Annotated in this window: 27 protein-coding genes; 10 read left to right on the top strand and 17 right to left on the bottom strand. The window is 68.3% G+C overall.

Annotated elements, in window-relative coordinates:
• Positions 1 to 183: 183 nt before the first annotated feature.
• The 10 genes from pbpC to prpB form a co-directional block, all read right to left on the bottom strand.
• Positions 184 to 2,559 carry a penicillin-binding protein 1C gene (gene pbpC, locus ABE571_RS16655; protein WP_313210926.1) on the bottom strand — a complete coding sequence of 792 codons (2,376 nt, stop codon included), beginning with the start codon at positions 2,557 to 2,559 and terminating at the stop codon, positions 184 to 186.
• A 45-nt stretch (positions 2,560 to 2,604) separates the two neighbouring features.
• Complete coding sequence (locus ABE571_RS16660) at positions 2,605 to 7,524, bottom strand: alpha-2-macroglobulin (protein ID WP_346494206.1); 4,920 nt, start codon at positions 7,522 to 7,524, stop codon at positions 2,605 to 2,607.
• A 156-nt stretch (positions 7,525 to 7,680) separates the two neighbouring features.
• Positions 7,681 to 9,138, bottom strand: a complete 1,458-nt coding sequence (locus ABE571_RS16665) for a bifunctional 2-methylcitrate dehydratase/aconitate hydratase (protein ID WP_313219129.1) — start codon at positions 9,136 to 9,138, stop codon at positions 7,681 to 7,683.
• Between the two features lie 20 nt (positions 9,139 to 9,158).
• Positions 9,159 to 10,343 (bottom strand): 2-methylaconitate cis-trans isomerase PrpF, encoded by a 1,185-nt coding sequence (gene prpF, locus ABE571_RS16670; RefSeq protein ID WP_313219130.1) that lies wholly within the window; start codon positions 10,341 to 10,343, stop codon positions 9,159 to 9,161.
• A gap of 80 nt (positions 10,344 to 10,423) precedes the next feature.
• The gene (locus tag ABE571_RS16675) at positions 10,424 to 10,711 is read right to left on the bottom strand and encodes a type II toxin-antitoxin system RelE/ParE family toxin (protein ID WP_346482893.1); all 288 of its coding nucleotides are present in this window, start codon (positions 10,709 to 10,711) and stop codon (positions 10,424 to 10,426) included.
• 25 nt (positions 10,712 to 10,736) lie between these two features.
• On the bottom strand, positions 10,737 to 10,994 hold the full coding sequence (locus ABE571_RS16680) for a type II toxin-antitoxin system ParD family antitoxin (RefSeq protein WP_346482894.1): 258 nt from the start codon (positions 10,992 to 10,994) through the stop codon (positions 10,737 to 10,739).
• Between the two features lie 88 nt (positions 10,995 to 11,082).
• Positions 11,083 to 11,751: a hypothetical protein gene (locus ABE571_RS16685; RefSeq protein ID WP_346494208.1), complete on the bottom strand. Its 669-nt coding sequence runs from the start codon at positions 11,749 to 11,751 to the stop codon at positions 11,083 to 11,085.
• A gap of 97 nt (positions 11,752 to 11,848) precedes the next feature.
• Positions 11,849 to 14,464: a Fe/S-dependent 2-methylisocitrate dehydratase AcnD gene (acnD, locus tag ABE571_RS16690; RefSeq protein ID WP_346481434.1), complete on the bottom strand. Its 2,616-nt coding sequence runs from the start codon at positions 14,462 to 14,464 to the stop codon at positions 11,849 to 11,851.
• A gap of 139 nt (positions 14,465 to 14,603) precedes the next feature.
• Complete coding sequence (gene prpC / locus ABE571_RS16695; RefSeq protein ID WP_088432970.1) at positions 14,604 to 15,761, bottom strand: 2-methylcitrate synthase; 1,158 nt, start codon at positions 15,759 to 15,761, stop codon at positions 14,604 to 14,606.
• A 27-nt stretch (positions 15,762 to 15,788) separates the two neighbouring features.
• Entirely contained in the window at positions 15,789 to 16,679 is an 891-nt protein-coding gene (prpB, locus tag ABE571_RS16700) for a methylisocitrate lyase (RefSeq protein WP_070425708.1), read from the bottom strand.
• 157 nt (positions 16,680 to 16,836) lie between these two features.
• Here prpB and prpR point away from each other — a divergent pair, with 157 nt between their 5' ends.
• Positions 16,837 to 18,459, top strand: a complete 1,623-nt coding sequence (prpR, locus tag ABE571_RS16705; protein ID WP_346481433.1) for a propionate catabolism operon regulatory protein PrpR — start codon at positions 16,837 to 16,839, stop codon at positions 18,457 to 18,459.
• Positions 18,460 to 18,471: 12 nt separating this feature from the next.
• Here the strand turns inward: prpR and aac(6') are convergent, their stop codons facing one another.
• Together aac(6') and pdxH are read right to left on the bottom strand one after the other, a co-directional pair.
• The gene (aac(6'), locus tag ABE571_RS16710; protein WP_346494210.1) at positions 18,472 to 18,927 is read right to left on the bottom strand and encodes an aminoglycoside 6'-N-acetyltransferase; all 456 of its coding nucleotides are present in this window, start codon (positions 18,925 to 18,927) and stop codon (positions 18,472 to 18,474) included.
• On the bottom strand, positions 18,924 to 19,523 hold the full coding sequence (pdxH, locus tag ABE571_RS16715; RefSeq protein WP_346494212.1) for a pyridoxamine 5'-phosphate oxidase: 600 nt from the start codon (positions 19,521 to 19,523) through the stop codon (positions 18,924 to 18,926). Before pdxH ends, aac(6') begins: the two co-directional genes overlap by 4 nt.
• A gap of 41 nt (positions 19,524 to 19,564) precedes the next feature.
• On the opposite strand from pdxH, the gene ABE571_RS16720 reads away from it, so the two are divergent.
• A complete protein-coding gene (locus ABE571_RS16720; protein ID WP_313210949.1) occupies positions 19,565 to 20,392 on the top strand; it encodes a kinase in 828 nt (275 codons plus the stop codon).
• A 26-nt stretch (positions 20,393 to 20,418) separates the two neighbouring features.
• On the opposite strand, the gene ABE571_RS16725 is transcribed toward ABE571_RS16720, so the two are convergent.
• A complete protein-coding gene (locus tag ABE571_RS16725) occupies positions 20,419 to 20,622 on the bottom strand; it encodes a dodecin family protein (RefSeq protein ID WP_123730473.1) in 204 nt (67 codons plus the stop codon).
• A 95-nt stretch (positions 20,623 to 20,717) separates the two neighbouring features.
• Here ABE571_RS16725 and ABE571_RS16730 point away from each other — a divergent pair, with 95 nt between their 5' ends.
• From ABE571_RS16730 to mdtD, 5 genes are all read left to right on the top strand, one after another.
• Positions 20,718 to 21,260 carry a shikimate kinase gene (locus ABE571_RS16730; protein ID WP_313210952.1) on the top strand — a complete coding sequence of 181 codons (543 nt, stop codon included), beginning with the start codon at positions 20,718 to 20,720 and terminating at the stop codon, positions 21,258 to 21,260.
• Entirely contained in the window at positions 21,257 to 22,366 is a 1,110-nt protein-coding gene (gene aroB, locus ABE571_RS16735; protein ID WP_313219137.1) for a 3-dehydroquinate synthase, read from the top strand. Before ABE571_RS16730 ends, aroB begins: the two co-directional genes overlap by 4 nt.
• A gap of 71 nt (positions 22,367 to 22,437) precedes the next feature.
• Positions 22,438 to 22,689: a WGR domain-containing protein gene (locus ABE571_RS16740; RefSeq protein ID WP_313210956.1), complete on the top strand. Its 252-nt coding sequence runs from the start codon at positions 22,438 to 22,440 to the stop codon at positions 22,687 to 22,689.
• A 77-nt stretch (positions 22,690 to 22,766) separates the two neighbouring features.
• A complete protein-coding gene (hemE, locus tag ABE571_RS16745) occupies positions 22,767 to 23,840 on the top strand; it encodes a uroporphyrinogen decarboxylase (protein WP_346494214.1) in 1,074 nt (357 codons plus the stop codon).
• Between the two features lie 493 nt (positions 23,841 to 24,333).
• Entirely contained in the window at positions 24,334 to 25,737 is a 1,404-nt protein-coding gene (mdtD, locus tag ABE571_RS16750; RefSeq protein WP_313210960.1) for a multidrug transporter subunit MdtD, read from the top strand.
• 38 nt (positions 25,738 to 25,775) lie between these two features.
• Here mdtD and ABE571_RS16755 read toward each other — a convergent pair whose 3' ends face one another.
• From ABE571_RS16755 to ABE571_RS16770, 4 genes are all read right to left on the bottom strand, one after another.
• A complete protein-coding gene (locus ABE571_RS16755; protein WP_346463290.1) occupies positions 25,776 to 29,306 on the bottom strand; it encodes an ATP-binding protein in 3,531 nt (1,176 codons plus the stop codon).
• Positions 29,307 to 29,359: 53 nt separating this feature from the next.
• Complete coding sequence (locus ABE571_RS16760) at positions 29,360 to 32,869, bottom strand: response regulator (protein ID WP_346494216.1); 3,510 nt, start codon at positions 32,867 to 32,869, stop codon at positions 29,360 to 29,362.
• Complete coding sequence (locus tag ABE571_RS16765; RefSeq protein ID WP_346494218.1) at positions 32,866 to 36,372, bottom strand: ATP-binding protein; 3,507 nt, start codon at positions 36,370 to 36,372, stop codon at positions 32,866 to 32,868. Before ABE571_RS16765 ends, ABE571_RS16760 begins: the two co-directional genes overlap by 4 nt.
• Before the next feature lie 194 nt (positions 36,373 to 36,566).
• Positions 36,567 to 40,115: an ATP-binding protein gene (locus tag ABE571_RS16770; protein ID WP_346494220.1), complete on the bottom strand. Its 3,549-nt coding sequence runs from the start codon at positions 40,113 to 40,115 to the stop codon at positions 36,567 to 36,569.
• A gap of 195 nt (positions 40,116 to 40,310) precedes the next feature.
• On the opposite strand from ABE571_RS16770, the gene ABE571_RS16775 reads away from it, so the two are divergent.
• The 3 genes from ABE571_RS16775 to ABE571_RS16785 are packed head-to-tail and all read left to right on the top strand — an operon-like array spanning position 40,311 to position 42,162.
• Positions 40,311 to 41,024, top strand: a complete 714-nt coding sequence (locus ABE571_RS16775; protein ID WP_346494222.1) for a YceI family protein — start codon at positions 40,311 to 40,313, stop codon at positions 41,022 to 41,024.
• On the top strand, positions 41,021 to 41,593 hold the full coding sequence (locus ABE571_RS16780; protein ID WP_313219756.1) for a cytochrome b: 573 nt from the start codon (positions 41,021 to 41,023) through the stop codon (positions 41,591 to 41,593). The genes ABE571_RS16775 and ABE571_RS16780 overlap by 4 nt, the downstream gene beginning before the upstream one ends.
• Positions 41,594 to 41,595: 2 nt before the next feature.
• Positions 41,596 to 42,162, top strand: a complete 567-nt coding sequence (locus tag ABE571_RS16785; RefSeq protein ID WP_019186059.1) for a YceI family protein — start codon at positions 41,596 to 41,598, stop codon at positions 42,160 to 42,162.
• The last annotated feature ends 144 nt before the right edge of the window (positions 42,163 to 42,306 follow it).

The following is a 42,306-nucleotide window of genomic DNA, read 5'->3' on the forward strand; positions in this document are numbered from 1 at the left end:
GCTCCTGCAGCATCCGAACGGCGTGCAGTGCCGGCCAGCGGCCGGCACTACCGTTCATGGGGTGATGCCGGCCAGCGGCCGGCACTACCGTTCATGGTGTGATGCCGGCCAGCGGCCGGCACTACCGTTGATGGGGTGATGCCGGCCAGCGGCCGGCACCACCAGAATCTGCGGAGCGCAACGTCAGCGCAGGATCCGGAACCGCACCTGCGTCCACGCACCATCGGCGGCCAGCGCGGTCAGCGTGTGCTCACCCACCTCGTCGAAATCGCGCTGGAACAGCCGCGCGCCTTCAGTGCGGGCGATCCAGCGGTCATCCAGCAGCCAGTCCACGGTCGTTTCATTGCCCAGTGCACGCAGTTGCAGGCGAACGCCGCGCTCGGCATTCGGCGCGCGTGCGAGGGTGGCGCGGTCGTTGAGCCCCTCGATATGCAGCGTCCCACCACTCTCTCGACCATCGTCGCTGCAGTCCGGGGACAACGCAGGCAACTGCGAGGCCTGACGCTGCGCCTGCGGCAACCACGGCGACAACAGCGCCGGCCAGCGCGCGATCTCACGCGACTCCGCCGCATGCGGTCGGCTGCACTCCGGCGACAGCCGCAGCCCCGTGCGCGCATCCACCTGGAACCGCTGCAGACCCGGCTGCCACAGCCGCGCCTCGCGCTCGGCGAAGGTCGGCGGCACCGCCCCATCGAGCACGAACGCCGGCATCCGCCGCTGGCACAGCGCGGGCGCCATCTGCTCGGCCAGACCACCGGTCGGCCAGCAGATATCGGCCTGCGCCACGCTCGCCGGCATCGGCGCCGCACGGGCATCGCCGGCCTGGCGCGGCAGACTGTCGACCACCTCGAACATCAGCGGCAACGCGGTCACCGCGCCGTACTGCCCGGGCAGCGGCGTGCCATCCGGGCGCCCCACCCACACACCTACCGTGTAATGGCGCGTCGTGCCGATCGCCCAGGCATCGCGGTAGCCGTAGCTGGTGCCGGTCTTCCAGGCCACACGTGGGCGGCCGGTGACATCGAAGGTGCCGGTGCCGTAGCCCGGGCGGGGATTGGACTCGAGCACCTCGCGGGTGATCCACGCCGCGCCGGGGGACATCAGGCGGCGCTCGATCACCGCATCCCCGGCGGTATAACGCACCCGCCCGGCGATACCGTTGCGGTTGAACGCGGCGAAGGTGCCGACCAGATCCTCCAGCCGCGCGCCGGTGCCGCCGAGAATCAGCGAGAGATTGGGCGCACTGCCGTGCGGAAAGCGCAGATTGATGCCCGCATGCGACAGGCGTGCCGCGAAGCGCGCCGAGCCGACGCGATCCAGCAGGTCCACCGCCGGCACGTTGAGTGACAACCGCAGCGCCGTGGCGGCACTGACCGGCCCGTTGAAGGCCGCATCGAAGTTGCCCGGCCGATACCCGCCGAAGCTCTGCGGCGCATCCACCATCAGGCTTTCCGAATGGATCAGGCCATCATCCAGCGCCATGCCGTACAGGAACGGTTTCAGCGTTGAGCCCGGTGAGCGCCACGCCTGCACCATGTCCACATGGCCGAGCCGCTGTTTGTCGCCGAACGCCACCGAACCGACGTAGGCACGTGCCTCCAGTGTGCGGTTGTCCACCACCAGCAACGCCGCCGAGGTGCGCTCGGGCAGCTGTGAAAAGTAGGACGACACACGCTCTTCCAGCGTGCGCTGCAGGCCGATATCCAGCGTGCTCTCGATCCGCGCCGCCCGCGGCTGCGCCGAGCGCAGGCGCTGCGCCAACAACGCCGCATGCAGCGGGGGCTGCAGGGCGCGGGTGACCACCGGCTCGATGCGCGCATCGTCGACCTCCTCGCGTGACCACACACCGAGTGACACCATGCGTTCGAGCACCTTGTCACGCGCCCGCTGTGCCGCCTCCGGATGGCGGTCCGGACGCAACCGGCTGGGCGACTGCGGCAGCACCGCCAGCAACGCCGCCTCGGCATGCGACAACTGCGAGGCCGGCTTGCCCAGATAGGCCCAGCTCGCCGCCTCCACGCCTTCGATGGTGCCCCCATAGGGTGCACGTTCCAGATACAGCGCCAGGATCTGCGCCTTGCTCAGGTGCAGTTCCAGCTGCACCGCGCGCAGCAGCTGCTTGGCTTTGCCCCACGGCGTGCGCGTATGCGGATCGAGGATTCGCGCAACCTGCATGGTCAGCGTTGAACCACCGGAGACGATCCGCTGCTCGAACAGCCATTGCTTGCCCGCGCGCAGCAGGCCCCACGGGTTGATGCCGGGATGCCGCCAGAACCAGCGATCTTCGTAGTTCAGCAGCGCCTGCAGATACAGCGGCGAGACGCTGTCGGCGGAGGCCGGGTAGCGCCACACCCCGTCCGCATCGGCGAACGCACGCAGCGGCGTGCCATCGCGCGCAACGACCAGGGTACTGGTGTCGCGTTGCCTGGGCAGCGGCGGCGGGAACGCGAGGTCCAGCACCAGCAGCAGTGTGAGCAGCGCCGCCGTTCCCCAGCGCAGGCAGGGCAGCACGTTGCGTCGCACGGATGCCCACGACCGTTTGGAAAAAAGAGACATCATGTCCATTCAGCAGGCGGGCCGTCATCGCGACGGCCCGCCCTGCGATCAGGGCTGCACCACGGTCAGCGAGGCCGGGAGGCTGCGCCCCACCCCGCGCAGGTCGGGACGGTACATGTCCTCCACCAGCGGCGGCGGCACGCGGTAGGTGCCCGGCGTGACCGCACGCACCAGATAGAACACCTTGGCAGTGCTGCCCCGCGAGAGTTTCAGCGCGGCCACATAGCGGTCATCGCGGAACTCCTCGTGCTTGATGTTGGCCGCATCGCCGCGGTCGTTGACGCTCAACCCGTCGACCACCACATCGGCCCACTGCTTGGCATCGCCCAGGTTGAAGTTCTCGATCTCCAGCCCGGCCGGGAGCAGATCGGTCAGCAGCGCATCGGGCATGTCCACGTTCGGGGTGACGCTGACCCGCACGATCAGGGCCTCGCCTTCCTTCAGCGGACGCGGCGTCCACGGCTTGCCATCAGTGGTGTACCAGCTGCGCTCCACGCCGAGCGTGCGGCTGTCCGGCTCCGGCGGGTTGCGCGGAATGCCGGCCACTTCCAGGCTGGCGAACATCGGCGGCTCCCCCTGCGGGGTGAAGCGCACGCCCTTGGCCAGCGCGGCGTAGTCGACGCTGCGGCCGAACATGCGGCGTGCCGAGATGCTCTCGCTCTCGCCCCCCACCACCAGTTCGCCCGAGACCAGCTTGGTCTGGTTGGCCGACAGCGCCTTGCCCATGCGCGCCAGCGCCACCTGCTCCTGGGTGCTCAGCCACATCCAGCCACTGTTGCGGCGGGCGTCCAGCGCGCGACCGAGATCGACCGCGCGTGCATCGTAGGCCGGCTTGGACAGCTTGCGTTCGTGCAGCAGCGCGATCATCAATGCGTCATCGCGCACCGCGCTGCCGTAATCGCCGAAGTAGGCCGGACGGTCGTCCGCGCTCTTGGCGAAGCCGGCGGCAATGGCCGCATCGCCGCGCTTGTGATCGCCCTGCAGGGACAGCGCGATGCCCAGGTGCACCAGCGACAGGCCGGTCAGCGACTTGCTGCGTTCGTTGTCGTACAGCGCGCGCAGGGTACCCAGCGGCGCGCGGTTGACCCGGGCCAGCACGTAGCCCGAATACGCCTGGTTGGCGAACTTCAGGTTCTCGCGGCGGTCCTCGCCGTAGAACTGGTTGCCACCGGACAGCAGGTCTTCACTCAGGCGGTTCAGCGCTTTCTGCAGCACGTTGTCCGGTACGGCGAAGCCGGCGTCCTTGGCGTCGAGCAGGAACTCGGCGATATACGGCGTCAGCCACGGATTGATGTAGCCGTCGTCGCCCCACATCGAGAAGTTGCCGTTGGCGACCTGCATCGAGGCCAGGCGGCCGAAGGCACCTTCCATGCGCTCGCGGCGGGTCTTGGCATCCAGCCCGTCCGCACCCAGCATGGCCGAGGTCGCTTCATCCAGCATCAGCGCGGCATAGCCCTTGCTGGTGGTCTGCTCGGCGCAGCCATACGGATAGTTGAGCGCGCCATTCAAGGCACTGGCGAACGGAATCGGCGGCAGCGCGCTGACCAGCATGCGTGCGGTCACCGAGTCGTTCATCAGGCCATCGGCCAGGCCGGCGTCCATCGTGACGGCGGCCAGCGGATCCAGCGTGCGGGTCTGTGCGCGCAGCACCTGCGGCCATGCGGCACGCACCGGCAGGTCATAGCGGCGATCGACCTTGAAGCCGTTGCCATCCACGCGCACGCGGACCTTGGCTACCGTGTAGCCCTCGCGCGCGGTCAGCGGGAAGCTCAGCGTGCTCTTGGCGTCGGCGTTGAGCTTGAGCGTGCGGCTGGCGTCGCCCAGGGTCAGCGGCCCAATGCCATCGACCTGCACTCTGAACTCGCCCGGCGTGCCGGTGAAGTTCTGCACATCCAGGGTGACCGTGCTGGTATCCCCGGGCGCCATCACGCGCGGCATGCTGGCTTCGGCCAGGATCGGCGCGCGCACCACGGTCTCCACATCGCGCTTGCCGTACTGGTCATCGGCGTACACCAGCGCCGAGACGCGCAGGGTGCCGTTGAAATCCGGCACCTTCAGCGCGATCCGCGCGATGCCCTTGGCATCGAGCTTCACCGGGCCGGAGAACAGGTCCACCGTCTGGACGCGCGCGGTCGGGCGCTTGGCCTGCGGCATCGCGGCCAGCGCCATGTCGCCACCGAACTTCAGCTTGCCGCTGCTGCCGTCGAAGCTTTCGATCACGCGGCTGTAGATGTCATACGCATCCACGCCCAGACGACGCTGCGCGAAGAAGTGCGCAGCGGCATCGGGCACCGGGAAGCGGGTGATGTTGAGGATGCCCACATCCACCGCCGAGACCGTCACATGCGCGACCTTGCCGGCCAGCTGCGGGGCACTGACGGTGACCGGCAGCGTCTGCTCCGGGCGCATCTGCTTCGGTGCCACCAGGCCGACCGCGATCTGCCGCGCCTTGCGGTCCATCGGCACATGCACCACGCCGACCGCACGGGCCGGGGTGATCTTGCTCGGGGCACTGCCGCCACGGAACACCAGCGCGGTGATGTAGACGTCGTGGCGTTCCCATTCGGCGGTGACTGGAATGTCGTAGGTGCTGCCCGGCTTGGCGTCGATATCCTGGACGTAGAGCATCTTGTCGCTCTCGACCATCAGCACGCCCTTGCCGGCATGCGGCGGGGTCACGGTGACGCGCACGGTATCGCCGGCCTTGTAGCCGGTCTTGTCCAGCGCCAGCTTGACCTTGTCCGGGCGTGCATCCAGGCCGCGGTTGTCGTCGTTCCAGCTCCAGCCGGCGTTGAAGGGATAGCGGCTGGTCAGCCCGGTGGCCGGATCGAACACGTCCAGTCGGTACTCGCCCCACTCCACCGGGAAGTCAACGCCGACCGCCGCACTGCCGGCATCGACGGTGCGGGTGTCCTTGTTCTCGAAGCGGCGGGTGAAGTCGTAATCCCAGCGGTTGTCGTTGAAGGTCCAGTGGTAATCGCGCAGCTCGCGCACCAGCGTGACCTTCAGGCCCGTGGCCGGCTGCGGCTTGCCCGCCGCGTCCACGCGCATCAGTTCGAAGCGCGCGTTGCTGTTGGCATCCGCGCCATCCTTGGGATCAAACAACGGGCGCACACCGACCAGCGCGGCGGCCGGCCACATCACCCGCTTCAGGGTGCGGGTCACGGTGCGGCCACCGGTTTCATACACGCTCCCGGAGAGCACCACGGCGATCGGTGCGGTCGGCTTGACCTCCGCCGGTAGCTCCACGTCCTGGCGCAGTTTGCCGTCGGCCGGGAATTCGGTATCGATGACGTCACGCGCCTCGCGCGGCAGCGCGGTGGTCGGGTCGCCGAAGAAGTAGCCCGGCAGCGACTCGACCGGCGACTGCTCGGCCGCCACGGCCAACCGTGCGGTGAAGCGGTTGCCGTCGGCCGGCGCGCCGTACAGATACGCGGCATCGGCCTGCAGCTTGAGCGGCTCGCCCGGCTTGAGCGTCTTCTGCACGCTGTCCAGATCCAGCTTCATGCGCTCGGGCAGGAACTCCTCGATGCGCAGGGTCATACCCTGGATCGCTTCCTTGCTGGCCGGGTTGGTGCGGAACTCCACCTGCCAGCGCCCGGTCGGGGCCTCGGCGGGGATCAGCTGCTCGAAACTGAAGTAACCCTGTTCGCCGGGGGTCAGGCGGGTCTCGCGGAAGGTCTTGCCGTCCGGCTGCTTCAGGCGCAGGAAGACGGGCTGCGGCTTCACCGGCTTGCCGTCGTTGTCGCGCAGCAGTGCGGAAATGCGCACGGTCTCGCCGGGACGGTACAGGTCGCGGCCCGACCAGGTGAACACGTCGAACCAGGCGTTGTCGCGCCCGGCCACGGCGAACTCGCTCAGGTCCAGCGCGGGCTGGTTGAACGGCAGCATCGAGGTATCGCCGCCACTGCTGGCGATCAGCACATGGCTGGCATCCAACGTGTAATTGAGCAGCGCATTGCCGTTGCCGTCGGTTGCGCCCTTGAGCACCACCTCACCCTTGCCATCGAGGATGCGCAGCTCGATCTTCTTCAGCGACGCCCCGCTCTGCAGCGAGGCGGTGTGCACGAACAGCTTGTCCTTGTAGGCACGCGTATGCAGGCCGATGTCGCTGACGGTGAAGAAGGCGGTGTCGTACTCGCCTTCGAACGAACCGCTGCGCTTCATCACCGCGAAATACAGGCCGGGCTGCTGCAGCTCCTTGATGTCCTGGGTCGGCAGGTAGGTGAGCACGCGCTCGTTCTGCTTGCCGCCGATCACGAAACGGTTGACGTACACCGGCTCGGCCAACTGCGACATCGGCGTCTTGTCGCCGTAGTCGCTGTCCAGCTCCCAGCTGCCGCGGCGCCCGCCGCGCTGGTACTGGCTGAAGAAGTTCGGCAGTTCCTTCTCGCGCACGCGCAGGAACTCCACGTCCACTTCCGGCACGTTGACCGAGACCACCGGCAGGCCGCGGCTGTCCTTGGCGGGCAGCACGCTGCCCTGCGAGGCGAACCCGGCCACCGGCTTGAGCTCGCCGGTGAAGACCTTCTGGCGCAGCTCCTTGCCGATCCGGCTGCCATCGGCGGCGAGCAGATCGGGCGAAACGATCAGCGAATATTCCTTGGCCGCCTCCACGAACGGATAGCGCAGGGTCTTGCCGTCATCGGACAGCGACCAGCTGCTGTCCTCGGTGCCGACCTTCTCGGCGAAGCGGACCAGTGCATCGAAATCCTGGGTGCCGACCAGCGGGCGCGAGAACTCCAGCGCCAGCGACAGGCCGTCGCTCTTCTGATCGGGGTAGGCCCGGACCAGGGTGAACTCGGTGACCGCCTCGGCCTTGGCCGTGATCGGCGCGCCGGACGGGGCTGGTAGCTGGCCGCTGTCGTTGCGCTTGCAACCCCCGACGCCGATGGCCAGGCCGGCGACCAGCGCCAGGCCCGCGATTCCCTTCCAGCTCCACTGCCCGAACCGACTGCGGCTAGCCATGACGTCACTCCTTGAACAAGGCGGCCAGTATACCGGCCGTCCCCGTCCGTTCGCGGGCGACCCCGGGCGATCCGGGCGTCATGGGTGACCGGCAGGGCCACCGCCAAGGGCAGCCGCCAAGAGCCATCGCTAAGGGCAGCCGACCAACGGTCGGCTCTACCCGGCGACGTAGAGGTCCACGTACTCGTGCACCGGCATCGCTTCCAGCGCGACCGGGTCCAGCGACGCCTCCAGGATCCGACGCTGCTGCACGGTCGGGAACACCCCGGCCAGGTGCCGGCGGAACTTGTCCTCCAGCAGCGGGATGCCCTCGGCCCGGCGCCGGGCGTGGCCCAGCGGGTACTCGACCACGGCCTCCATCGTGCTGCCATCGGCGAAGGTCACGTGCAGCGCGTTGGCGATGCTGCGCTTGTCCGGGTCCAGGTAGTCGGCCGTGAACTGCGGCTCTTCCACGCAGGTGATCGTCGCCCGCAGCGGATCGATGCGCGGATCGGCCGCCACGTCGTCCTCGTAGTCCTCGGCAACCAGCCGGCCGAAGATCAGGCCGATCGCCACCATGTACTGCACGCAGTGATCGCGGTCGGCCGGGTTATGCAGCGGGCCGGGTTTGTCGATGATGCGCAGGCAGGCCTGCTGGGTGCGCAGGGTGATCTGCGCGATGTCTTCGCTGCGTTTGCCGCTGGCGCGCATCTGCGCATGCACCTGCATCGCCGCTTCGACCGCCGTCTGGCCATGGAACTCGGCCGGATAGCTGATCTTGAACAGCACGTTCTCCATCACGTAGCTGCCGTACGGCCGCTGGAAGCGGAACGGCTGCCCGCCGAAGGAGACATCGTAGAAGCCCCAGGTCGGCGCGGTCAGCGCGCTGGGATAGCCCATCTCACCGGCCGCGGCCATCAGCGACAGGCGCACCGCACGGCTGGTGGCATCACCGGCCGCCCAGCTCTTGCGCGAGCCGGTGTTGGGCGCGTGCCGGTAGGTGCGCAGCGACTGCCCATCCACCCACGCCAGCGACAGCGCATTGAGCATGCGCTCACGATCCAGACCAAGCAGGTGTGACACCACCGCGGTGGAGGCGACCTTGACCAGCACCACATGATCCAGCCCGACCCGGTTGAACGCATTCTCCAACGCCAGGCAACCCTGGATTTCATGCGCCTTGATCATCGCCTCCAGCACATCGCGCATGGTCAGTGGCGCCCGGCGCAGCGCCTCGGCATTGCGGCTGAGCCAGTCGGCGGTAGCCAGGATGCCGCCGAGGTTGTCGGAGGGATGCCCCCACTCCGCGGCCAGCCAGGTGTCGTTGAAATCCAGCCAGCGGATCATCGCGCCGATGTTGAAGGCGCCCTGCACCGGATCCAGCTCGAAGCGCGTCCCTGGCACCCGGGCGCCGTTGATCACCTGCATGCCGGGCACCAGCGGCCCGAGCAGCTTGCTGCAGGCCGGGAACGATAGCGCCGCCAACCCGCAGCCCAGCGTATCGATCAGGCAGTGCCGCGCGGTGGTGTACGCCAGCGGCGAGCTGACCGGGTAGTCGCGGACGTAATCGACGATGTCGGTCAGGACCGTGTCCCATGGCGGGCGCTGGTTGCTGTGGCTGTCATGACCGGACATCGCGATTCTCCTGTTGGGACTTACAAGGTGGTGGCAGGCACCCTTACCGCACCGTCCATCAAGACGCGGGCACTGCGGCTCATGATGGCCTTGGTGACCGTCCACTGACCGTCAACGAGCGCCGCCTGCGCGCCCACGCGCAACGTGCCGGAGGGATGACCGAAGCTCACCGATTCACGCTCACCGCCACCGGCGGCCAGGTTCACCAGCGTGCCCGGGATCGCGGCGGCAGTGCCGATGGCGACTGCGGCGGTGCCCATCATCGCGTGGTGCAGCTTGCCCATGGACAGCGCGCGCGCGTGCAGGTCGATCTCGCCCGCGGCGATCTGCTTGCCACTGGAGGACACGTAGTCCTGCGCCGGGGCGACGAAGGCGACCTTCGGTGTGTGCTGACGGGTCGCGGCCTGCTCGATGGTCTCGATCAGCCCCATGCGCACCGCGCCGTGCGCGCGGATCGCTTCGAAACGCGCCAGGGCGGCCTTGTCCTCGTTGATCGCCGGCTGCAGTTCGGTGCCGGTGTAGCCCAGATCAGCCGCGTTGAGGAAGATGGTGGGAATGCCGGCGGTGATCATCGTGGCCTGGAAGCTGCCCACGCCGGGCACGTCGAGCGTGTCGACCAGATTACCGGTGGGGAACATCGCCCCGCCCTCGCCATCATCGGAGGGATCCAGGAACTCCAGCTGGATCTCCGCGGCCGGGAAGGTCACGCCATCGAGGTCGAAATCGCCGTCCTCCTGCACCTGGCCCTCCACGATCGGCACGTGCGCCAGGATGGTCTTGCCGATGTTGGCCTGCCAGATCCGCACGGTGCACAGGCCGTTGTGTGGAATCCGCGCCGGATCGATCATTCCGTTGCTGATCGCGAACGGGCCCACCGCCGTGCTGAGGTTGCCGCAGTTGCCACTCCAGTCGACAAATGCCGTCTCGATCGCCACCTGGCCGTACAGATAATCCACGTCGTGCTCCGGCACCGATGGCGCGGAGATGATCACGCACTTGCTGGTGCTGGAGGTCGCGCCGCCCATGCCATCGGTGTGCTTGGCATACGGGTCGGGCGAGCCGATCACGCGCATCAGCAGCGCATCGCGGGCCGGGCCCGGCACCTGCGCGGCGGCAGGCAGGTCGCTCAGCTTGAAGAACACACCCTTGCTGGTGCCACCGCGCAGGTAGGTGGCGGGAATGCGGAGCTGGGGGAGATGGGTCATGAAATCATGTCCGTGCAGGATGGATGGGGACGAGCGGATGCGTCATCCGCTTGAATGGCGCTGCGTGCACCGGAGGACGGTCATGGCGTCTGATCCATCAATGCATCGAGCCCGCGCGAGGTATCCCAGACGCGAAGGATGTCAACGCGGTCCGGAAGGTCAAGGTAATAGACCAGATAGCGATCAAAGACGGGCAAGATCACGAATCGCAGTGGGACCGGCAGGTCATCGCTGACCCAAGCGTGCCGAGCGGACCCTGCCCCAGGACATGCCGCGATCCGCAGCAGTGTGGCATCCACCGTCGCGATGAACCGTTCGCCCAGCACCAACCCTCCCTGACGCGCGAACCAGAGCGCAGCGTCGGCCACGTCCTGTTCCGCGCGTGGTCGCCACTCAATCCGCTTCACGATCCAACCGCTCTGCCAGGTCACCGCGCATCCGCTCGAAAGTTGCCGAGGTGACCGGGGCACTTGGGCCAGACGCCAAGCCCTCCGCAATCAACCGGCGCAGCAGCTCTTCGGCCTTTTGCCGCTGGCGCTGGCGGATCAGGTCGCGCACGTAGTCGGACGTACTGGAGTACCCCCCCTGGCTTACTTCCTCATCGACAAACTGTTTGAGCGGATCGGTGAGCGAGATGTTCATCGTGGCCATGATCAGACCTCTTTGGCAATTTTTGCCATAAAAGTGTGCACCTGCATCCCATTGATCGCAACTCCGCCTCGTTCATCCCGCCGCTCCACTATTTGGCCGCCGCACTACGACGTTCCCAGCGGAACAGCCACAGGATGATCAGCTTGGTGCTTCCGCTGACCACGGCCAGCAGCAGCAACGGCCAGCCCAGACGCAGGCCCATGGCGAAGGCGAACACGATGGTGGAGATGTCCATCAGCAGGATCAGCTGGCTCATCCGCAGCGACACCGCGCCCGTGCGGCCGGAGCGCCAGATCAGCAGGATCTGGTGCGCATAGCCCTGGGCCAGCAGCGCGGTAACGGCCACGATCATCGCCGAGGCGAGCACGCGACCCTCATCCACGTGCCGTTGCCCCCACACCAGGCCCAGCAGTGCGCACAACAGCGCCACGCACGCCACGACAAGGCTGGCGGTCGCAGTGCGGCTGAGCCGGTCCGTCCATATCTCTCTCAGGATCAGCAGCACAAGCACCGAGGCAAGCAGGCGCGGCCACACGATGAAGTGGTTGAACGGCTGGATGCTGTAGCCGTAGACGAAGAACGACAGGTAGGCGAGGAAACTGACCGTGAACTGGTTGAGCGACAGGATATCGGTGGCGCTTGCGCCCGCCGTCGCGCTCGCGCGGCGCTGCCACACCTTGCGCAGTTGGGCCCACACACCCACCAGGCTCAGCAGGATGAAGGCGGTATTGATCGCGCCCGCCACGGTGTAAAACATGTCGCCGCCTGTCCCGGTTATTGTGGAACCTACGCGCCGATGGCCCCATGCCAGCGACGCGCCAGGCCCGCACCTCGCGGGCGGGCCTGGCATACCGTCACATCGCCTGCGCCGATTCCAGGAAGTCCTGGGCGAACCGCTGCAGCACGCCACCGGCCTCGTAGATCGAGACCTCTTCGGCGGTATCCAGCCGGCAGGTGACCGGCACCCGCAGCTGCTCACCGTTGCGACGATGGATGACCAGGGTGAGTTCGGCACGCGGCACGCGATCGCCGAGCACGTCGAAGGTTTCAGTGCCATCGATGCCCAGGGTCTTGCGGTTGACGCCTTCCTTGAACTCCAGCGGCAGCACGCCCATGCCGATCAGGTTGGTGCGGTGGATGCGCTCGAAGCCTTCGGCGGCGATCGCTTCCACACCGGCCAGACGCACGCCCTTGGCGGCCCAGTCACGCGAGCTGCCCTGGCCGTAATCGGCACCGGCGATGATGATCAGCGGCTGCTTGCGGCCCATGTAGGTTTCGATCGCTTCCCACATGCGGGTGACCTGGCCTTCCGGCTCCACGCGCGCAAGCGAGCCCTGCGTGACCTGGCCATCGATCACGGCCATTTCATTGATCAGCTTCGGGTTGGCGAACGTCGCGCGCTGCGCGGTGAGGTGGTCACCGCGGTGGGTCGCGTAGGAATTGAAGTCTTCCTCGGGCAGGCCCATCTTCGCCAGGTACTCGCCGGCCGCGCTGCTGGCCATGATCGCGTTGGACGGCGAAAGGTGGTCGGTGGTGATGTTGTCGCCGAGCACGGCCAGCGGGCGCATGCCGGTCAGGCTGCGGGCACCGGCAAGCGCGCCTTCCCAGTAAGGCGGGCGGCGGATGTAGGTGCTCTGCGGGCGCCAGTCGTACAGCGGGCTGATCGGGGCGCCGTGCTCCACCTTGAAGGTGAACATCGGGTCGTAGACCTTGCGGAACTGTTCCGGCTTGACGCAGGCCTTGACCACCGCGTCGATCTCGGCATCGCTCGGCCACAGATCCTTCAGCGTGATCGCGTTGCCGTCGGCATCATGGCCGAGCGCATCCTTTTCAATATCGAAGCGCACCGTGCCAGCGATCGCATAGGCCACCACCAGCGGCGGCGAGGCCAGGAAGGCCTGCTTGGCGTACGGGTGGATGCGGCCGTCGAAGTTGCGGTTGCCCGAGAGCACGGCGGTGGCATACAGGTCGCGATCGATCACTTCCTGCTGGATCTTCGGGTCCAGCGCGCCGCTCATGCCGTTGCAGGTGGTGCAGGCAAAGGCCACGATGCCAAAGCCCATCTGCTCCAGTTCGGTCAGCAGGCCGGCTTCTTCCAGATACAGCTGCACGGCCTTGGAACCGGGCGCCAGCGAGCTCTTCACCCACGGCTTGCGGGTCAGGCCGGCGCGGTTGGCGTTGCGCGCCAGCAATGCCGCGGAGATCACGTTGCGCGGGTTGCTGGTGTTGGTGCAGCTGGTGATCGCGGCGATGATCACCGCGCCATCGGGCATCAGGCCATCGGCCTGTTCCTGCCTGCCCGAGGCCAGCTTGCCTTCATCGGCGATGCCGCGCGCAGCCAGGTCGGTCGTCGCCACACGCTTGTGCGGGTTGGACGGGCCGGCCATGTTGCGCACCACGGTGGAGAGGTCGAACTGCAGCACGCGCTCGTACTGCGCGGTGACCAGGTCGTCGGCCCACAGGCCGGTGGCCTTGGCGTAGGTTTCCACCAGCGCGACCTGGGCATCTTCGCGGCCGGTCAGGCGCAGGTAGTCCAGGGTCTGCTGGTCGATGTAGAACATCGCCGCGGTGGCGCCGAACTCCGGCGTCATGTTGGAGATGGTGGCGCGGTCACCGATGGTCAGCGCGTTGGCGCCCTCCCCGTAGAACTCGATCCACGCCCCCACCACGCGCTCCTTGCGCAGGAACTCGGTCAGCGCCAGCACCACGTCGGTGCAGGTGATGCCCGGCTGCGGTCGGCCGGTCAGCTCCACGCCGATGATGTCGGGCAGGCGCATCCAGGACGCACGGCCGAGCATGACACTCTCCGCTTCCAGGCCGCCCACGCCGATCGCGATAACCCCCAGCGCGTCCACATGCGGGGTATGGCTGTCGGTGCCGACGCAGGTATCCGGGAAGGCCACGCCCTCGCGCACCTGCACGACCGGCGACATCTTCTCCAGATTGATCTGGTGCATGATCCCGTTGCCCGGCGGAATCACGTCGACGTTCTTGAACGCCTTCTTGGTCCAGTTGATGAAGTGGAACCGGTCTTCATTGCGGCGGTCCTCGACGGCGCGGTTCTTCTCGAACGCGGCCTTGTCGAAGCCGGGGAATTCCACCGCCAGCGAGTGATCCACGATCAGCTGGGTCGGCACTACCGGATTGATCTGCGCCGGGTCACCGCCGGCATCGGCGATGGCATCGCGCAGGCCGGCCAGATCGACCAGGGCGGTCTGGCCGAGAATGTCATGGCACACCACGCGGGCCGGGAACCACGGGAAATCCAGGTCCTGGCGGCGCTCGATCAGCTGCCGCAGTGACGCATCCAGGGTGGCCGGGTCGCAGCGGCGCACCAGGTTTTCGGCCAGAACGCGCGAGGTATACGGCAGCGTGGCATAGGCGCCGGGCTGGAGCGCGTCGACCGCGGCCCGGGTATCGAAATAGTCCAGCGCGGTGCCGGGGAGGTTCTTGCGGTACTGAGTATTCATGGCTGGCGATAGCTGCTTGTTGGCGGGCCGGGGCGTCGTGACACCGGCGAAGAAGGAGTAGCGACGCCGCAACGGAGCAGACCGGCATCGCGCCGGCCTGGTCCGCAAGGCACCCGCGAACGGGTGCGGTACGTCTGTCTTACTTGCGCTGGTCGATCGGCACGAAGGCCTGGTCTTCCGGGCCGGTGTAGTTCGCACTCGGGCGGATGATCTTGCCGTCGATGCGCTGCTCGATGATGTGCGCGCTCCAACCGGAGGTGCGTGCGATCACGAACAACGGAGTGAACATCGCCGTCGGCACGCCCATCATGTGGTAGCTGACCGCGCTGAACCAGTCCAGGTTCGGGAACATCTTCTTGATGTCCCACATCACCGATTCCAGGCGCTCGGCGATGTCGTACATCTTGACGTTCTGCTGCTCGGCGGACAGATCGCGCGCGACGTCCTTGATGATGCTGTTGCGCGGATCGCTGACGGTGTAGACCGGGTGGCCGAAACCGATCACGACTTCCTTGCGCTCCACGCGGGCCTTGATGTCGGCCTCGGCATCGTCGGGGCTGTCGTAGCGCTTCTGCACTTCGAAGGCCACTTCATTGGCGCCGCCATGCTTGGGACCGCGCAGTGCACCGATACCGCCGGTGATCGCGCTGTACATGTCGCTGCCGGTGCCGGCGATGACGCGGCAGGCGAAGGTCGAGGCGTTGAACTCGTGCTCGGCGTACAGGATCAGCGAGGTATGCATTGCCTTGACCCACGAATCCTGCGGCTTCTCGCCGTGCAGCAGGTGCAGGAAGTGGCCACCGATGGAGTCATCATCGGTTTCCACGTCGATCGCACGACCGTTGTGGCTCCAGTGGTACCAGTACAGCAGCATCGAACCCAGGCAGGCCATCAGCTTGTCGGCGATATCGCGCGCGCCGGGGTGGTTGTGGTCGTCCTTCTCCGGCGACACGCAGCCGAGCACGGAGACGCCGGTACGCATCACGTCCATCGGGTGCGCCGACGGCGGCAGTTCTTCCAGCGCGGCCTTGACCGCGGCCGGGATGCCACGCAGCGACTTCAGCTTGGTCTTGTAGGCGACCAGCTCGGCGCGGGTCGGCAGCTTGCCATGGACCAGCAGATGCGCGATTTCCTCGAACTCGCTGGTGTTGGCCAGATCGGCGATGTCATACCCGCGGTAATGCAGGTCGTTGCCGCTGCGGCCGACGGTGCACAGCGCGGTGTTGCCGGCGGCGGTGCCCGACAGGGCGACGGATTTCTTCGGCTTGAAGCCGGGGGCGGTAGTGGTGTCGCTCATGATCCCTCCAGAAAACAGTGTGCGGTCTTACTTCTTGGCGGCGAACAACGCATCGAGCTGCTGCTCGAAGGCGTGGTAACCGATACGGTCGTAGAGTTCCTCGCGGGTCTGCATCGCCTCCACCACATTACGCTGGTGGCCCTCGCGGCGGATGGTCTCATACACGTTCTCTGCCGCCTTGTTGGCAGCGCGGAACGCGGACAGCGGGAACAGCTGGATGGCGACGCCGGCCGAGGCCAGCTCGTCGCGGCTGAACAGCGGCGTGGCGCCGAACTCGGTGATGTTGGCCAGCACCGGCACCTTCACCGCATCGACGAAGCGGCGGTAGGTATCCAGATCGTAGGCGGCCTCGGCGAAGATGCCATCGGCACCGGCCTCGACGCAGGCGATGGCGCGTTCGATCGCGGCATCCACGCCATCGACCTGGATGGCATCGGTGCGTGCGATCAGGAAGAAGTCCGGATCGGTCTTGGCATCGGCGGCGGCCTTGACCCGGTCCACCATCTCGCCCTGCGACACGATCTCCTTGCCCGGGCGGTGACCGCAGCGCTTGGCGCCGACCTGGTCTTCGATATGGCAGGCGGCCGCGCCGGCCTTGATCAGCGACTTGACCGTACGCGCGATGTTGAACGCGCTCGGACCGAAACCGGTGTCGATATCCACCATCAGCGGCAGGTCGCACACATCGGTGATACGTCGCACGTCGATCAGCACGTCTTCCAGGGTATTGATGCCCAGGTCCGGCAGGCCCAGCGAGCCGGCTGCGACGCCGCCGCCGGAGAGGTAGATAGCCCGGTATCCGGCGCGCTTGGCCAGCAGCGCGTGGTTGGCGTTGATCGCGCCGATCACCTGCAACGGCGATTCGGCGGCCAGTGCGGCGCGGAAACGGGCGCCAGCGGAAGAAACGGGGGTGCTCATGCGACATTCCATCGTGATTGACCCGTTGATAGGCGCAAAGGCCGTGCCAGGTGACAAGTGTTTGATTTCATTGAGGCAGCGAGGTGACTGCGACGTTTCACCTTGAAACACTGAAACATCTGTAACATGGCTGAAACTGAACCATTGAAACAGCCTCATGTCGATCAGCCTGCCCCGCCACCGCGCCCGCCTGTCCGATCCCGATGCCGGCCAACTGCCGGTGATCTGGACCGTCAGCGTGTCGCGCCTGACCGGACTGCTGGGGGATGTGATTCCCGAGTTCGACCGCCGCGCCCGCATCGTGCCGATCAACCTTGGTTTCGAGGAGGCAGTGGATGTCATCGGCCAGCGCCTGCGCCGCGAACACTGCGATGTGGTGATCGCCGGTGGTTCGAACGCGGCCTACCTGCGCAGCCGGCTGGAGGTGCCGCTGGTCCCGATCCAGGCCAATGGCTTCGATCTGATGGAAGCGCTGGCGCGCGCGCGCCGGATCGCCCCGCGGATCGGTCTGGTCACGCATGCCACCGACGTGCCGACGTTCGGCAGCTTCCAGCACAGCTTCGGGCTGGACATCGAGCACCGCCGCTTCGTCACCCGTGAGGATGCGCGCGACTGCATCGCCGATCTACGTGCCAACGGCATCGAGGTGATCGTCGGCACCGGCATGGCGATCGACCATGCCGAGCAGGTCGGCCTGCCCGGGGTGCTGCTGTACTCGGCCGATTCGGTGCGGCAAGCCTTCGAACATGCCTTGGAGCTGACCCAGACCCTGGCCCGTTCCGGGGCATCGTCACTGCGGCGGCGGGCACCGGCCAAGCGCCGGGATGCCGACCACGCCCTGCTCGGTGACAGCGCGCCGATGCAGCAGGTGCGCGAGCACATCGCGCTGTACGCCCCGTACGACAGCACCGTGCTGGTGACCGGCGCGACCGGCACCGGCAAGGAGCTGGTGGCGCGGCAACTGCATACCGCCAGCGGCCGCCGGGGCCGTTTCGTCGCGCTGAACTGCGGGGCGATCAGCGAGTCACTGCTGGAAGCCGAACTGTTCGGTTACAACGAAGGCGCCTTCACCGGCGCACGTCGTGGCGGTCGTGTCGGTCTGGTCGAAGCCGCCGAGGGCGGCACCTTGTTCCTCGATGAAATCGGCGAACTTCCGCTGCCGTTGCAGACCCGGCTGCTGCGGGTACTGGAAGAGCGCGAAGTGCTGCGCGTGGGCGCTACCGAGCCGACGCCGGTGGACGTGCGCGTGGTCGCTGCCACGCTGCAGACGCTGGAATCGCTGGTGGACACACAACGCTTCCGCCGCGATCTGTACTACCGCCTGGCCGCGCTGCGCATCGCGCTGCCGACGCTGCGCGACCGGCGCGCGGATGTGCCCTTGCTGGTGAGCCACTTCTTCCGGCAGCTCGCGGATACGGATTCGCCGCTCTCGCCGGAGGCGCTCGCGCGGCTGCGCGACTACGCCTGGCCGGGCAACGTGCGTGAGCTGCGCAACATGGTCGATCGCCTGCGCATCCACTGGCAGCAACAGCCGGGCGCGCTGACGTTGCCGCAGATGCTGCAGTGGTTGCCGGAACTGCACGCGGCGCAGCGGCCACTGGCGGTTCCAGGCGGCGGCACCCCGGCAGCCCTCACTGCTGCCTCGACGGCGCGACCGGATGCGGCCGCGCTGCGGCGGTTGCTGGCCGACTGCGGCGGCAACCGCGAGCAGGCGTGCGCGCAGCTGGGCGTATCGCGGACAACGCTGTGGCGGTGGCTGCGCGAGGGGTCGGTGGGTTGAACAGACCGCGCGTCAGCCAGCCGGATCCAGCGGCAGCCGGAAATACACCACGCGCTCGGTTTCCTCGAATCCACAGGCCCGGTGCGCCGCCTGGGCAGTCACGTCTTCAAGCCGGCTGTCGGAGGCCAGCTCACTGCAGCCCTTTGCGCGCGTCCACGCCTTGGCCGCCGCCAGCAGCGCGCGGCCCAGGCCACGTCCCTGCCAGTCCGGCTGCACGTACCAGCCTTCCAGGAAGCCGACCGGCGTGGTCTCGGTTCCGTTGACGTAGTCGTGCCGGAGCCGCACCTCGGCAAATCCGACCGCTGCATCGGCGCAGGCCAGGAAGACGGCAGCGTCGGCGTCAGCCAGGGCGTCCTGGAGCTCCCCCAGCGTCTCATCGGCATCAGGCCACAGACCCCGCCGCAGGCTTGCCCACGCCGTGGCGTCCACACGCGTCGCCTGCCGGATGACCGGCGCGGCGGCATTCACGGGAACAACATCCGCTTGCTCCACTGCCCGTCCATACCGGTCTCATAGCACCAGCGCTCGTGCAGGCGGAACTGCGCGCCGTACCAGAACTCGATCCGCTGCGGCACCACGCGCAGGCCGCTCCAGCCGTCCGGACGCGGCACGTCGCGGCCCTCGAAGCTGGCCTCGGTGGCCGCCACGCGTGCGTCGAATGCTTCGCGCGAGGCCAGCGTCTTCGATTGCAGTGACGCCCAGGCGCCGATCTGGCTCATGCGCGGGCGCGAAGCGAAGTACGCATCGGCCTCGGCGTCGCTGACCTTCTCCACCAAGCCTTCGATCCGCACCTGGATGCCGGCTTCGCGCAGGCTGCGCCACAGGAACAGCAGCGCGGCGCGTGGATTGGCCTGCAGTTCACGCCCCTTGTGGCTGTCCAGATGGGTATAGAACACGAAGCCGCGCTCGTCGAACGCCTTCAGCAACACGGTCCGCGCGGAGGGCTGGCCGTTCGGGTCGGCCGTGGCCACCGTCATCGCATTCGGTTCGACTTCGCGGCTTGCCTTGGCTTCTTCGAACAGCCCGGCAAAGGTGGACAACGCTTCGGCATACAGATCGGTCATGGCAGTTTTCTTGTCACGCGGTTTGGGTTTATTGTCGCTGCATGCCTGCACCTGCGTACATGCCCCCGACGAAAGGTTTTCCGGATGCACTGGTCGCGCAGGCGCTGGACGACGCGCTGAACTGCGGCGCGGCCGTTCCAGTATTGGCGATCAGCGGCCTGCAGGGGAGCGGCAAATCGACGCTGGCGGCCCAGGTGGTCGCATTGGCGGCATCGCGCGGCCTGCGCGCGGCCATGCTCTCCATCGACGATGTGTACCTCACCCGTGCCCAGCGCCAACGTCTGGCGCGGCAGGTGCACCCGCTGCTGCTGACCCGCGGCCCGCCGGGCACCCACGATCTGGCCCTGGCCCATGCCACCTTGGACGCGGTCGCGGCCGGCGGCCCGGTCGCCCTGCCCCGTTTCGACAAACTGGCCGACGAGCGCCTGCCCGAAAAGGACTGGCCGCGCCTCGACGGCCCGCTCGACCTGCTGGTGTTCGAAGGCTGGTTCCTGGGCACGCCGGCACAGGACGAGGCCGACCTGGATCCACCGCTCAACGCACTCGAGCGCGACGCCGATGCCGACGGCCGCTGGCGCCGCTGGTGCAATCACGCGCTCGCGCAGGACTACCCCGCGCTGTGGCAGCGTTGCGACCGGCTGTGGTTCCTCCAGCCGCCGGACTTCTCGGTGATCCCGCGCTGGCGCTGGCAGCAGGAGCAGAACCTGCAGGCCGCCCAACCCGACCGCAGCAGCATGAGCCGCGCCCAGCTGGAGCGCTTCGTGCAGTACTACGAACGGGTCAGCCGGCAGGCGCTGCGTACGTTGCCGGCGCTGGCCGATACGGTGATCGCACTGGACGAACAGCGCCGGATCGTCGCGCCGCGCTGACCGCGGCATCGACGGAAACGCAGCACTCAGCCGACCAGGAAGGTCACCCGCAGATTCACCCGCCATTCGGTGATGTTGCCCTCGCCATCGGTGACGACCTTGGTTTCATTGATCCAGGCGCCCTGGATGCCCTTGACCGTCTCGGCCACCTTCTTCAGGCCGCTGCGTACCGCGTCCTCGACGCTGGTCTTGGAGGACGCGTTGATCTCGATGATTTTGGCGACGGACATGGGGCACTCCGGTGGCGCGCGGGAGAGTCCGCGCCGGCCCACCATGGGGGCCGGCACGTAAAGGCGATGGCACGGAGATGTTAGGATCGAGGGTAATGAATCCCGCGCCGAACCTCATCCTGATTGGCCCGATGGGCGCCGGCAAAACCTGCATCGGGCGCCGGCTGGCCGAGCGCTTCACGCTGGACTTCGTGGACGCCGACCAGGCCATCGTGGACAGCACCGGCGCCAGCATTCCGGCGATCTTCGAACACTCCGGGGAGGCCGGCTTCCGCCAGCACGAGCGCCAGGTCCTGCACGCCCTGCTGGACGGCCACGGCCAACTGGTCTCCACCGGCGGTGGCGCGGTGCTGGATCCGGACAACCGCGCCGCGATCGCACGCCGGGGTTTCGTGGTCTACCTGCGGGTCAGCGTGCCAGCCCAGCTGGAGCGGCTGGCCCGTGACCGCGGCCGCCCGCTGCTGCAGCGGCCGGACCGCGAACAGGTCCTGCACGACATGGCCGCTGCCCGCGACCCGCTCTACCAGGGCCTGGCCGATCTCACCCTGGATACCGATCTCTACACGCCCGCCGAGGCCACCGCGCAGCTGGTGCTGCGCCTGGCCGCGCAGTGGCAGCGACAGGAAACACCCGAATGACCCCCTCCCCGCGTACCGTTGCCGTCAGCGGCGACACCCCCTACACCATCCACATCGGCCCGGGCCTGCTCGGCCACGGGGAGCTGCTGGCCCGCCACGTGCGCGGCCGCCATGTGCTGCTGCTCAGCGATTCCTCGGTCGCCCCACTGTATCTGGCCGGAGTGAAGTCGGCGCTGCTGGCCGCGCGCCCGGATCTGCTGATCGGTGCGCTGGTGCTGCCGGCCGGCGAAGCCTCCAAGACCTTGGCCCACTTCGGCGATGCGATCACCGCACTGGCCGCCCTCGGCGCCACCCGAGATGCCTGCGTGATGGCCCTCGGTGGCGGCGTCGCTGGCGACCTGGCCGGCTTCGCAGCCGCCTGCTGGATGCGCGGCGTGGACTGCGTGCAGTTGCCGACGTCACTGCTGGCGATGGTCGACTCCTCGGTCGGGGGCAAGACCGCAGTGGACATTCCCGAAGGCAAGAACCTGGTCGGTGCCTTCCACCCGCCGCGCGCCGTGATCGCCGATACCGCCGCCCTGCGTACCCTGCCGCCGCGTGAGCTGCGTGCCGGCCTGGCCGAGGTGATCAAATACGGTGCGATCCGCGACCCGTTGTTTTTCCAGTGGCTGCAGGCCGAACACGCCGCGCTGCTGGCCGGCGACGACACCGCGCTGGCCCAGGCCATCGCGCGCAGCTGCGAGCACAAGGCCGAGATCGTGGCGCGCGATCCGCTGGAAAAAGGCGAGCGTGCCCTGCTCAACCTGGGCCACACGTTCGGCCACGCGATCGAAACCGAACAGGGCTACGGCGCACCGGGCAACGACAACCTCAACCACGGCGAAGCCGTCGCGGTCGGCATGGTCCTGGCCGCACGCCTGTCGGCCCGGCTGGGCATGAGCGAGGACGCCGACACCGACCAGCTGCGCGAGCTGCTGCTGCGCTACGAACTGCCGGTGGCCATTCCTGCCGGCCTGCAGCCTGAGGCGCTGCTGGCCCGGATGCGGCTGGACAAGAAGAACGTCGCCGGCCGCCTGCGCCTGGTGCTGTGGCGTGGGATCGGCCGGGCCGAAGTGGTCGCCGATGTCGACGAGGCCGACGTGCTGCGCGTGCTCGCCGCCGGCTGAGCCTGCGACCTTCCGCCGCACCTGCCCCGACGCTGACGGCCACCTCCGGCGTTCACGGCTACAATCGGGGCATGCGCGTCTTCCTGCACCAACACGCCCGCGGTGCCGATCCGGCCCGCTATCTCCAGCTCACCCTGCAACCGGACCTGTTCGGCGGCTGGGAGCTGCTGCTCGAATCTGGCCCGATCGGCGGGCGCGGGCAACTGCGGCGCGAGCTGCATCTGCAGCAAGACCTGGCGCTGGCCGCGTTCGAGAAGGCGCGCGACGCGCACCTGCATCGCGGCTACGAAGTGACCTACACCAGCGGTGATCCGCCGCCCTGAGCGGCCATCGCACCGCCATCGCCCTACCGCCATACCCCCCTTCGGCCCCGCGCCACCAGATCCCAAGGAAGCGTTCCGTGACCAGCCCCTCCCGCCATGATCGCCTGCTGCACGCCCTGCGCCGCGAACCGGTGGACTGCACCCCCGTCTGGCTGATGCGCCAGGCCGGCCGTTACCTGCCCGAGTACCGCGCCACCCGCGCCAAGGCCGGCAGTTTCCTGGCGATGGCCAAGAACCCGGACATCGCCTGCGAAGTCACCCTGCAGCCGCTGCGCCGCTTCGACCTCGATGCCGCCATCCTGTTCTCGGACATCCTCACCATCCCCGACGCGATGGGCCTGGAGCTGTGCTTCGTCGAAGGCGAAGGCCCGAAGTTCCGCCACCCCGTCCGCGATGCGGCCGCCATCGCCAAGCTGGCCGTGCCGGACATGGAAACCGAACTGCGCTACGTGATGGACGCCGTCCGCGTGATCCGCCGCGAACTCGATGGCAGCGTGCCCTTGATCGGCTTCTCCGGCAGCCCGTGGACGCTGGCCTGCTACATGGTCGAAGGCGGCGGCAGCAAGGACTTCGCCCGCATCAAGGCGATGGCCCTGAACGAACCGGCCGCCCTGCACCAGCTGCTCTCGGTCGTCACCGACGCGGTGATCGCCTACCTTGCCGCCCAGCGCGCGGCCGGCGCGCAGGTCCTGCAGGTGTTCGACACCTGGGGCGGCGTACTCAGCCCCACCATGTACCGCGAATTCTCCCTGCGCTACCTGACCCGCATCGCCCAGGAACTCGAACGCGGTGAGGGTGCCGAACGCACCCCGCTGATCCTGTTCGGCAAAGGCACCGGCCTGCATCTCGGCGCCCTCGCCGACACCGGCGCGGATGCCCTCGGTGTCGACTGGACGCTGGACCTCGCCGACGCCGTCGCCCGCACCGGCGGCCGCGTCGCCCTGCAGGGCAACCTCGACCCCACCACCCTGTACGGCAATCCCGCCGCCATCGAACGCGCCGCCGGCCAGGTGCTCGACAGCTACGCCCAAGGCAACGGCGGCTCGCGCGAAGGCCACGTCTTCAACCTTGGCCACGGCATGTCGCCCGACATGAATCCCGACCATGTCCAGGTGCTGGTGGAAGCTGTACACCGCTTGAGCCGACGCTGATCGCCATCGGCAGGTAGCCGGACAGCGGCCGGCACTACCCTGGCTTGGCCGACGACGCACGCGTTCTGCATCCAGGACGCGTGCGCTCGTTTCCACCCTCGAGACGCACCACACGTGCCGTCCGCAGGCGATGGGTGCCAATCATTGCCGCGCTGCGCGCGGCCATCCACGCATGGCGTGGATCTACCCATGTCAGTCCCGGCATTACATCCATTCCAGACGAGCGACTGGTTTCCTGCATGTCCGCTCTTCCCCCGACAGCCAGACAACGGTCATGGGTGTGGCACGGGTGGGTTGGCGGGACCATGAGCGCCATGGATGGCGCGACATGAGCCTCCATGGACGGATTTACGGCGTGTCCCGCCAACCCACCCGTGCCGCACCCTCTCCGCGACACCGACCGAGCCGATGCTTCGGCTTCGGCTTCGGCTCTTGACCACACCCTGATCCCACATCGGCGATCATATCGCCCTCGTTGACGAAGGCCCGCACCATGACGACCAGCAGCTACGCCTCGATCCGGCCCCTGTTGTGGCTCGTATCGCTGGCCATCTTCATGCAGATGCTGGACTCCACCATCGTCAACACCGCATTGCCTGCCATGGCCCGCAGCCTCGGCGAAAGCCCGCTGCAGATGCAGTCGGTCGTCTTCAGCTACGCCCTGGCCGTCGCCACCTTCATCCCTGCCTCCGGCTGGATCGCCGACCGCTTCGGCACACGACGCACCTTCCTTGTCGCGATCATCCTGTTCACCCTCGGCTCGCTCGCCTGCGCGCTCGCCCAGACCCTGCACCAGCTCGTCGGCGCCCGCGTCCTGCAGGGCATCGGTGGTGCCATGCTGTTGCCGGTCGGCCGCCTGGCCGTCATGCGCTCGGTGTCCCGCGAAGAATTCCTTCGCGCCATGAGTTTCATCGCCATCCCCGCCCTGATCGGCCCGCTGATCGGCCCCACCCTGGGTGGCTGGCTCGTCGAAGTCGCCTCCTGGCACTGGGTGTTCCTGATCAACCTGCCGATCGGCATCATCGGCTACGTCGCGGCGATGAAGATCATGCCGGACCACTACGCCGAACACCGCACACGCTTCGACATCGCCGGCTACCTCATGCTGGCCTTCGGCATGGTCGTACTGTCCCTCGCGCTGGACGGCATCTCCGGCATGGCCACCCCGCATGCACTGGTCATGCTCATGACCGTCGCCGGCCTGGCCGCCCTCGTCGGTTACTGGCTGCACGCCGCCAACTCCACGGCGCCGCTGTTCTCGCTCGCGCTGTTCCACGTGCCCAGCTACCGCATCGGCATCCTCGGCAACCTGTTCTCACGTATCGGCAGCAGCGCCATGCCGCTGCTGATTCCACTGCTGTTGCAGGTCGGCATGGGCATGAGCCCGATGAATGCCGGCCTGTTGATGATCCCGGTCGCCGCGGCAGGCATGGTCTCCAAGCGGTACGCGGTCAAGCTCGTCGAGCGCTTCGGCTATCGCCGCGTGCTCATGGTCAATACCGTGCTGGTCGGCCTGGCGATGGCCAGTTTCATCTTCATGACGCCCGGCCAGCCGCTGTGGATCCGCATCATCCAGCTGGCCCTGTTCGGTGCCGTCAATTCACTTCAGTTCACCGTGATGAACACCGTGACCCTGCGCGATCTGGACCGCGACTTCGCCAGTGCCGGCAACAGTCTTCTTTCGATGGTGATGATGCTCGCAACCGGCTTTGGTGCCGCCGCTGCCGGCAGCCTGCTCGCCGCGTTCAATCATCTCGATGCTTCGCATGGCGCGACGGCTGCGCTGCACGCCACCTTCGTCTGCGTCGGCGCCATCACCCTGACCTCCACACTGATCTTCTGGCAACTGCCGGACACGCGGCCCTCGCCACGCGACGTTGAGGAAGTCGCCGAGTAACGGCGGGCACGCACCGTCAGCGGACCACCGGTCCGCTGCTACCGGGTGGCGTGCAATACGCGCGCGATCGCCTCCACCAGCAGATCGCCGGTGACCGGCTTGCGCAGGAAGGCATCGAAGCCTGCGTCGCGGGCCTGCTGCTCGATCGATGGATCGGTGCGCGCCGTGACCGCGATCAGCGGCATCTCGAACCCTTGGCTGCGCAGGTGCTCAGCCAAGGCGATGCCGCCCAGTCCTGGCAGATCCAGATCCATCAACACCACCTCGAACGGTGCCTCGCTGACCTCGCGCAGCGCCGCCAATGCGTGCTCGGCATGGACCACCTGGTGGCCACGCGCCGATAGCAGGCCACTGACCACTTCGGCCACGGTCAGATCGTCCTCCACCAGCAGGATGCGCAGCGGCGGCAATACCCACTGCTCGCCCTCGGCCGCGCCCGGCGCGCCGGTCGTTCCCTGCTCCAGGGGCAACGGCAGGGTCACCGTGAAACGCGTTCCCACGCCGAGCTGGCTCTGCACGCCGATCTGCCCCTGCATCGCCAGTGCCAGCTCGCGGCAGATCGCCAGACCCAGCCCGCTGCCCCCGTACTGCGCGGCGGTGCGGGCGCCATCGGCCTGCTCGAAGCGGCGGAACAGTCGCTCCTGTTGATCGGTGCTGATGCCCGGCCCGGTATCGGATACCTCGATGTGCAACCCGCGGCCGGCCGTGATCGCGCGCAACGTCAACCGTACTTCGCCGTGGCTGGTGAACTTGACCGCGTTGCCCAGCAGGTTCAGCAGGATCTGGCGCACGCGCAGCTCGTCACCGACCGTGCGGGTGCCGGCCGGCAAGGTGTTGTCGACCACGAACCGCAGCCCCTTCTGCCCGGCCAGCGCGGCCATCAACGCGCAGACGTCGTCGATCGGTCGCTGCAGCTGGAACGGCTGCGCCTGCAGTTCCAGGCGCCCCGACTCGATCCGGGCCAGGTCCAGCGCGTCGTTGACCAGATGCAGCAGGTGCTCGCCTGCGTGGCGGATCGACTCGGTGTAGCCGCGCTGTTGGGGGTTCAATGGCGAGGACAAGAGCAGCTCGCTCATGCCCAGCACCCCGGTCATCGGCGTGCGCACCTCATGGCCCAGGTTCGCCAGGAAACGGGTCTTGGCCATCGAAGCCTGCTCGGCCAGCTCCTGCTTCTGCAGTGCCAACTGGTACGCATGCCGGCGCTGCAGCCGGCGCCGGTACAACCAGGCGAACAGACTGAGCAGCAGCAACACGGCCGAGGTCAGCAGCAACAGGCCCGACAGGCTGCGCCACCACGGCGGCAACACCCGGAACTCCAGCACCTGCACCCGCGACCAGATGTGGTCGGCCGAACGGGCCTGGATTTCCAGCCGGTAGCGGCCCGGCGGCAGGCGCGAGAACAGGCGTTCGCCACCGGGCCCCACTTCCACCCAATCCGGGTCGTAGCCGGCCAGCCGGTAACGGTAGTTGTTCGAGGTGGAATCGGCGAAGGACAGCAGCCGCGCGACGATCCGCAGATCGCGGTCGCCGTCGGCGATGTCCAGCGGAACCGCATGGGTCAGGTCCAGGACACGCTCGCCACGACGCACCTCGACCCGCTCGATCACCAGGGGCGCGCGTCGCGTCGCCGGCTTGACCTGTGCCGGGTCGAATACCACCACCCCGGCAGGCGTGCCACCCACGATCCGACCACTCGGGGTCAGCGTCAGCGTGCGGCGGCGAAATTCCTGGCTGGGCAGGCCATCATGTACGCCGTATTGGCGCACGCTGCCCGCCTCCGGATCGACACGCACCAGGCCGCGAGCATTTGCTGCCCAGACCACGCCCTGCCGGTCCACCACCAGGCCGGTGGCGGTGATCGCGGGGTAGCCGGCACTGCTGCCGATCACCTCCTGCAGGGTCAACCGATCGCCCTGCCAGCCGTAGTGCGAGAGCTTGCCTTCCTCGGAAAGCCAGACACTGTCATCGCCGGCCAGCGCCATCGCATGCACGCTCGCCGCGGGGCCACCCGGCAGCGGCTCGAAACGCGAGCGCGCCGCGACCCACTGCAGCAGCCCCCGCCCGGTGGCCACCCACAGGCGGTCCTGGGGACCGCACCGGATATCGAGCGCGTTCTGGCCAGCGCTCAATCCGGCGTGGCCGAGCGCGACGCGATGCAGGACGCGTCCATCGAGATCGCGCTGCTGAAGCCCGTTGGCCGAGGCCGTCCACAGGCGCTGCCCGTCGCACAACGCCAATGATTCGATCGCGCCCTCCATCGTGGCGTCCACCGCCGCGTCGCGCCCCCAGCGCCGCATCCGCTTCTGCCGGGGGTCATAGCGCAGCAGCGCGTCCCAGGATCCGATCCAGACCTGGCCGCGCGGATCCTCCAGCACCGACTGCAGCCATTGCGTGCCGTCCACCCAGGTCCGGTGCTGTTCGATCTTCCCGCTGACCGGGTCGAACTTGTCCAGGGCACCATGCGTACCCACCGTCCACACGCCGCCGTCGGCGGCTGCGCCCATGCCCAGCACATACGCATTGCGCAGCGAGGCCGGGTCATCTTCCAGGCGCGACAGCACCGAGAACTGCCACCATCGCGGCAGCAGATGCCACAGGCCGCCGTTGGTGCTGGCCAGCCAGATGCCGCCCTCGCGATCTTCGTAAGCGCCGGTCCAGTTCGGCCGCACCTGCCCGCGCGCGATCGCGCTGTACAGTGGCACCTGCTGGAACTGACCGTCCATCGCACGGCCCAGGCCCGAGCGGGTGTCCAGCCAATACCCGCCCTGCTCGTCGCGCAACATCATGCCCAGGATCTGATCGCCATCGGCAACGGCCCAGGGAGCCGGTTCGAAGCGGCCATCCGGGCGGCGCACCGCCACCCCGACATTGCTGCTGATCCACAGGCTGCCATCGGGCTCGGCGGTGAGTCCATTGATGACGCGCGCCGACAACTGGGCACTGGGCACCGGTTCGAAATCGTGTCCGGTCCAGCGCGCCAGGCCGGCTTTGGATCCGATCCACAAGGTGCCATCCAGGGTGGTGGCCAGATTGCCGACCGATGCCGCCGGCAGGCTGCGCGGGTTGCCCGGCTCGGGCATGAAGCGGGTCAGCGTGCCATCACGCTCCAGCCGGTGCAGGCCGCCCTGGTAAGTGCCGAACCAGATCGCACCGTCCGGGGTGGACGCCACGCTCCAGATCGTGTTGCTGCCGATTTCCGGATGGCTGTCGCGATCGTAGAAGCGGATCTCGCGGCGATCGGCCGACATCATCGCCAGGCCGGCGTTCTCCGTGCCGATCCACAGCTGATTGCGCGCATCCACGTGCACGCTCCAGACGTGGTTGTCGCGCAGGCCGTCCTCGGCACGCCAGATGCGGTAGTTGCGGCCGTCGTAACGGGCCAGGCCATCATTGGTGGCAATCCACAGATAGCCGTAGCGATCCTCGGCCATGCGATTGACGGTGTTGGATGGCAGGCCATCGAACACGGTGAGCTGCCGCGGCGTCGGCGGTACCGGCTGGGCCGACGCAAGCGCCGGCCAGAGCACACACAGGCCGATCAGCAACGGCCACAGCACACGCAACACCAATGGCTCTCCCGGGTCTGTCCCTCGATTCACTGCCGTCGCCCGGAACGGGCCTGTCACCCCCGACCACCCCGGTCGTCGGGCAACGCCCCGCATAGTAAACCGTTCCCTGCGCCGGCACGATCCACGCGCGGCAAGGCGAGCCGTTGTATCGCCGTGTGCAGCACATCGCCCTGCAGCGGCTTGTGCACTACACCGTCCGCCCCTGCGGCGATGACCTGCATCTCCAGGTCCGGCTCCCGTCGCGCCGTGAGCACCAGTACCGGCAGGCGTTGGCCCTGCTGACGCAGCAGGCGCAGCAATGACAGCCCGTCCATGCCCGGCAGGTCCAGGTCCAACAGCATCAGCTGTGTGCCGGGGCGGGCCAGCGCGGTCAGTGCCGCCAGCGCGTGCGCGGCATGGACGACGGTGTGACCGCGCAGCCGCAGCAGTGCGCCGACCACCTCGGCCACCAGGGGATCATCTTCCACCAGCATGACCTGCAGGGCATCGAGCGCGTCGCCCTGCGGTACCGCCGCGTGGGGCTCGATCGGCTGGCAGCCTTCCAGCGGGACACTCAGCGTGGCCTGCCAGCGGTGATCAGGCAGCCGCACCACGCTCACGTGCCCGTGCATCGCGCCGATCAGTACATCGACATCGGCCAGCGCCTCGCGCACCTGCAACGTCGCTGGAGACGGACAGGCCCCCGGTTCGGCGAGCACATCCATCAGCAGGCCACTGCGGCCTGGCCGCCAGCCGATGCGCAGGGTCAACCGCACTGCCCCGATCTGCTCTGCCAACCCGCACGCGAGCAGTGCCACGGCTTGCCGCAACCGGTCCGGGTCGCCCACGACGCTGGCGCCGGGCTGCACTGGCGGGGCCAACGCGAGGCGGCAGCCCCCCGCCTCCAGACCACCGGCCACGGCGGCGTGTACCTCGTCCCACCACGGCCCGATGGCAAAGCCCCGCGGATGCAGCGTCACCTTGCCGGCCTGCAGCCTGGCCATCTCCAACGCCTCGTCCACCACCTGCAGCAATGCACGCCCGCCCTGCTGGATATGCAGCACTTGTTCGTGCGCGCCGGCTGGTAGCGGCGTGGTCAACAGCAGTTCGCTCATGCCAAGCACACCGGTGAGTGGTGTCCGGACTTCATGCCCAAGCGTGGCCATGTAGCGCGCCTTGGCCTGCGCGGACTGCTCGGCCCGTGCCTGGCGACGCGTGGCGGCCCGCCAGGCGAGCGCGCGCTGCCGCCGCTGCCTCAGCGCCCACACCAGCACCGTGCCCGCACTGGCGGCGAGCAGCCACAGCAACACCCACGCCCCGGGATGCGCCCACCCGTTGTAGGCCACATGCAGGTGCACCTGCTGCAGGGCCGACCATTGCCCATCCACGTCACGTGCCTGGAATTCCAGTACATGCTCACCGGCCGGCAGACGGGGGAAGCCGCGCGTGCCGCGTCGCCCGGCGCGGACCCATTCGGGGTCTTCGCCCCGCAGCCGGAATCGATACCCCGTCACCCCATCGGGTCGGCCGCTCAGCAGGCGCGCCGACAACTGGATGTCGCGATCATCGGCGTTGAGCTGCAGCGGATCGGTGGAAGGCAGCTCGACCCAGCGCCGCTGTCGGCGCACCTTCACCTGGTCGATCACCAGCGAGGCCGGCGTCGTGGCGTCGACCATGCCCGCCGGATGCAATACGAGCACGTCGCCTTTGGCCTCCATGGCGAGCAGATGCGCTCCGGCAGCAACCAGTCCGTTATCGAACACCATCATCGGCAGGCCATCATCGGCGGTGTACAGCCGCGCACTGCCGCGATCCGGGGCAAGACGCACCACCCCGCGCGCCGTAGTGGCCCATAGCGCACCATCCTGGGCGTCGGTCAATCCGCGTGGCAATGCGGCTGGTATTCCCTGCCCCGCGTCAACCCGCCGGCTGTGAGGCGGGCGGCCAGGCGCATGCTGGTAGGCCGACCATCCTTCCGCATCGGCCGCCCAGAGCCACCCATCGGTGCCCAGATGCAGCGCGCCGATCTCCCGCCGCCCGCTGCCCGGCACCGGGAGAAAACGGCTGGCGGCCACGTGCCACTGTTTGAGACCCTCGCCATCCCCCAGCCATACCTCTCCGCCGGGGCTGCACTGGAGCGCGAACCCCGCTACGCCCGGACGCAGGCCCGCCGCCTCGTAGGCAGCACTGGCCAGGACTCTGCCATCGCCCGAACGCTGCTCCACGCGGCCATTGCCGGCGAGCCACACCCGATCGCCACAGGCCAGCAATGCGGCCTGCGTCGACGTCCCCGACGACACACCGGCCGACCCCACCTGCCAGCGCTGCCGACGCCGGCGCGACGGATCGAACCGGGTCAGCCACGGCGCCGCGAAGACCCACACCACGCCCTGCGGATCTTCAACCACCACGTGGCGATCGGCACGGGCTGGATCCTGTGCATAGGACCACCGCGTGTGGGAGAAGCCCTGCTCCGGCGAGAGACGGGCGAGTGTGCCGCCGCGTGCCCACCATGCGTGGCCATCTGCCGTCGGGGCCAGGCTGCCTGCCGCAGCGGAGATGGGTCCCGCCGGTGCGGCAAAACGCTCCAGGTGCCGCCACTGGGCGCCGAGTCGCCACACGCCCTGGCGACTTCCCGACAACCAGACCCGCCCCTGCCGATCCTCGAACACCCGCCCGATGCGCGACACATCGCGCCCGTGCGGCCGGGGCAGTTGGAGTGCGTGGTGGTTCCGGCCGTGCTGATCCTGCCACCACACCTGGTCGCCATCGCCGAACCAGTCCCCGCCGCGCCACGCCGCCCCGAGCCAACGGGCCGGTGTGCGGTGCCCGGCAACGGGTTGCAAGGACGGCAGCTGCCGCACCCGCGACCCCTCGGCCGTGCTGGAATGCAACCGCCCCTGCGAATCCAGGCCGAGCGCGGTCACCGGCCGCGTGGAAGCCCCCAGCATCGCAGGCGTCTGGAACCGATCGTGCTGCCATCTCGCCAGCCCGGCGGCACTGCCGATCCACAGGCCGCCGTGCGGATCGGACACGAGCCACTCCACCCGTGCCGACGGCAAACCACCACCGCCAGCGGCCGGCAGGTGCTGACGCAGGAGGTGATCGCGGTCGAGCCGGAACAGACCGGCATCGCGGGTACCAAACCAGACGCTGCCATCGTCCATGGGCTGGATCGCCAGAATCGGGCTGGCCGCCACGGTGGGTGCCGGCGGCCCCGCCCACCGGGCGAACTGTTGGCGGTCCGACGAAAGACGCTGCAGATAACCGTTGCCGGTGCCGATCCATAGCTGGTCACGGCCATCGAGGGCCAGGCTGCGCACCACGTTGTCGGCCAGACCGTGTTCCATCCGCCAGATCCGGAACCCGCTGCCGTCATAGCGCGCCAGGCCGTCGCCGGTCGCGAACCAGAGATAGCCCTTGCGGTCCTCCACGATCTGATGCACCACGTTGGACGGCAATCCGTCGACTGTCGTCATCCGTATGCCATGGCTGGACAGCGCCAGCACCGGAAACGCCTGCAGCAGCCAGAACAGCAGCCCCCACCGTCCGCACCGGCGCCATGGGTGCGGCAGGCCGCTCATGCGCTGCGCCGGCATCTGGCCAGCCCATCGCCCAACGCCGCCCGGCTCACCGGCAGGCGCAGGAACAGCTCGAAGCCGGCCGCGATCGCCTCGCGCTGCGCAACGGCATCCGCGCGCGCAGACAGCGCAACCCGTGGCACCCCCGGCCACCTCCGCGACAGGCGTGCCCCCACGCGTTCGCCATCGATCCAAAGGGCTGGATCGACCACGATGACGTCCCAACCCGCGCCGTCCGCGGCGGTGGGCGGCAATGCATCCGCGCCAGAAAAGTGCACGGGCAGATGGCCCAGAGAGGCCAGCATGGCCAGCAGCACTTCGGCAACGACCGCTGACGGACAGACCACCAGCACCCGCAGTGCGCCGGCCGCAGCCGGTCCCGGCGGCGCACACGATGCCACGATGGCGGTGGGGAGCTCACCGCGCGGCAATGGCAGCGCCACCTGGAAACAGGTGCCCTGGCCGGGAACGCTGGTCACGGTGATATCGCCGCCCATGGCCACCGCCAGATCGCGTGAGATCGACAATCCCAGCCCACTGCCGCCGTAACGGGCCGCGGTCCGCGCGCCATCGGCCTGTTCGAAACGCTGGAACAGGCGCTGGCACTGCGCCGGCGTCATGCCCGGCCCGGTATCGCACACCCGCAGCACGACCCCTTGGCCATCGCTTACGCCGTGCGCCTCCAGCCGTACCGTTCCCCGTGCGGTGAACTTCAGCGCGTTGCCGAGCAGGTTGAGCAGGATCTGGCGCAGGCGACGCGCATCGCCGATGACACACGCCGAGGCCGGCAGCGTGCTGTGCCACTCCAGCGCAAGCGCCTTGCCCTGCGCCACCGGCAGCAGCAGCGCGTGCAGCGCTTCGATCATCTGCTGCAGCACGAACGGTGCAGGCTGCAACTGCAGTTCCCCCGATTCGATGCTTGCCATGTCCAGCGCGTCATCCATCAGCCGCAGCAGGTGTTCGCCGGCGTAGTGCAGGCTGCTGACCCGGCTGCGCTGGGGTGGCGGAAGCGGTAAGCGCAGCAGCAGTTCGCTCCATCCCAGCACCGCGGTCATCGGCACCCGGATGCGGGTCCCCAGCATGGTCAGGAAGCGGGTGCGCTGCACGGATGCGCGCTCGGCATGCCCCTGCCGGGCGCGCAGCCAGCGCCAGCGCCGCTGTCGACCGCGGCGTACGTGCAAGCGCCATCCCCAGAGCCACACCGCGCCCAGCCCGGCGGCCGTGGCTGCCCACCGGGCCGGCGGCGCCTGCCACCATGCCGGGGCCACCTGCAATGTCACCCGGCGCACCGGCGACCACCGGCCGTTTGCCTGCCGGGCCTGCACCTCCAGCGTCTGCAGCCCCACCGGCAGACGCTCGAACACGCGCAGGCCGGTGGCATCACTTTCCTGCCACTGGGCCTCGTGATCCTGCAGCCGGAACCGATACTGCATGTGCGACGGCGCACCGCCACTGAGCAGCCGCGCGGCAACGCGCACGTGCCGATCAGCGCCGGTGAGCGGCACCGGGCCGGCGCCGACCGGCAGCGTGATCTGCGCCTTGCCACGGCGAGCGGTGATCGCATGGATGACCAGGCCCGGCGCGCGTTCAGGGCCCGCGACACCGGCCGGATCGATCAGCAACAGCCCGCCTTCGCTGACCGCTGCGGCGAGCCGACCCTCGGCGGCGCGCACCAGACCGTGCGGCAGCACGCCCTGGGCCGGCAGCCCCTCATCGCCGCCGAACTGACGTACGCCGCCGCCATGCGGGTCAACCCGGATCAGGCCACGTGCATCGCCTGCCCATGCAATGCCCGCTGCGTCGACCACCAGTGCGCGTGCCAGCAGACGCGGGTACCCGTGCGTGGGGCCGAAGCTGTGGGTCTTGCGCAGCTGCTGGCCATCCCAGCGGTAGCGGCGCAGTACCCCGAGGCTGCTGATCCAGTAGTGGCCATCCTCGCCGCGGGCGATCGCCCCGGCTTCACCGCGCGGCGCTCCCTCGACGGCGGCGAAACGTCCCTGTGCCGGCAGCCAGCGTTTGATGCCGCTGCGGTCGGTTGCCCACAACAGGCCATTGTCATCGCACAGCAACTGGGGGCCGTGGCTCGGTGGCACCAACCCGAGGGTGTGCGGCGCGGCGGACAACTGCAGCACACCGTCGGCATCGCGTCGCTGGATACGGTCGGCACGGCCGAGCCACAACGATCCGTCGCCGCAGGCCTGCAGATCGACCCTCCCCGCATCGCCGTCCACGCCCAACAACCAGTGACGGCGCCCACCGCTGCCCGGCAGGTAGCGCGACAACGTGTTGCCACTGGCCACCCATACCTGACCGCGACGGTCTTCGGCGATCGCCACGGTGCCCGCACGCAGGTGATCGGGGCGGTAGTCGAGACCCAGGTCACTACGCCCGCTCACCGTGTCCACGCGCTGCAGGCGCCCGTGGTCGCTGGCGATCCACACCCGCCTGCCATCGGCGGGCGCCAGGGCCAGCACGTGGTCGCCATCGAGTCCGGGCCAACCGTCACGGGCGGCCGCCAGCAGCGTGAACTGGCGCCACCGCGCCGGCAGGTGCCACAGGCCCTCGCCGCGGCCGAGCCACCACAGACCGCCGACCCGGTCCTCCATCGCCTGGCTGACCACGGCAGTGCTCATCACGGCCCCGGAGTATCCACGCAGCGGCACCGGCTGCGACGTCTGCCCGCGCGCGTGAAGTCGCAGTCCGCTTGCGCCGGCGCTCCAGAGGTCGCCCGCGGTACTGCGCAGCACCGGCATCTCCGTGTCCTCCGGCATCCGATGCACCGCGCCGTCGCGCCACCGGTGGACGCCCCGCGATGTGCGCACCCACACCCCGCCGTCCGGATCGGGCCAGAGCACGTGCACGTCAACGTGCTGGTCATCGTGCAGCGGTACCTGGATGAAACGATGTTCCTCACGCCGCAGTGCCCCCGCCGGCGTCCCGATCCAGAGCCGTCCCTGGTGGTCGGTGATCAGGGCAGTCACCCGGCGCACGGGGCCACCGTGCAGCTGCAACGGCACGCGTTGCCAACGGCCGTCAGGCTGCCGTGCGAACAGGCCATCGTCGAGGGTACCCACCCACACCACACCGTCGGGGGTGCTGGCGATCTGCTCGACGCCGATGCGGGGCAGGACCACCGCGCCATTGCCCGGCATGCTCTGGATCACGCGGCGATCAGCAGACAGCGTCAGCAGGCCCTGCGAGGCGGTCGCCAGCCAGAGCTGGTTCTGCGCATCGAGATGCAGCGCGCGCACGTCCACATCCGGCAGCCCCTGCTCCCTTCGCCACGCGCTGAAACGATGACCATCAAAGCGCAGCAGTCCATCGTCGCTGGCGAACCACAGATAGCCGTCGTGGTCTTCCACGACCGCACGCAGCGCCGCAGTCGGCAGCGCGTCTGCAGGGCCCAGCGGCCGGGGCCAGGGCGCCGTGACGGGATCGCCGGCCAGAACAGGGACCGGCAGCCAGAGCACGAGAGCCAGCATCACCGCAGCCCAGCGATTGCCCATCGGTGCGGATCGGCCTCCCCCCACGCGTACCCCGACCTTGCTCTCCGGCATGAACAGCACGGTATGTCGAAGCCACGCGAAGAGGGCTGGCAGGATCTGGACCCGGTCACAGTCCGATCAATGAAATTTCAGATCAAAAAAGAAACTTCGAGGAATGGCATTGATCGCACCGATGCGCACAGCGCCTCGGCTGATCAGTGTCGCGGCGACTTCCCGGCGCGGGCCAGCACGATCGCATCGATCAGCATGTCACCGGTCACCGGCTTGCGCAGGAAACCGTTGAATCCGGCCGCCCGCACCTGCTGCTCGGCGTAGGCATCCGAGCGTGCGGTCACCGCGATCAAAGGAAGCTCATAGCCCATTGCGCGCAGCTGTCCGGCAATGGCAATACCATCCAGCGCCGGCAGATCCAGATCGAGCAACCCGACATCGAAGCTCCCCGCAGCGACTTCGGACAATGCCGCCAAGCCGTGCAGCACATGCACCACGTCATGCCCACGGGTGCGCAGCAGCCCGGCGATCACATCGGCCACGGTGGCATCGTCCTCCACCAGCAGGATGCGCAGGGGCGGCAGCTGCGTGCGCGTCTCCAGGCCGGTTTCACCCGACGCCGCAGCCGACTGCACGGTCCACGGCAGCGGCAGTTCAACGGAGAAGCGGGCGCCATCGCCCAGCCGGCTGTCGATCCGGATGTGGCCGCCCATCGCCACCGCCAGTTCCTGGCAGATCGCCAGGCCCAGGCCGCTGCCGCCATAACGCGATGCGGTGCGAGGGCCATCGGCCTGTTCGAAGCGGTGGAACAACCGCTCCTGCTGGTCCTGGTTGATGCCCGGCCCCGTATCGGAGACCTCGAAGATGATCGCGCGCCCGCCGTCGAGCAGCTCGACGCCAAGGCCCACATGGCCATGCTCGGTGAACTTGATCGCGTTGCCGAGCAGGTTCATCAGGATCTGGCGCACGCGCATCTCGTCGCCACTGACCTGCACCGGACCGGGCAGGTTGAAGCTGCGCTCGAAGGCCAGGCCGCGATGATGGGCCATCGGTTCCATCAAGGCCTCGACCTGGTCCAGCAACGACATCAGATCGAACGGCCGCAGATCCAGTTCCAGTCGCCCAGCCTCGATGCGGGCCAGATCCAGCGCGTCGTTGACCAGCCGCAGCAGGTGTTTGCCGGCATGCTGGATCGAGCCGGCGTAGCCGCGCTGCACGTCATCCAGCGAGGTGGACAGCAGCAGTTCGCTCATGCCCAGCACACCGGTCATCGGCGTGCGCACTTCATGCCCCAGCGTGGCCAAGAACCGGCTCTTGGCCTGTGACGCCTGCTCGGCCAACTGTTGTTTGTGCACCGTCAGCTGCCATTGCTGGCGACGGCGCAGGCGCGCACGTGCCACGTACGCCAGCGCGGCGATCCCGATCAGGCCCAGCAGCGCATAGCCCACGATCGCCCAGCCACTGCGCCACCATGGCGGACGCACCTCCAGATCCAGCGTGCTGGGCGGCGTCCACGCGCCCTGCGAAGTCGCGGCCTGCACCTCGATGCGATAGTGCCCGGCGGGCAGGCGCGAGAGCAGGCGTTCGCCGTCGGCCGCCTGCATCACCCAGTTCTGGTCATAGCCGGACACCCGGTAGCGATAGCGGTTGCCGTGCGGGTTGGCGAATGAAAGCAGACGCGCGGACACGATCAGATCGCGGTCCTGCGGCCCCAGCACGATCGGTGCCTGCGTCGGCAGCATCTGCTGCCCTTCGGCATCGTCGCGGCGGACCTGCACGCTGTCGATCACCAGCTGCGATGGCGGCAACAGCATGTCCGCCGCATCCGGATCGAAGCCGACCAACCCGGTCGCGGTCACTGCCAGGACACGACCGTCGCGTGCCTGCACCGGCGGGCGGTTGCTGAACTCCACATCCGGCAGCCCATCGCGTTCGCCATACAAGCGCAGCCGACGCTCGGCGCCCTGCCAGCAGATCAACCCACGCGGGGTGGTTGCCCAGACCTGCCCGTGCCTGCCCAGCGCCAGCCCGCCCATCGACACAGCAGGCAGGCCCTGGGCAGCGCCGACACGTTCGCGCAGGCTCATGCTCAGGCCATCCCAGCGATAGCGCTCCAGCGCGCCCTGGCGTGCCAGCCACAGTTCATCCGGGCCGGTCCAGGCCGCATCGTAGATGCTGCCGCGGGAAACGCCCGGCACCTGCTCGAAGCGGCCATTGCGCCACCGCATCAAGCCCATGCTGTCGCCCATCACCCACAGCTGCCCACGCGGATCGAACACCATCTGTTCAACCGGGTTCTCGGTCAGCCCACGGTGCTGGTCATTGCGGATGGTGTCCAGCACGTTGCCCTGGGCATCCCGACGCTGGATGCCGAAGTTCATGATCGACAGCCACAGGTCGCCATTCGGCGCCTGACGGATCAGATCGATGCGTTGGCGCACGTCCGCCCCGCCACCGATCTTCCACTCGCGCAGCGTGCGCGTGGCGGGTTGATAGAGGCTCAATCGACCGGCGCGTCCGATCCACACCGCACCATCTTCGCGCGGCAGCAGCGACCACGCCGCGCCCACGCCGATCTGTTTGTCGTCAGCGATCTGGCGCAGCTGGCCCTGCGCATCCAGCGTATAGAGACCGTGCGCACCGGAGATGTAATACGTATCGCCCAGCGCTGCCGCGCCGAGCAGATAGGCGCTGTCCAATGGCTTGCCGTCGAGCTGGTACCAGCTGGAGAAGCGCTTCCAGTCTGGCGGCAGATACGCCAGCCCCTGGGTCAACATCGCCACCCACAGTCCACCTTCGTGGTCCTGCAGCATGTCCAGCACGCCGCTGCGCGCGGTCAGGAAGCCACTGCCGGCGTCGCCGGCGAGCAGCCGCACCGCACTCGCATCGCCGCGGTACAGGCCATCAGCCGTGCCCAGCCAATAGCCGCCATTGCGGTCATGGATGACCGTGGCCGCACGCACATCGGCACTGAGCGTCCAGGGTGCGGGCCGGACCTGATCATCGGCACCGATCTGGAACAGCCCACCTTCGGTGCCCGCCCAGACCGTGCCATCAGGCTCACGGGTGAGGCGGAACACGCTTTTTCCACCGAGCAGGGCCGGCGCGATCCGGGTGAAGCGATCGCCATCCCAACGGGCAACGCCATTGGAAGTGCCTACCCAGACACGCCCTTGCGGATCGGCCAACAGACTGTAGATGGTGTTGTCGGGAAGGCTGCGCGGATCGTCCGGCGCGGCTTGGTACCTGACCAGCGTGCCGTCCTCGCTGCGGCGGCAGATGCCGTGCTGGTTGGTGCCGATCCACAGCGATTGGGCGGCATAGGCCAGCGACCAGAACTGGCCCTCGCACGCGGCATTGAGCTCGGGGAACCGCGCGAACGCGCTGCGGTCGGGGCCGAGCATGCTCAGGCCAACCCCATTGCTGCCCACCCAGACCCGGTCCTGTGGATCGATGAGCAGGGTTTCCACTTCGTTGCCGGGCAGCGAGCCGGGCGCGTCCGGATCATGCCGCCACACCCGCAGGCCAACGCCGTCCACGCGGGCCAGGCCATCGTCGGTACCGGCCCAGATATAGCCCTGGCGATCCTGGGCCAGCGCCAGCACCATGCGCGACGGCATGCCCTCGGCCGCGCCCAGACGGCGCAAGCGTGGCGTTTCTGCCGATGTCCCTGCGGCTTCCAACACTGGCGGCACTGCGCACAACCACAGCCCCAACAGCACGATGCCTGCACCCCAGCGGCGCGTGCTCATCGATCCGGTCTCCCTGTTGGTGCGGATTGTCACACAGCGATCAGGACGGTGTCCGCATTCTGAGTCGGCTGCCGTGGATGGAACGGGCTGTTTCCGCCCTGGGCGAGCGAGACAGCACAGGCGGGCGGCGCTGTTGTCCGCCGCACCACGATCTGTTGCAGCCATGACGCTGCATCCGATGACGTGGCTGTGCGTATGATCGCCCCAGACCCTGATGGAGGCTGCGCCGTGCTCAAGCGCCTGAAACTTTCCCTGCTGCTGGCCGCCACCCCGCTGCTCGCCACTGCCGCCCCCGACAGCTACCGCATCGATCCGGTGCATACCCGCGTGCTGTTCGCGGTGGAGCATGCCGGCTTCTCCCATGCGCTGGGCACCGTGTCCGGCAGCGAAGGCGTGCTGGTATTCGACCCGGACGACTGGCGCACGGCACGCCTGGAGGTCAGCGTACCGATCCAGCGGCTGGACCTGGGCGATGACAAATGGAACACCGCCACGCTGGCGCGCAACCTGCTCGACGGTGAGCGCTTCCCCCAGGCGCGGTTCGTCTCCACGCATGTCGAGCCCATCGATCCGACCCACGCCAACGTTACCGGCCAGCTCACCGTACGGGGGGTGACCCGCGAGGTCACGCTGGCCGTCACCCTCAATGCGCTCAAGCGCCATCCACTGCCGCCGTTCCGCCGTACCGCCGGCTTCTCGGCCACCGCCACGCTCAGCCGCAGTGCCTTCGGCGTGGATGGCTGGGCCTCGATGATCGGCGATGAGGTGCAGCTGCGGATCGAGGCCGAAGCCGTGCGTGATCGCAACGCCGGCGATCCTGCCGATGCCGCGCCCACCGATGCGCCGGGAACTCCGGCCGCGCCAATCGACTCAGATACCCCACAGCCGGTCCAGGAGACCACGCCATGACCGCCAAGAACACGCCGACCCGCTGGGGCGGTGTCAGCCAGACCCTGCACTGGCTGATCGCCGTGCTGATCCTCGCCCTCGGCATCGTCGGGCTGACCATGGGCGAACTGCCCAAGACCCCGAAGTACTTCTGGGTCTACACCATGCACAAATCGATCGGCATCACCGTGCTGGCGCTGGTCGTGACCCGCCTGCTGTGGCGCCTGTACGCCGGCGCACCCCATCCGGTCCCAGGCACGCCGACCTGGCAGGAGCGCATCGCCTCGGCCACGCATTGGCTGCTGTACGTGCTGATGTTCGGCATTCCGCTGTCGGGCTGGCTGTACGACTCGGCCAGCGGCCTGCGCCCGTTCCGCTGGTTCGGCCTGGTCGACGTGCCGAAGCTGAGCCCACCGGACGAACGCGTCACCCAGATCTCGCACGCCATCCATGAGTGGGGCTTCTGGCTGCTGATCGCCGTGGTCCTGGCCCATGCCGGTGCCGCGCTTTATCACCATTTTTACCAACGCGATGCCACGCTTGCGCGCATGCTCCCGCAGCGCTGGCTTGCCTCCCCCCAGAAGGATTGACCATGAACATCAAGCTCACCTCCCCCGCCGCGGTCGCCGCCGCCCTGGCCGGCCTGCTGGCCACCGCCCCGGTCCTGGCCGCCGATTACGTGCAGGCGCCTGGCTCGGTACTGGCCTTCGCCACCAAGTACGACGGCGAAGTGTTCACCGGCACCTTCCCGGGCTTCGATACCCGGATCAGCTTCGATCCGGCCAAGCTGGACGATGCCAAGCTGGAAGTGACCATTCCGCTGGCCAGCGCCAAGAGCGGCAACAGCGACCGCGATTCGACCCTGCAGGGCGCGGACTTCTTCAACGTGGGCAAGTTCGCCCAGGCCAAGTACAGCGCCACCAAGTTCCGCTCGCTGGGCAACAACCAGTACGCCGCCGACGGCACGCTGGAACTGCGCGGCGTGAGCAAGCCGGTCACCCTGACCTTCACCTGGACCCCGGGCGCGCAGCCCGTGCTGGCCGGCAAGGCCACGGTCAAGCGCCTGGACTTCGGCGTGGGCGGCGGCGACTGGGCCGATACCAAGACCATTCCGAACGAGACCGCGATCAGCACGAAGGTCGTGCTCAAAGCAAAGTAACCCGACCGGACGGGTGCCGGCCGGCTCGCCCAAACCGGGTAGAGCCGACCGTTGGTCGGCCTCCAGAGCAACGACGCCCGCGGTAGAGGCGCCCGGGGGGGGGGGGGGCCGGCATGTAGAAAACCGCGCGGACCGGCCCCCCCA

It is taken from the genome of Stenotrophomonas sp. TWI273 (assembly GCF_039674765.1).
Taxonomy (GTDB): domain Bacteria; phylum Pseudomonadota; class Gammaproteobacteria; order Xanthomonadales; family Xanthomonadaceae; genus Stenotrophomonas.

Bases quoted from the DNA above. Each gene is read 5' to 3' on its own strand.
- pbpC (WP_313210926.1), bottom strand. From the start codon at position 2,559: ATGATGTCTCTTTTTTCCAAACGGTCGTGGGCATCCGTGCGACGCAAC.
- prpF (WP_313219130.1), bottom strand. From the start codon at position 10,343: ATGACCCATCTCCCCCAGCTCCGCATTCCCGCCACCTACCTGCGCGGT.
- ABE571_RS16775 (WP_346494222.1), top strand. From the start codon at position 40,311: ATGATCGCCCCAGACCCTGATGGAGGCTGCGCCGTGCTCAAGCGCCTG.
- ABE571_RS16730 (WP_313210952.1), top strand. From the start codon at position 20,718: ATGAATCCCGCGCCGAACCTCATCCTGATTGGCCCGATGGGCGCCGGC.
- acnD (WP_346481434.1), bottom strand. From the start codon at position 14,464: ATGAATACTCAGTACCGCAAGAACCTCCCCGGCACCGCGCTGGACTAT.
- ABE571_RS16665 (WP_313219129.1), bottom strand. From the start codon at position 9,138: ATGTCCGGTCATGACAGCCACAGCAACCAGCGCCCGCCATGGGACACG.
- ABE571_RS16680 (WP_346482894.1), bottom strand. From the start codon at position 10,994: ATGGCCACGATGAACATCTCGCTCACCGATCCGCTCAAACAGTTTGTC.
- ABE571_RS16785 (WP_019186059.1), top strand. From the start codon at position 41,596: ATGAACATCAAGCTCACCTCCCCCGCCGCGGTCGCCGCCGCCCTGGCC.
- ABE571_RS16760 (WP_346494216.1), bottom strand. From the start codon at position 32,869: ATGAGCGGCCTGCCGCACCCATGGCGCCGGTGCGGACGGTGGGGGCTG.
- pdxH (WP_346494212.1), bottom strand. From the start codon at position 19,523: ATGACCGATCTGTATGCCGAAGCGTTGTCCACCTTTGCCGGGCTGTTC.
- prpR (WP_346481433.1), top strand. From the start codon at position 16,837: ATGTCGATCAGCCTGCCCCGCCACCGCGCCCGCCTGTCCGATCCCGAT.
- ABE571_RS16660 (WP_346494206.1), bottom strand. From the start codon at position 7,524: ATGGCTAGCCGCAGTCGGTTCGGGCAGTGGAGCTGGAAGGGAATCGCG.
- ABE571_RS16685 (WP_346494208.1), bottom strand. From the start codon at position 11,751: ATGTTTTACACCGTGGCGGGCGCGATCAATACCGCCTTCATCCTGCTG.
- prpB (WP_070425708.1), bottom strand. From the start codon at position 16,679: ATGAGCACCCCCGTTTCTTCCGCTGGCGCCCGTTTCCGCGCCGCACTG.
- mdtD (WP_313210960.1), top strand. From the start codon at position 24,334: ATGACGACCAGCAGCTACGCCTCGATCCGGCCCCTGTTGTGGCTCGTA.
- aroB (WP_313219137.1), top strand. From the start codon at position 21,257: ATGACCCCCTCCCCGCGTACCGTTGCCGTCAGCGGCGACACCCCCTAC.
- ABE571_RS16770 (WP_346494220.1), bottom strand. From the start codon at position 40,115: ATGAGCACGCGCCGCTGGGGTGCAGGCATCGTGCTGTTGGGGCTGTGG.
- ABE571_RS16740 (WP_313210956.1), top strand. From the start codon at position 22,438: ATGCGCGTCTTCCTGCACCAACACGCCCGCGGTGCCGATCCGGCCCGC.
- ABE571_RS16725 (WP_123730473.1), bottom strand. From the start codon at position 20,622: ATGTCCGTCGCCAAAATCATCGAGATCAACGCGTCCTCCAAGACCAGC.
- prpC (WP_088432970.1), bottom strand. From the start codon at position 15,761: ATGAGCGACACCACTACCGCCCCCGGCTTCAAGCCGAAGAAATCCGTC.
- ABE571_RS16720 (WP_313210949.1), top strand. From the start codon at position 19,565: ATGCCTGCACCTGCGTACATGCCCCCGACGAAAGGTTTTCCGGATGCA.
- ABE571_RS16780 (WP_313219756.1), top strand. From the start codon at position 41,021: ATGACCGCCAAGAACACGCCGACCCGCTGGGGCGGTGTCAGCCAGACC.
- ABE571_RS16765 (WP_346494218.1), bottom strand. From the start codon at position 36,372: ATGGGCAATCGCTGGGCTGCGGTGATGCTGGCTCTCGTGCTCTGGCTG.